Consider the following 54,115-nt stretch of genomic DNA (forward strand, 5'->3'; position numbering starts at 1 on the left):
AGCGTTACCAGACCGGTAGCTACCAGATGATGTCGTTCTCCTATTCGGGACGTTTCGATGCGGCGCAAAGCTACGAATCGGTGATCGGCGACAAGGACAAGGAACCGCGCAAAGTCTGGGACAACCCCGAGGCCCTGGCGATCCTGCGTGAGGCCCAGCGCGAAGTGGATCCCGCCAAGCGCCGGCCCCTGTTCGACCAACTGCACACGCTGATGCTCAAGGATGTACCGATGGTGGTCATCTACAACGGCACTGCCATCGGCGTCATGGGTAAGCGTGTCGAGGGTTATCGTTCCTGGCCTGTTGCCAAGCCGCGCCTGTGGGGCGTGAAGCTGGCCGACACTTCCAAGTAAGGCGTAGCGCTATGTTTCGATTCATCTCACACAGGCTCGGCATGGCGGTGCCGACCCTGTTGCTGATCTCGGTGATTGTGTTTGCCTTGATCCGCCTGATCCCCGGCGACCCGGCCTTGCTGATGCTCGGCGACATGGCCGACCCGCAAAGCCTGGCCGATATGCGCAGCAGCCTGGGGCTGGACCACTCGGTGGTGACCCAGTACCTGATCTGGATAAAGTCGGTGCTCAGTGGCGACCTCGGGGTGTCCATCAGCAGCCGCCAGCCGGTTTTGGATTTGCTGGTGGAGCGCTTCAGCGTCAGCGCCACGGTGGTGCTGGTGGCGGTGCTGTTGGCAACCCTGCTGGCGGTGCCGGTGGGTCTGCTCGCGGCCTGGAAGCAAAACAGCGCGATGGACCTGGGCCTGGTGGTGACGGCGACGCTGTTGCTGTCGGTGCCGAGCTTCTGGTTGGGCTTATTGCTGCTCTACGTGTTCGGTATCCAGCTGGGCTGGCTGCCGGTGATCGGCTACGTCGGCTTTGGCAGCGACCCGATGAAAGCGCTGACTTATGTGGTGCTGCCAATCGTGACCCTGACCCTGGTTGAGTTCGGCGCCATCGCCCGAATGGCACGGGCCAGCACCATTGAAGTGTTGCGCCTGGAATATATCGCCCATGCCCGGGCCAAGGGCTTGTCGGAGGGCGCGGTGCTGTGGAAACACGCCCTGCGCAATGCCTTCGCACCGACCTGGACCCTGATCGGCCTGATCCTCGGCAACCTGCTCGGCGGCATTGCGGTGCTGGAAACCGTGTTCACCTTGCCCGGTATCGGCCGGCTGATGGTCGACGCGATCTTCTCCCGCGACTACCCGGTGTTGCAGGGCTGTCTGTTGCTGATCACCTGCATCTATGTGTTGGTCAACCTGTTGGTGGATCTGCTGTATCCGCTGTTCGATCCAAGGGTGAAGCTATGAACTTGAAGACGCCTGCCCTGCCCGGCGTAGCGGCGATCCCGCCGCGTCGACGCCGACGCTACCCGCCGCTGAATGCGCTGATTGGCGGCGGCTTGCTCGCAGCCCTGGTGTTGTTGGCCTTGCTCGGCGTGGTGTGGACGCCATACGACCCGCTCAAGCTCGACCTGCTCTCGCGCCTGCACGCACCGAATGCCGTGCACTGGCTGGGCACCGATGAATTTGGCCGGGATGTGTTCAGCCGCTTGATCATCGGTGCGCGCACCAGCCTGTGGATCAGCCTGCTGTCGGTGAGTGTGGCGGTGGTCTGCGGCACGCTGATCGGCATGCTCGCCGGTTACCTGCGCGGCTGGACCGACCGCATCCTGATGATGCTCAACGATGCGCTGCTCGCGTTCCCCGGCATCCTCATGGCCCTGGGCATCATGGCGATTGTCGGCGCCAGCCAGTACGGCATCGTGCTCGCCCTGGGCATTGCCTACACGCCTTCGGTGGTGCGGGTGGTGCGCGGCAGTGTGCTGTCATTGCGTGAGTTGGAGTTTATCGAGGCGTCGCGGGTGATCGGCAACTCCGAGCTGTACACCATGTTCCGCCACATCACGCCCAACTGCCTCGCGCCGTTGTGTGTGCTGGCCACCAGCATGTTCGGCTGGGCGTTGCTCTCGGAGAGCGCGCTGAGCTTCCTCGGCCTTGGCGTGCCACCACCGGCCGCGACCTGGGGCAGCATGCTCTCGGCGAGCCGCACCTATATCTCGAACGCGCCGTGGCTGGGGATCTTCCCGGGCATCTTTATCAGCCTGACGTTGCTTGCTATCAATCTGTTCGGCGATGCCTTGCGTGATCGTCTCGACCCGCGCATGAGGAAATGAGCATGAGCGTACCCGTGCCTTTGTTGGCCGTTGAAAATCTACAGATTCGCGTCGGCGTGGACGGTCCGCTGGCCGTCGATGACTTCAGCTTCACCATGGCCCCCGGCGAGATCGTCGCACTGGTGGGCGAGTCGGGCAGCGGCAAGACCATGGCCGCGCGCGCTGCCATTGGCTTGTTGCCAGCACCGATGCAGGTGTGCGGCGGGCGCATCATCTTCCAGGGCCAGGCCCTGGACAGCAGCAATGCCAAGGCCATGCGTGAAGTGCGTGGCGCACGGATCGGCATGGTGTTCCAGGAGCCGATGGTCTCGCTCAACCCCGCGCTGACCATCGGCCGGCAGATGAGCGAGGCACTCAAACTGCATACCACGCTGGATGCGGCGACGATCCGGGAGCGCTGCATCGCCATGCTGCAACGCATCGGCATCAAGGACGCCGAAAAGTGCCTGGCATCCTACCCGCACCAATTCTCCGGGGGCATGCGCCAACGCATCATGCTGGCCTCGGTGATGCTGCTGCGCCCGGCGCTGCTGATTGCCGACGAACCCACCACGGCCCTGGATTGCCTGGCGCAACTGGATGTGATCGAGTTGATGCTGGAACTGACTCGCGAGCAGGGCACCGCGATTCTGTTTATCAGCCACGACCTGTCCCTGGTGGCGCGTTATGCCCACAAAGTGATGGTGATGCGCTCGGGCAAGGCGGTAGAGCAGGGCCGTATCGAAGACATCCTCTTTGCGCCCAAGGCCGAATACACCCGGCAATTGCTCGAAGCGCTGCCACGGCGCGGGGAACTGGTGCCAGTGCCGGCGGCCGACAGCGCGTTGTTGCAGGTCCGGGATGTGTGTATCGAACACCCGGGGCCGCGCAGCTTCTGGGGGCGCAGCGTGCCCAAGCGCGTGGTGCACTCGGTGAGCCTGAGTATCGCGCCGGGCGAGACCCTGGCCCTGGTTGGTGGCAGCGGTTCGGGCAAGACCACCCTCGGGCGTGCGGTCGTCGGCTTGGTCAACCCCTGTGCCGGGGCGATCCTGTTCCAGGGCGTGGATATCCTCAAAGCCGCCAACCGGGCACATCGCCTGCAATGCCAGATGATCTTCCAGGACCCGTATTCGTCCCTCGACCCGCGCATGACTGTCGGCCAGATCCTCGCCGAACCGCTGCGCCATGAACCCGCCCTGACGGCTGCGCAAAAGCGCCAGCGGGTCACCGACACCCTGGTCGACGTGGGCCTGCCCGAACAGTTTCGCGAGCGTTTTGCCCATCAACTCTCCGGTGGTCAGCGCCAGCGCGTGGCGATTGGCCGGGCGTTGGTGCGCCGGCCCAAGCTGGTGATTGCCGACGAGCCGATTTCGGCACTGGACATGACCATCCAGAAGCAGATCCTCGAACTGTTCGAGCGCTTGCAACGCCAATACGGCTTTGCCTGCCTGTTCATTTCCCACGATCTCTCAGCGGTGGAACGCATCGCCCACCGTGTGGCGGTGATGAACCAGGGCGAGGTGGTCGAAATGGGCCCGCGTGACTCGATTTTCGACGCCCCACAACACCCTTACACCCGTCGGCTACTCGCCGCGGCCAGCCCCTTGGAGAAACGTGCGGACGGCAGCTACCGCCTCCGTGCCAGCGTGATTTAGGTACTGCTGCACCCCAGGCCACGGCATTAAACCCAGCCCTTCGCAAATCGACGGTTTGCGAAGCGGGCGAAGCCATGGCCGAAGAAAACAAAAACAACCCCACTCAACCTGTCTGCCAGGAACCTACACATGAATAACCGCATCAACAAAGTTGTCGCCAGTGCCAGCGTCGTGGGCGCCGGTTTCATGCCCTTGTTTGCCCAGGCCGACTTCGTCGCCGACAGCAAAGCGGCGCTGGAGTTGAAGAACTACTACTTCAACCGCGACTACCGCGAGACCAGCGGGCAGAACAAACGTGCCGAATGGGCGCAGGGTTTTATCCTCAAACTCGAGTCGGGCTTTACCGACGGTACCGTGGGTTTTGGCCTGGACGCGGTGGGAATGTTGGGCATCAAGCTCGATTCGAGCCCGGACAACTCCGGCACCGGGCTGCTGGCACGCTCCAGCATGGCCGAGCCAGGCTCCCCCAGCTACGCCCGCCGCGCCCATGACAACTATTCAAAACTGGGCCTCACCGGCAAGGCGCGCCTGGCCAAAAGCGAGTTGCGCGTGGGTTACATGGTGCCTGACCTGCCGACGCTGCAGCCGAACCTGAGCCGCCTGTTCCCGCAGAGTTTCAGCGGTACCGCAGTGACCTCCAAGGACATCGACAAGCTGACACTGACCGCCGGCCAACTGGACCAGGTCAAGCAGCGCGACTCAACCCACTACGAGGATATGGGGCTTACCAGCCAGTACGGCGCCTACAAAAGCAGCGCCAAGAGCGATGAGTTCCGCTACGCCGGCGGCGAGTACGCACTCACGCCGACGACCTTTGTGACCTACCAGTTCGCGCAACTGGAAAGCCTGTACCAACAGCATTACCTGGGCTTGAAAAACAGCTTTAAGTTGGGCCCGGGCACGTTCAAGACCGATATCCGCTATTTCAGCGCCAGTGAAGACGCTGCAGGCCTGGCCGGCAAGGTGGATAACCGGGCGTTGAGTACGCGCATCGGCTATGGCCTCTACGGCCACAACCTCAGCGGCGGTTACCAGGAACAGTACGGCTCGACGCCGTTCACCTATGTGGACGGCACCAACACCTACCTGTTCACCGAGTATCAACTGGCCAACTTCTCCCAAACCGGCGAGCGCGTGTGGCATGCCCGCTATGACTATGACTTCGCCTCGCTGGGCATTCCGGGCCTGCTGTTCTCGACGCGTTATGCCAAGGGCGACAACGCCAAGGTCATCGGCTTCAACGGCGAAGGACGCGAGTGGGAGAGGGACTTGAGCCTCGGCTATGTGGTGCAGAGCGGCACGTTCAAGGATGTCTCGCTGCGTTGGCAGAACGCCAGCGCGACGAGCAACTTCGCCCGTGACACCAACGAAAACAGAGTGATCCTGGGCTACACCGTGGCGCTCTGGTAGCGGTAATGGCGTGCAACAGGAACAGCCTGTTGCACGCCCAAGCAGTGGAAAGAGGGGATAGATCAGATGACGAGTTTGCCGTTGCGACGGGCACTGCCCAGTCAACAACGCGTATCGGCGCGTGGCGTAAGTGATTTCATCGAAGCGGTGAACGCTGCGGACCTGGAGTTGCACAGCTTCATGCTGTACCGCGATGGCGCGGTGGTAGCCGAAGCGTTTTGGGCGCCTTATTGCGCCGAACGCCTGCATGTCCAGCATTCGGCGACAAAAAGCTGGGTGTCCATGGCCGTCGGGCTGTTGGTGGATGACGGCGTGCTGTCGCTGGACGCCAAGGTGGTGGATTTTTTTCCCGCCGATTGCCCGGCATCCATCAGCGCCAACCTGGCGGCCATGACCGTGCGGGATTTGCTGACCATGCGCACCGGCCATCGCCAGGGCATTTCTGGTGGTGCCTGGCGCGGGCGCAGTGACAGTTGGGTGCGGTTGTTCCTCAATGAGCCGGTCGAAGACCCGCCAGGGCACCGGTTTATCTATAGCAGTGCGTCGAGCTTCATGCTCTCGGCGATTGTCAGCGTAGTCAGCGGCCAGACGGCGTTCGAGCTGTGCAACGCACGTATCTTCCAACCCATGGGCATGGGCCCCATCGAGTGGGACCTGGCTCCTGGCGGTTTCAACACCGGTGGCAATGGCCTCAGTTGCCGCACCGAAGACTTGCTCAAATTCGGCGTGTTGCACTTGCAACACGGCAACTGGCAGGGGCAGCAATTGCTGTCCCGAGAATGGGTGGCCGAAGCGACCCGTGGGCACGTCGATGATGTATGGATGGGCGCCTTCGATGGCAAGCGCTACCTGAGTCGCGACGAGTCGAGCGGCGCGGCTGTCACGCGCCGCGAAGGCTACGGCTACCAGTGGTGGATGACCCTGCACGGTGGGTATTACGCCTCCGGCGTGTTTGGCCAGCAGTGCATCGTGCTACCGCGCCATAACGCGGTGATTGCGTTTACCGCGGGACTCGCCCTGGGCGAGCGGCGCTTGCACAGCCTGCTCTGGGAGCATCTTTTGCCGGCGCTGGACGTACCCAGCGAAGGCTCGGCGGATGCCGCGCTGGCGGCGCTGCTGGCCCATCAACAACGGCCAGTCATGTCTGGCGCCGCGAGCTCGCCGCGCCAGGCTGAATTCAGCACTACGTTTGCCATGCAGGCCAACGAAGACCAGGTCAGCGAAGTGCGCCTGGAGTTCGGGCCTGAGTATTGTGACTTTTACCTCACCGACCCCCGTGGCACCCATTGCATCCGTGCCGGGTTGAGCGCCGGCATCGAAACCCAGACCAGCATGACCGGCCACTATCTGCATCACCAATACCAGCCGGAACTCACCCCCGTGGTGGCGCAGGCGCGCTGGACCGAAGACCGGGTGTTGAGCATGACCTGGCAGTTTGTCGAGACGGCGTTTTGTGATCGGGTCACCTGCCGTATCGAACACGGCACCTTGTACGTGGACCGCAGCGTCAACGTAAACGCAGGCCCGTTGCAGCGCCCGACGCTGGCCGGCCATCCAACCATCGCTTTGCAGGAGTCGCCATGAACGATTTTTCCAACCCTTCAGTTTCCGCGCGCGGCGCGTTCTGGGCGCCATTTACCCCGATGCGCCAGTTCCAGCAACAACCGATGATGTTCGCCAGCGCCGACGGTATGCACTACACCACCACCGATGGGCGCCGCGTACTCGACGCAATGGCGGGGCTGTGGTGCGTGAACGCCGGGCATGGCCAGCCGAAAATAGTCGAAGCCATTCGCGAAGCGGCGGCGCGCCTGGACTTTGTCTCGTCGTTCAAGATGAGCCATCCCCAGGCCCTGGAAATGGCCGAGCGCCTGATCGACATCAGCCCCGCCGGTATGGAGCAGGTGTTCTTCACCAACTCCGGATCTGAAGCGGTGGATACTGCGTTGAAGATCGCGCGGGCGTATCACCAGGCGCGTGGTGATTGCCGTCGGACCAAATTTATCGGGCGTGCCAAAGGCTACCATGGCATGGGCTTCGGTGGGCTGTCGGTATCCGGTATCGGTCGCCAGAAACGTGACTTTGGCCCGCTGCTGGGGGAGGTCTCGCACCTGCCATTGCCCTATGACGCGGGCATGCGTTTCAGCGTTGGGCAGCCGCAGCAGGGCGCCAGTTACGCTGATGCGCTGACACAACTGCTGGATATCCAGGACCCGAGCACCGTGGCCGCGGTGATTGTCGAGCCGGTGACCGGCTCCGGCGGGGTTTATGCGCCGCCCCAAGGCTATTTGCAACGCTTGCGCGAGATTTGCACACGGCACGGCGTGCTGTTGATTTTCGATGAGGTAATCACCGGTTTTGGCCGCGTCGGCGCGCCCTTTGCCGCGCAAGCCTTCGGCGTGCTGCCGGACCTGATCACCACCGCCAAGGGCCTGACCAACGGCGCCGTGCCCATGGGCGGCGTGCTGGTCAGTGGCGCGGTGTATGAAGCGTTCATGGCCGGGCCGCAGAACGTCATCGAACTGATGCACGGCTACACCTATTCCGCGCACCCACTGGCGTGTGCGGCCGGGTTGGCGACCCTGGAGGTGCATCGTGAATTGGGCATCAACCAGCACGTCAACGCGGTGAGTGGGCTGTGGCAGTCGACCGCACTCGCGCTGCAAGGCATCGGCGCGGTGCTGGACGTACGCGCGATCGGTTTGCTCTGCGCGGTGGAGCTCGAGCCGCGCCCAGGTTTCCCCGGCGCGCGTGGCAGCGAGGTTGCGCAGTGGTGCTTCGACAACGGCGTGCTGGTGCGCGGCTCGGGTGACACCATTGTGATTTCGCCGCCGCTGGTCATCAGCCCGCAGGAGATCGCCCAGGTGTTCGAAACCCTGGCGAGTGCCCTGAAACACGTCGCCTGAAGGGAGTCCAAGGTATGTCGGATCTGTTTGAGTTCTATATTGACGGTGCCTGGGTCAAGCCTCACGGCACGGCCATTGAGCCCGTGGTAAATCCGTCCACCGAGCAGGTGGTTGCGCGCATCACCCTTGGCGACAGCCACGATGTGGACCGCGCAGTCGGCGCGGCCAGGCAAGCGTTTTCCGGGTTCGCAGCAAGTTCGCTTGAGGCGCGTGTCGACCTGCTGCAACGCATTATCCAGGCCTACAAACTCCACAGCGAAGCGCTGGTCGAAGCAGTTCACCTGGAAATGGGCGCGCCGCTGTCCCTGGCCCGCAGTGCACATGTGCCGGCAGGCCTGGGCCATCTGGTGCAGGCGCTGGAAGTGCTACGCGATTACCGCTTCGAACGCCGCGTGGGCCAGACGCTAGTGGTGCGTGAGCCTATCGGCGTGTGCGCCCTGATTACCCCTTGGAACTGGCCACTCAATCAACTCACCTGCAAGCTCGCACCCGCCCTGGCGGTGGGCTGCACCGTCGTACTCAAGCCAAGTGAGTGTGCGCCGTTGTCGGCGCATATCGTCGCGCAAATCCTGCATGAGGCCGGGGTGCCGAAGGGGGTGTTCAACCTGGTCAACGGTAATGGGCCGGTGGTTGGCGCTGCGCTGGCCAGCCATGCCGAGGTGGATATGGTGTCGTTTACCGGCTCGACCCGCGCCGGCATCGCAGTGGCCAAGGCGGCGGCCGATACAGTCAAGCGTGTGTCCCAGGAGCTGGGCGGCAAATCCGCGAATATTCTGCTCGACGACGCCTATCTGCCTAGCGCGGTGCGTCACGGGTTACAGGCGTGCATCCGTAACAGCGGCCAGTCGTGCAATGCGCCGACGCGCCTGCTAGTACCGCGCACGCAGCAACAGGCTGTGATTGATATCGTCCGGGAAGAGCTGGCGCAGGTGTGTTTCGACGACAGTCAGCCGACCTGCGCCATCGGCCCTGTGGCGAACGCCCTGCAATTTGAACGGGTTCAGGCCATGATCGTTCAGGCCATCGCCGAGGGTTCGCGATTGATCGCCGGAGGACTGGGACGACCACGGGGGATTGAGCGCGGGTACTACGTGCAACCTACGGTATTTGCCGACGTCACCCCGGACATGCTCGTGGCGCGGGAAGAAATCTTCGGCCCGGTCCTGGCGATCATACCGTACGACAGCGAAGCCGAGGCGATAGCCATCGCGAACGACAGCCCTTATGGCTTGTCAGGCTACGTCACCTCGACCAGTCTTGAACGCAGCCGTAGGGTTGCGCGGCAATTGCGCACCGGCATGGTCCACCTCAACGGCGCCCGGGCCGACCAGGCAGCGCCGTTTGGAGGCTACAAGCAGTCGGGTAATGGGCGGGAGTGGGGCGAGTTGGGGTTTGAAGAATACCTGGAGAACAAGTCATTGTTTGGGTATTAACGTTTCAGAGACATCCCAGTTGGCTGCCAGGCCGCCTTCGCAGGCAAGCCAGCTCCCACATTTGGATCGCGGCGCGTCAGTTAGATCAGCGTCGGCTGTCAGATCGTTACGGGAGCAAGCCCCCTCCCACACTGTGCGTATTCCAATGCCTGGATTCAACGCCCTTGAAGGTAACACTCTGAATGTGGGGGGTGAGGGCCCTGTCTGTCAGCCGAAACCCGGACATTCAACTGGATAGAACGGGGTTGGCGAGCGATTCATTGCTGAAACGATTAAAGCCCTGTAGGAGATTGGCTATATGTAGCCGATGCCGGCATTCGATCATTCATCTAAATTAATATTTTTATCCGGAATATCAGATAGTTAACTGTCTGTAAAAATAATCCGCCTGCCTTCGTTGCCGTTTTTACTCGCCAGAAACGTCGAATTACTGACGCGACTTTTATGGCAGCCTGTGTCCCGGGTTTCCGCTACATACGTAGGATAAATCCCTATGGCTTAATAAAATCGCGAACGCCGAGTTACGTTCAAGCAGTACGGACCGCCCCGCCCAGGCCCAGCGCGTCCGTTGACGGTTTTCGACATCAAGGATGAGATGGCTATGAGTCTGACCCGTAGTATTGGCGACACACAGGGCCCGCATTTTTTTGCCGAAATGGGCGAGCTGATTTCGAGCAGTGGCAACGAACACTTCGCCGCCAACATGCTGCATCTGGTGGACAAGTGGGTGCCAATCCATTTGGTAGACCTCAGCGAATGGACCCTGGATGAACTGCGCGACCGCGTGCTGGACATCAAGTTGCTGGGCAGCGCCGGGCTGAACAAGGACTTGTCTATAGACCAGACCCTGCACCCGCTGAATGACCACCCGTTGCTGCGCCAGATGCTGCGCATGCAAGACCCGTTGCTGATCCAGATGAAAGCCAAGGCCGACAGCGCACACCCACGGGGCAGTTCGCACCAGTGCAACCTGGTCTCGCGCCAAGGCAATCGACGCTGCGTGATTTCGTTCTATCGGCCTGCAACCCAGCGTGGGTTTTCCCTGGCGCAGTTGTCGTTTCTCAAATGCTTGTCGGACATCCTGTTGCCGCTGATGGAGCGGCACGCACAGCTTCTGCGCCAGGCACCGCAGGCCGAGACCGACCCGGCCCATGCCCTGCTGGAGCAATCGCAATGGCAGCGCGAATTCTACAAACGCCTGTCCCTCAGCGATATCACCTTGTCGGCACGGGAGCAGGAGGTGTGCCTTGGCCTGTTGACCGGCGGCACCGTGCCGCAGATCGCGGAAAAACTCAGTGTCAAAAACAGTTCCATCGAGACCTACCTCAAGCGTGCCGCCGCCAAGCTCGGCGTGAGTGGCCGGCACGGCCTGGCCAAATGGATGGTGGGCGCCTGACGAACACACGGACGCGTTAGAGCAACTTGAGCCCAACCGCGGCATAACGGTTTGTGTCGCGGTAATGCAGTGGCTGTTTGTTCCCATAAATGTCCAGGAAGCCGTCCACAACGGCCATCGAATGAAACCCGCCCGTGACCGTGCCGATGGCGCCGCTCAGTAAGTCGTGGAGGCTTGCAGGGGCAACAAAGTCCTTCAAGCCCAGGCGACGCAACGCCTGTCCCGGATACTCGCCATCATTGAGACTGCGCATGGCTGCGGCAAAACTCAGGTTGGCCTCCCCGTCATTATTTTCAAGGTAGGCTCGTTTAGCACTGACCGCATATAAAAACTGCGCATTGACCAGAACATCGTTGGGCCGATCGCTGCCGAAGTTGGCGCCGGCCTTGGCCTGCGCTAACTCGTCATGGGTGATGTCCAGCTTGAACCTATCGCGCATGACAATGCGATAGCCGGTATCGGTGGTCTCTATCGTTTTGTAAATACCGTAAGGGTTATGGCCGAATCTCATCATCGCGGCTTTAATGGCGGATATCGTCACGCAATTACCTTCGGTCAGTTGGTAAAAGTCCCTGAAAATATCAGTGGGCTTACTGCCCTTGTTCGCAGGCGTACCTTTCAAGAACTCATTAGATTTGCCAGTGCGGTGATCAGGGGCCTGCGCCGGCAAAGTTGTTATATCGACAGGTTTTAACCGCGCAGATAACATCGCCAATAAACGCTCCAGCTCGCCGACCAGGCTACTGAGTTGTTCGGAAGTTCTGGCTGGTGCAGACGTGTTGGCGGAAGACAAAGCATGTTGAGAAGTAACGGTATCGCTTGCCCTGGCGTAGCCCAAAGCGACAGAACTGACAGAAGACACTAACATTTTGAATAACTCCCTTTCACTGAATGAACACGTTAAATCATCCCCGAAGTGTGACCACCTTCAATGAGGGTGAAACCGGCGTGTTATATAACTGCCCCTCCATCACGCCCTCAATAATCACGCCGTTCTTGTTTCTCTCGCCCTTATGCAACGGCACCCCGACCTGCGCACCCAATGCACTGGCATCTATGACCTGAAGATGTTCTTTAAGACCCAGATAGGACAGCGCCGTGTCACCGTCGATGCCGCCTCCGGCCCCCGACAGCACACCGGGATAAGTACGATGTGCGTGGTACGCGCTGTCTTTTCCGTACGCACGCATGAAGGAATCCGTTGCGCTGTCGCGCGCAAGCTCCAGGTATTGACGCTTGCTCATCACGCCAAACAGAAATTGCGCGTCCTTGACCATGCCTTCATCGCCACCACTGAATTTGGCCGCCTTGGCCGCCAGTTGAAGCTCTTCCCGGGTGATATGCAGCTTGAAGCCGTCCCGCATGGTCACGTCATAGCCGTCACCGTGCCTGGCGACTTCCTTGAAAATTCCGGTTGGGCTTTGCCCGAATGTGGCCATGGCCACCTTGATCGCGGCCACATGTTCTTCTCGGCCCCAAGTGCCCAGGTAAGGAAAATTCTCATACGTGGCGCGCATCCCGTTGCGCAGGTCATCGGGCTTTTGCCCTTTGGCCTTTTCAGACAAGAACATGGTGATCGGCTCCACGTTTTTATCTGAAAACATTTCAATAAGTTCGCCATCAAACCCGTTACGCGTACTGGCCAGATTCGATCGATTCATGAACGGTGCCAATTGTTCCTTCCATTCACTTCTGGGGGTTGGCACGGTGTTCGCTGCAGGCACGGCATTCACCAATGGCCTGTGCGGCGGGCTCACAGAAGGGGTTGGGTGAAGCGCTACGGGTGGCTGTGGTTTCGCAGCCTCATTTTCCTTGTCCATCCATGTTTTAAGTGCCATGACCAATGTACTCAGCAACGTCAATAGTTGCCCAAGTTCTGCGTCACGGTTTGAGTTAACGATTTGGCCAATCGGATAATGTGCCGGTAATTGACCAAAGTGATTGAGTCGATTCGTAACTGACTGATCAAGCGTTTTATCAGGCGGTGTAAAGGTTGAGTGCGCAGGAAAATAAACAGGCTGAGTGTGCGTTAGCATTGTAGGGCGTCTCATTTAATCGGAGGAGAATAATAGAAAACTATCAAGCGCTACTTGCCCACCGCCGTTGCCGAACCCGGCACTGAACAAGTTCTCTTGCGTGGCCAGGCGGTCAGAAAAGTTCCTGCTAGACAGGTAACAACATCCTTCTCGTTCAACGAACCACTATCAGAAAATTCCTCAGCTTCTGGCTTTTTGTCCCAACAATTATCGGCGCATCCCCGCCTGCCGCACCCGATACTCCCCCGGCGTCATCTGCGCATAACGCAGGAAAAACCGGCTGAAATACGCCGGGTCCTTGAACCCCAGTTGATAGCAGATTTCATTTGCAGAACTGCCGCTAAACAACAGCAGGCGCTTGGCCTCCTGCATCAGCCGTTCAAGGATCAAGCGCTTGGAGGGCAGGTCAGCGATGCGCCGGCACACTTCATTGAGCCGCGCCTGGGTCACGCCAATGCCCTCGGCATAGCGCGCCAACGACCAATGTTCCAGGTAATGGGCTTCGACCAGTTCGTTGAAACGATGAAAAATGCGCAGGTCTTCACGGGCCATCGGGCGTGCCGGCAAGGCGTGGGCGCACAGGCGCAGCAGGCGGATCATGATCAGGCGCGTCAAGCTGTCGAGGGCGGCAGCGCGCCCTGCCCGCTCGGCGTTGATCTCGCTGCACAGTGCTTCGAAGAGCTGATCCAGCCCGTCGGCATCGTCGCCCAGCGCGACACAGGCCGCACCTGAGGCGAGGCTGGGGTCGGCGTCGATCAATCCCCACACCAACTGCTGGCGCACCGTCAACACATGCCCGTCGGCATCGGCTTCGGTGACGAAGGCGTGGGCCACTGTGGGCGGCGTGAGGAAAAACATCGGCCCCGACTCGACGTATTGACGATCATCCAGATAAACCCGCACCGCGCCACTCTTGACGTAATGCACCTGGAAAAACCGGTCATGCCGATGCACGGCCATGTTGCGCCCGAAGAACCCCGCCAGGTTGCCGAGCTTGTCGTAATGCACCTCGGCATCGCTGTAACGCTGGTCGTAGACCTGCCCGATGTTGATATTGGGAATCGGCTTCACGCGGCCATCCTCTTGTTGTTCTGATGCCGTTGGAGTTTGCCATGCTTGACGGTAGTTAACATATTAATTATAACGTTAACAACTTAACGAACTGCCAATGCAGCCTTCGTCACCGCCAGGAGAAACGCATGAGCCGTACCCTGCATGATGTTGCCAGCGGCACCCTGTTCGGCGTTGCGCTGAACTACCAGGGCCTGCTGGAGCAACATCTCGCCGCCTTCGAGCAGGCGCCCTACCAAAAGTCGCCGACCAAGCCGGTGTTGTTTATCAAGACCCCCAACACCCGCAATGCCCATGGCGGCGTGGTGCTGCAGCCTGCGGGCGAGCGCCTGCAACCGGGCCCGGCGTTGGGCGTGGTGATCGGTCAGCGCGCCAGCCGCGTCAGCCTGGACAATGCCATGGCCCATGTCGCCGGATATGTGGTGGTCAACGAGTTCAGCCTGCCGGAAGACAGCTACTACCGCCCCGCCGTCAAAGCCAAATGCCGCGATGGGTTCTGCGCCCTGGGGCCTGAGGTGATTGCCCGCGACCAAGTGACCAACCCCAATCAGCTGGGCCTCAAGCTCTTCGTCAACGGCCAACTGCGCCAGGAAAATTCCACGGCCCATTGGGTGCGAGACATCGCGCAATTGATCGCCGAGATCAGCGAGTTCATGACCCTGCACCCTGGTGACGTGCTGATCACCGGCACACCGGAAGGCCGCGTCGATGTGCAGCCTGGCGATCGGGTTGAAGTTGAAATCACCGGTGTGGGCCGTTTGCTCAACATCATTGAGGCAGAGGCATCGGCATGAAACGCGCACGTATCCGCTTTGAAGATCAAATCCATTCAGTGCAGGTCGACGACGACTGCAGCGTGCGCCTCAGCGATGGCCGCCGGCTCGCGCAAGAACAGGTGCAATGGCTGCCACCGGCCACTGGCAATATGTTCGCCCTCGGCTTGAACTATGCCGACCATGCCGCCGAACTGGCTTTCACACCGCCGACCGAACCGCTGGTTTTTATCAAGTCAGTCGGCACCTACACCGGTCACCGCCAGGTCACCTGGCGCCCGGACGACGTTGCCTACATGCACTATGAGTGCGAGCTGGTAGCGGTGATCGGCAAGACCGCCCGCAACGTCAAACGCGCCGACGCCCTGGATTACCTGGACGGCTATACGGTGTGCAACGACTACGCGATCCGCGACTACCTGGAAAACTACTACCGCCCCAACCTGCGGGTAAAAAACCGCGACGCCACCACCCCGGTCGGCCCGTGGATCGTCGACGTGGCTGACGTGCCCGACCCGGGCAACCTGAAATTGCGCACCTGGATCAACGGTGAGCTGCGCCAGGAAGGCAGCACTAAAGACATGATTTTCGATATCCCCTACCTCATCGAATACCTGTCCAGCTTCATGACCCTGCAACCTGGCGACATGATCGCCACCGGCACGCCCGAGGGCCTGGCCGATGTGGTGCCGGGGGATGAAGTGGTGGTGGAAGTCGAAGGCGTGGGCCGCCTGGTCAACCGTATTGTCAGTGAGACGCAGTTTTTCTCCGCGCGCAAAGAGGCTTGAGCAACATGATCAAACATTGGATCGATGGCCGTGAGGTCGAGAGCAAAGACGTGTTCGTCAACTACAACCCGGCCACCGGCGAAGCCATTGGTGAAGTGGCCAGCGGCGGCGCCGAAGAAGTCGTCCAAGCCGTGGCGGCGGCCAAGGCGGCGTTCCCCAAGTGGGCCAACACCCCGGCCAAGGAGCGCGCACGCCTGATGCGCAAGCTGGGTGAGCTGATCGAACAGAACGTGCCACGCCTGGCCGAGCTGGAGACCCTCGACACCGGCCTGCCGATCCACCAGACCAAAAACGTATTGATCCCACGCGCCTCGCACAACTTCGATTTCTTCGCTGAAGTCTGCACGCGCATGGACGGCCACAGCTACCCGGTGGACGACCAGATGCTCAACTACACCCTGTACCAGCCGGTGGGCGTGTGCGCGTTGGTGTCGCCATGGAACGTGCCGTTCATGACCGCCACCTGGAAGACCGCACCGTGCCTGGCCCTGGGTAACACGGCGGTGTTGAAGATGTCGGAGCTGTCGCCCCTGACCGCCAATGAACTCGGGCGCCTGGCAGTGGAAGCCGGGATTCCCAACGGCGTGCTCAATGTGATCCAGGGCTACGGCGCCACCGCTGGCGATGCCCTGGTGCGCCACCCGGACGTGCGGGCGATTTCCTTTACCGGCGGCACCGCCACCGGCAAAAAAATCATGCAGTCTGCGGGCCTTAAAAAGTACTCCATGGAACTGGGCGGCAAGTCGCCGGTGCTGATCTTTGAAGACGCCGACCTCGAGCGTGCCCTTGATGCCGCACTGTTCACGATCTTTTCCCTGAACGGCGAGCGCTGCACCGCCGGCAGCCGGATCTTTATCCAGGAAAGCGTCTACCCGCAGTTTGTCGCCGAATTCGCGGCGCGGGCCAAGCGCTTGATCGTGGGCGACCCACAGGACCCCAAGACCCAGGTCGGCTCGATGATCACCCAGGCCCATTACGACAAGGTCACCGGCTACATCAGGATCGGTCTCGAGGAAGGCGCTACGCTGCTGGCCGGCGGGCTGGAGCGCCCGGTCAACTTGCCTGCGCACCTGAGCCGCGGGCAGTTTATCCAGCCGACGGTATTCGCCGATGTGAACAACAAGATGCGCATCGCCCAGGAAGAAATCTTCGGCCCGGTGGCGTGCCTGATCCCGTTCAAGGACGAAGCCCAAGCGCTGCAATTGGCCAACGATACCGAGTACGGCCTGGCGTCCTATATCTGGACCCAGGACATCGGCAAGGCCCATCGACTGGCACGCGGCATTGAAGCAGGCATGGTATTTATCAACAGCCAGAACGTACGGGATTTGCGCCAGCCGTTCGGCGGGGTCAAAGGCTCGGGCACCGGGCGTGAAGGCGGCCAGTACAGCTTTGAAGTGTTTGCCGAGATCAAGAACGTGTGTATTTCCATGGGCAGTCATCACATTCCGCGCTGGGGCGTGTAGCCAAGAATCAAACAAGCCTCCTGTGGGAGCCGGGCTTGCCCGCGATGCAGACACTGCGGTCCTTCAGCCGTACCGAGCCGATGCCATCGCAGGCAAGCCAGCTCCCACAGGGACCTCACTGGCCATACAAGAATAATTATTCAGGAGAATCATCATGGGCGAAGTAGTTCTGGCAGCGAAGATCTGCCACGTACCGTCGATGTACCTGTCGGAACTGCCCGGCAAGCATCACGGCTGTCGCGAAGCGGCGATTGCCGGGCACAAGGAAATCGGGCGCCGCGCCCGCGAACTGGGGGCCGACACCGCCGTGGTGTTCGACGTGCACTGGCTGGTCAACAGCGGTTATCACATCAACTGTGGTGAACAGTTCCAAGGCACCTACACCAGCAACGAGCTGCCGCACTTCATCAAGAACATGGACTACGCCTACCCCGGTTGCCCCGAGCTGGGCGAGCTGATCGCCGCCGAAGCCAACCTGGCCGACGTGCGCAGCATGGCCCACAACATCCCGAGCCTGGAGCTGGAATACGGCACCCTGGTACCCATGCGCTACATGCATATGGGCGTGCCCGACGCACAGAAATTCAAAGTCATTTCCGTCGCTGCCTGGTGCGCTTGGCATCGCCTGGAAGACAGCTTTGCCTTCGGCGCCGCCGTGCGCCGGGCGATTGAAAAGAGCGACCGCAAGGTGCTGGTGCTGGCGTCCGGATCGCTGTCCCATCGGTTCTCGGACGACCGCGAGGCTGAGGCGAATATCCACAACTGGACCCGCGAATTCGACAAGCAGGTGGACCTGCATGTCGTGGAAATGTGGAAGCAAGGGCGCTTCAAGGAGTTCTGCGCCATGCTGCCCGACTACGCCGAACATTGTTTTGGCGAAGGCAAGATGCACGACACCGCCATGCTCCTGGGCCTGCTGGGTGGGCCGGACTATGCCAAGCCGGCCGAGATCATCACGCCGGCGTTTGGCAGTTCGGGCACCGGCCAGATCAACGCGATTTTCCCGCTCTAACCCTGGGAGAACACCATGCCGCACTTTATTGCCGAATACACCGACAACCTCGAGCAACAGGCCGACCTGCCCGGCCTGTTTGAAAAAGTCCACCGCGTGCTGGGCGACAGCGGCGTGTTTCCGTTGGGCGGCATTCGCAGTCGCGGCGTACGCCTGGACACCTGGCGCATGGCCGACGGCAAGCACGACTATGCCTTTGTGCACATGACCCTCAAGGTCGGTCATGGCCGCGACCTGGCCACGCGCGAGGCCGTCGCCCAAGCGGTGTTCGCGGTGATCACTGCGCACTTCGCCGAGCTGCAGGCACAGCGCCTGCTCGCGTTGTCGTTCGAGATGAGCGAGCTGCACCCGCAGCTCAACTTCAAGCAGAACAATGTGCATGCGTTCCTGAACAACCCGGCGAACTGAAACGCCCCCTCACACCTACAACAAAAAGAACAACATCATGAGCACAGCCCACTCCACTGCAAGCCTGCGGCTTGCCGAGCACGACCGCACCCATCGTTTGGTGACCTGGCGCCTGATGCCCTTGTTGCTGGTGTGTTACCTGTTCGCCCATCTGGACCGCATCAATATCGGCTTCGCCAAGATGCAGATGAGCCACGACCTGCAGTTCAGCGACACGGTGTACGGCTTCGGCGCCGGGCTGTTCTTCATTGCCTACGCACTGTTCGGCGTGCCCAGCAATATGGCCCTGGACCGCGTCGGGCCACGGCGCTGGATCGCTTGCCTGATGGTGGTGTGGGGCCTGCTCTCCACCGGCATGCTGTGGGTGGAGAGCGCCCGCGGTTTCTACCTGCTGCGCTTTCTGCTGGGTGTGGCCGAGGCCGGTTTTTTCCCGGGCATCCTGGTGTTTCTCAACCGTTGGTACCCGGCGCGTCGGCGTGCCCAGGTCACCGCCTTGTTTGCCATTGCCGTGCCCATGGCCGGGGTGTTGGGCGGGCCGATTTCCGGGGCGATCCTGGAGAATTTCCACGACGTCGGCAGCCTGCGCGGCTGGCAGTGGATGTTCCTGATCGAAGGTGCGCCCGTGGTGCTGCTGGGGCTGGTGGTGCTCAAGTGCTTGCCGGACGGTTTCGAGTCAGTGCACTGGTTGAGCGCCGAGCAAAAACAGCAACTGCGCACCCAGTTGAGCAACGAGGAACAGCGCAAGACCATCACTTCGTTCAGCGGCATCCTGCGTGACCCGCAGGTGTGGCTGCTGGTGGCCGTGTACTTTGCGGTGATGCTGGCGGTCAACACCCTGGCGTTCTGGATGCCCACCCTGATCCACGGCGCCGGCATCGGCCGCGACAGCCAGGTCGGCTTGCTCAGCGCCGTGCCCTACCTGGCCGGCTGCTTCTTCATGCTCGGCTGCGGGCGCTCCTCAGACCGCCATCGCGAACGCCGCTGGCACCTGTGCGTGCCGCTGCTGATGGCCGCGGCCGGCATCGCCGTGGCAGGCCTGGCGCCCGGCAATGCGCTGCTGGTGATGAGCGGGTTGGTGGTTGCCGGCATGGGCGCCAGCGCGGCGCTGCCGATGTTCTGGCAACTGCCGCCGGCGTTTCTCTCCCGCACCACCCAGGCGGCGGGCATCGCCATGATCAGCTCGTTCGGCAGCATTGCCGCGTTCCTGGCGCCGTACCTGATCGGCTGGATGCGCGACGCCACCCAGAGCGCCAGCCTGGCCCTGTACGTACTCGCCCTGTTTATCGCCCTCGGTGGCTTGCTGGTGCTGCGCACCCAGGCCGCCATCGTCAACCCACACTAGAGACCGTTGCCATGCTCGACTCCCAGCAAATCCTCGCGGCCGCCGCCCACCTGGACCGCGCCGAACGCAGCCGCGAACAGGTGCGCCAGTTTTCCCTCGACTACCCCGATATGACGATCGAGGACGCCTACGCCATCCAGCGTGAATGGGTCGCGCAAAAGATCAAGGACGGGCGCACGCTCAAGGGCCACAAGATCGGCCTGACGTCACGGGCCATGCAGGTGTCGTCGAATATCACCGAACCCGATTACGGCGCCCTGCTCGACGACATGTTTTTCGACGAAGGCAGCGACATCCCCTTCGAGCGTTTCATCGTGCCACGGGTGGAAGTGGAACTGGCGTTCATCCTCGGCAAGCCGCTCAAGGGCCCCAACTGCACGGTGTTCGATGTGCTCGACGCCACCGAATGGGTAATCCCGGCGCTGGAAATCATCGACGCCCGCATCCAGCAGATCGACCCGCATACCAACGCCACCCGCAAGGTGTTCGACACCATCTCCGACAACGCCGCCAATGCCGGTGTGGTCCTGGGCGGGCGCGCCGTGCGCCCCACCGAGATCGACCTGCGCAAGGTGCCGGCGGTGCTGTACCGCAATGGTGTGATCGAAGAGTCCGGCGTCTCGGCGGCGGTGCTCAACCACCCGGCCAAGGGCGTGGCGTGGCTGGCCAACAAGCTGGCACCCTATGACGTCACCCTGCTGCCCGGCCAAGTGATTCTCGGCGGCTCGTTTACCCGCCCGGTGGCGGCCCGCCCCGGCGATACCTTCCACGTCGACTACGACCTGCTCGGCTCGATTGCCTGCCGCTTCGTCTGAACCCAGGAGTGCTTTCATGGACATGCCTGTCAACCGCTTCAAGCAACGCCTGCACAACCGCGAGGTACAGATCGGCCTGTGGCTCGGCCTTGCCAACGCCTACTGCGCGGAACTGGCCGCCAACGCCGGTTTCGACTGGCTGCTGATCGACGGCGAACATGCGCCCAACCAGTTGGGGGACATGCTCGCGCAATTACAGGCCATCGCACCCTACCCCAGCCAAGCGTTGATTCGCCCGGTGATCGGCGACACGGCACTGATCAAGCAATTGCTGGACATCGGCGCCCAGACCCTGCTGGTGCCCATGGTCGAAAGCGCCGCCCAGGCCCGGGAACTGGTGCGCGCCCTGCGCTACCCGCCCCAGGGTATTCGCGGGGTCGGCAGCGCCCTGGCCCGTGCCTCGCGCTGGAACAGCATCGCTGATTACCTCGACCAGGCCGATGCGCAGATGTGCCTGCTGGTGCAGATTGAGAATGCCGAGGGCCTGGCCAATCTGGACGCCATCGCCGCCGTCGAAGGCGTGGACGGGGTGTTTATCGGCCCGGCGGACTTGAGCGCGGCCATGGGGCATCGCGGTAATCCTGGGCATCCGCAGGTGCAGGCGGCGATTGAGGATGCCATCGTGCGCATTGTTAAGGCCGGCAAGGCAGCGGGGATTCTCAGTGCGGATGAACGCCTGGCGCGGCGCTATATCGAGCTGGGCGCGACCTTCGTGGCGGTGGGAGTGGATACCACGGTGTTGATGCGCGGGTTGCAAAGCCTGGCCGGGAAGTTCAAAGACGTGCCTCTGGCTGCCAATACCGGTGGTGTCTACTGAGATCCAATGTGGGAGCTGGCTTGCCTGCGATAGCGGCGCATCAGCGACAAATAAGCCAGCGGACCCGGTGCTATCGCAGGCAAGCCAGCTCCCACAGTTGACCAGTGGTGGTTCAGTCATTAGTTCAGCGCTTGATGTTCTTCAAGTCATCCAGCAACCCCAACAGCATCTGGAATTTTTCTTCGCCAAACTGATCCTGCAAACGCTGGTAGTTGGCCTCCATGCACTGGCTCATGGACTCGAAACTCGCCTTGCCCTTGTCCGCCAGGGTAATGAGTACCCGGCGCTGGTCCTGCTCGGCCTTGCGCCGATGCACCATGCCCGCCGCTTCCATGCGCACCAGCACGCCGGTCATGCTCGGCTTGAGAATGCAGGCCAGTTCCGCCAGTTGGTAAATTTCCAGCTCACCGTGCTGTTCAAGGATGCGGATGATGCGCCATTGCTGTTCGGTCAGGCCGTGCTCATTCAACGAGGGACGGAAAAAACTCATCGCCGCTTCACGGGCTTGCAACAAGGCCAGGGTCAGGGATTGTCGAGGTTTGGACATAGGGCTCAGGGTCACGAAGTATTTAGTTAATAATTTAACGAAACTCTAACATTCCGCGCCCATTCGCGCGCTATAACTTGTCTGTCGCCGCGCCCGTGGCGCGCTGAATCAAAAAACCGGGCACGCAGGGTCAAGACTTCCAGCCCGCCAGGGCCCCTAATGGGGGCATCCGCTTCAGCGCCTTCCTTCACTTTTTCAGGCTGCGCCATGATCAACATCGAAACCCCCACGTACTACACCGCCACCAAGAAATACAACCTCAGCTTCCCCACCCTGGAGCAAGACATCGACGCAGACGTCGTGGTGATCGGCGGCGGTTTTTCCGGGATCAATACCGCCCTTGAACTGGCGGAAAAAGGCATCACCAATATCGTCGTGCTTGAAGCGCGCTACCTGGGCTTTGGCGGCACGGGCCGCAACGGTGGGCAGATCATGGCGGGCATCGGCCATGACCTGGAGAAGATCAAGAAAGACGTGGGCGAAGACGGCCTGCGCCAGGTGTTCGAGATCAGCGACCTGGGCGCCGACATCATCAAGAACCGCATCGCCAAGTACAACATCGATGCGGATTTCTGCCACGGCTACGGCTACATGGGCTTTAACGCCCGCCAGGAAAAAACCCTGCGTGCCTGGGAAAAGGACTTCAAGTCGATCAACAGCCAGCACGAGATCCGCTTCCTCGGTGGCTCGGATGTGCAGCAGATTATCGGCTCCAACGCCTACACCAGCGCCCTGCTGCACATGGGCGGCGGGCATGTGCATTCGCTGAACCTGCTGCTGGGCGAAGCCACCGCGCTGGCCAGCCATGGCGTGCGCATCTTCGAAAACAGTCCGGCCCTGGAGGTCAGCTACGGCGAGCGCATTACCGTGCGCACCGGTCGTGGTTCGGTGCGCGCCAGCAAGTTGCTGTGGGCCTGTGACAGCTTCCTCAACAAGCTGGAACCGGAACTGCACCGCTCGACCATCAACACCTACGCGTTCCAGATGATGACCGAGCCGTTGTCCGAAGAGTTGATCCAGCGCATCAGCCCGATCCGTGGCGCCTACAGCGACATCCGCCCGGTGATCGACTACTACCGTGTGACCAACGAGAACCGCCTGCTGTTCGGCGCAGCCACGCCTTTGGTGGAGCACATTCCCGGTGACCTCAAAGCCTGGAACCGCCACCTGATGCTGAAGATTTTCCCCTACCTCAAGGACGTGAAAATCGACCTGGCCTGGGGCGGCCCGATGGCCTGCAGCCCCAACCTGTTCCCGCAGGTGGGCACCTTGCCGGGGCGCAGCAATGCGTTTTTCGTACAGGGCTACTCGGGCTTCGGCGTCACCCCCAGCCACATCATCTGCAAGGTGCTGGCCGAAGGCATGAGCGAAGGCTCGGCGCGCTATGACCTGGTCAGCTCGATCCACCGCCCGACCATCATCGGCAAGGACGCGATCCGCCCCTTGCTGCTGACGGCGGGTAAATCCTGGCACCAACTGTCCGGCTACTGGAACGGACGTCGTTGATCCACTTCTTCACTCATCAGGAACCACTGCCATGTCCCTTACTCCCCTCAAACACAACATCCAGCTGTCGGAACTCGATGCCTGGGGCACCGTGGCCGACCTCGGCTCGCAGATCCTGGAAGGCGAGGTACGCGCCTTCGGCAAGATGACCTTCGGCGCCCCCACCGATGCGGTCAGCAGCGCCTACTTCGGCACCACCCAGGGTAAGTTCCGCATGGTCTACCCCTTCGCCGAACAAGCCACCGTGGTCACCGGCGAAGTGGTGCTCACCGATGAGTCCACCGGCCAGTCCACCCGCTACAAGGCCGGTGACAGCTGGTTCGTGACCAAGGGCACGCCGGTGCTGTGGGAAGTGGTCAGCGAGAGTTTCGTCAAACACTACTTCGCCGTCGTTTAAGGGAGCATTGCCATGACCACTTCTTCTGACTGGATCACCGTGGGCGCCCTGGCGGACGGTTTTGCACCCGAGGCATTCATCCTGCCCAACCTTGCCGACCTGGCCGGGCAGACCTTCATTTTGCACTTCGCCAATGGCTGGCAGATCGAACACCGTTTCGAGCAAGAACGCCTGGCCTGGCACGCCGCCGACGGCCACTCCAGCGGCAGCGCCGCCTACCGCGCCAGCTCGATTCGCCCGGGCCTGTACCTGGTGGACTTCATCAAGCACGAGGCCGGGCAAAGCTGGTCGATCAGCCTGGTGCTGGACACGCCGAATGCATCCTTTACCGCCGTGATCGGCCGCCTGCCGGAACAGGCAGACACCCATGAAGGGCTCTATCATCGCGCCCTGGCCGGCAAGCCGTTGACCTCGGTGCACGCGGAGTTCCTCCACGGCAGCCTCGACCGGCCCTGGCAGGACGGCCACTGCCTGCATGCGCCGACCGATGAGCTGGTGGGCCTGCGCAACCTGTACCGCTACAGCCCCAGCGAGGTCTACGAGCACATCTACCTCAACCCGGGGTTCTACGCCTGGCAATGCCTCAAGGGCGTGGAGCAAGGCTTGTGCGACACCGACCGCTGCCATTACTACAAGATCGCCGAGCAGCTGTACCTGTTCGTCTGGCAGGAGAAGATCGTGCCCACCCTCGGCCTGGTGCTGATCGACCTGCAACAGCACCGCAGCGACGGCAAGATCTTCGGCTATGCGGGGGCGTCCTTCGATGCACTGTCGAACTTCCCCATCAGCTCCTATTGCCAGGTGCTCAACCACACGGACTATCCCCGTGACTGAGGCGCGCACGGTGGTGATCACCGGGGCCGGCACCGGCATCGGCGCCGCCTGTGCCCAGCTGTACGCCGAGGAAGGCGCCCGGCTGGTGCTGATCGGCCGGCGCCGTGAGCCACTGGAGCAGGTGGCGCAGGTCACCGGGGGCCTGGTCCTGGTGGGCGATGCGGCCTGCCCTGACACCTGGGACGGCTTTATCCGGCAGATCCGCGCGCACTACGGGCGCATTGATGTGCTGCTGGCCTGTGCTGGCGGCCATGGCCTGGGCAGCGCCACCCAGACCAGCCCGGCCACTTGGGAAACGGCGCTGCGCAGCAACCTGGACAGCGCGTTCTACAGTGCCCGCGCCTGCCTGCCGCTGTTGCAGGAAAGCGCCGGCAGTATCGTGCTGATCGGCTCCATCGCCTCCCTCGCAGCAGGGCCCGAAGTGTGCGGCTACACCACGGCCAAACATGCGTTGCTCGGGCTCAATCGTTCACTGGCACGGGACTATGGGCCCCATGGCGTGCGCGTCAACGCGGTGTGCCCGGGCTGGGTGCACACGCCGATGGCCGATGCAGAAATGCAGCCGTTAATGGACGCCTACGGCGACACCTTGCAACAAGCGTACGAGCGTGTGTGTGCCGATGTGCCCCTGCGCCGCGCCGCCCGTGCCGAAGAGATCGCCAAGGTATGCCGCTTCCTGGCCAGCGACGACGCGTCGATCATTACCGGGGCGACCTTGGTGGCGGACGGTGGGTCCAGCATCGTCGACGTGCCGACGCTGGCGTTTACGCGCCTGGAGCCTGCCCATGCCCAATGACCTGGATTTCAGCGGCCAGGTGGTGCTGGTCACCGGCGGTGCCCAAGGGATTGGCCTGGGCATCGTCCAAGCCTTTGCCCACCGCGGTGCGCGAGTGGTAATTGCCGATCGCTTGCTTGAACAGGCTGAAACGGTGGCTGCAGAGCTGTGCGCGCAGGGCTATCAGGTCGAGGCCGTGGCTGTCGACCTAACGCAAGCCGAGGCGGTGTTCGCCTGCGTTCAAGGCTTGGCGCAGCTGGATATCCTGGTGCACAACGCCGGGTATTTCCCGCTGACAGCCTTTGCCGACATCACCCCGGCGATCCTGCAACGCACCTTGGCGGTGAACCTCTCGGCGCTGTTCTGGCTGACCCAGGCGGCGCTGCCGATGTTTCGCGAGCAAGGCCGGGGTTGCGTGCTGGTGACGTCTTCGGTCACCGGCAATCGGGTGGGTTATCCGGGGCTGAGCCACTATGCGGCGTCCAAGGCCGGGGTGAACGGGTTTATCCGTAATGCGGCGCTGGAACTGGCGCCGTTGAAGGTGCGGGTCAATGGCGTGGAGCCGGGCATGATCGCCACGCCGGCGATGGGTAACCTGGGTGATGCGGCCGTGAATGACAGCATTGCCCGCCGTGTGCCGTTGGGGCGCCTTGGCGCGGCGGCGGATATTGCCGGGGCGATGCTGTTTCTAGCCTCTGACCTGGCTGGCTATATCACCGGGCAGACGCTGGTGGTGGATGGTGGTGCGACTCTGCCCGAAATCTGAAACCGGAACTAAATGTGGGAGCGGGCTTGCTCGCGAATGCGGAGTATCAGTCAACATATTTGTTACTGATCCAACCCTTTCGCGAGCAAGCCCGCTCCCACAGGGGACCTGCTGCGATTTGATGATCTTAATCTTTATGCCCCCACCGCCTGCAACCGGCTGGTGCGGAAATCCTTGGGCGATACCTCGAACTGCTTCTTGAACGACCGGCTGAAATGCGCCGAGTCGGTAAAACCCCATTTGTAGGCAATCGAGGTGATCGATTCACTGCGCAGGAACGGGTTGGTCAAGTCGTCCGCACTGCGCTTGAGCCGTGCCCGCTGGATATAGCGACAGACGCTGTCGTCCTGTTCTTCGAACAAACGGTACAGGTGTCGCACCGAAATATTCAGGCGGTTGGCCAGGCCAATGGGGCTCAGGCCAGGTTGGCCCAGTGACTCATCGATGACTTTTTGCACATAGCTGCGCAGGTTATTGCCCTGCAACGAGGCCCCACCTTCGTGGCACTCATCGCCCTGCTCCAGCGCCGAACCCAACAGTGAGACGAAGGCCGCTTGCAGTGCTTCCACTTCAGTGGCGTTGTCTTCGGTATCGTCCTTGCACAGTTGATCCATCAGCACATGCAACATGCGCCCACAGGCCTTGGTCGATGAAATCTTGCCAAAGGCCCGCGCCTGGCCGCGCAGGTGCTTGCACACCTCAGTGCGCGAGAGGGACAACGAGGCGTGTTCGATCAAACCGAAGGGCGTGATTTCGATGGAGCCTACCGAGTCCATCAGCAGCATCTCACCAGGGGCCAGTTGCACGGTCTGGCCGTTCTGGGTGATCTGCGCATAGCCGCTGCGCTGGCTGACCAGGAAACACTCCTGGTCGTTATCATGGTCGGCGTGGTGCGTGAGGCGCTTGATCAGCCCGGCATTGGTGCGCAGGATGGCCAGGCCACGGGGCAGGTTGTGGATCTCGCCGATAAACAGCGAACGGTTAAAGGCCAGTTCGGTGTCGAAGTGGCCGCACGCGGCGCGCAGTTCGCGGTTCCAGCTGTCGAGCCCGTCGGGTGCATGCTGTGGGATGCTCATGGGGTGTCTCCGCAGTGGCGTTCTTTTTGTTGTTCTGGCGCAATAGTTAACATGTTATCTATATGCACGCAACAACAACTCGTTTGGCCTATGCAGAAGCACTAATGATGCCAATCAGAGATTCGACAGTACCCGCTTCATGCCCGCCAACGCCGCCAGTAAATGGTTGCGTTGCTGCGGGCTTACAGCGATATAACGCCGAAACGCCGGCATGCGGTTGACCACTTCGCTGCCGCCCATATGCTCCAGGCGCACGCACCATTGCTGGCCCTTGAGGTCAATGCGCAGGCGCTTGAAATCCAGGGGCATCAGCGCTTCGAATAACTCTTTGTCCGCCAGCAAACGCGCCTGCAGCTCGCGCCCCAGGGCCTGGTTGCCAGAACGCTGCCGCACGCGGATGCCATTGCGCCGAATAGCCCCGCCATGGTGCACCTCGAAGCTGCCCGCTCCTGGGGTGGATGTGGGCACCTGCAACACGAATTCAGTCATGACCACATGCATTAACAACTGCGATTCGGTGCGCTCGACCAGCTCAAATACCGCCCCATCCACGTCGAGTTTTACCAGGCCAAGATCACGCCGCAAGCGCGCCAGGGTCACCCCGGGTCGATAGCCGCTCGGTGCGCGATCAGCGCTGAACAGTTCAAACAGTTTTTGCCGCAAAGTCGCTATAAGGCTCATGGGCATGTCCCGGTTCATGGCTGAATTCCTTGGCCAACACCTCCTCGACGCAGGCGGGCTTGAAGGGGTTGACCTTCTGTACCACCAGGGTCCAGAACAACGCGTAGGTCGCCGTTACGCCAAGCATCACCCCGAACGGCACATAGATATCCGCCGGGTTCATGCCGGGTGGGGTGATAAACCACATGCCCAGCAGGATGCCGATGCTCGACACGACCTGCGGCAGCGGGAACCACGGCGAACGGTACGCCCGGGGCAAATCCGGACGGCGAATGCGCAGGATCACCACCGACAACGTCACCAGCAGGTAGGCAAAACTCCACGCGCACACCGCCGCCAGCACCAGGTGCATGATGTTGTCAGTGTTGCCGCCCAGGTACAGCGCATGCAGGCACGGGATCAGCATGGCCACCAGGATGCACAGCAGCGGTGTCTTGAAGCGCGGGTGCAGGTAGGTGAACACCTTCGGTAACGCGCCATCCACCGCCATGCCATAGAGGATGCGCGGCACGCCGGCCATCAGAGTATTAATGGTTGCAGCGCCGGCGAACAGGAAGCCAATGCCCAGCCACAACGGGCCGATCTGCCCCATCACCTGTTCGGCAAACCGGGGGATGGCCATGGGCGTGTCCAGCAGGTGCACGCCGGACGCGGCGTCGAGCACCACGTTTTCCACCTGGCGTTTCATCGCGGCGCCATAGATAAACATGCACGTCGCCACGCCCATCAGCCCGAGCATCATCGCCCGTGGCATCGCCTTGGCCGATTGGCGCAGGTCCGGCGCCAGCGGGGTGACGAACTCGCAGCCGACGAACATGAACATCGCCATGCCCACCAGCGACAACACGGTGACCAGGTCAGTGCCCACCAGCGATTCCCCGAACCAGCCGTCCAGTTGCACCGCTGGCGCGGCGATCAAGCCCAGCACGCCGAACACCATCAGGGTGGTCCACATGCCAAACGTAAGGATGATCTCTGCGCGGCCAAAGGCGCTGACCCCGAAGGCGTTCAGCACCCCGAACGCGATCACGAACCCCACGCCCAGCAGCCATGAGCCGCCGGCCGATTCTGCCAGGGTATTGAGGTGTTCGAAGTTCACCAGGGCCATGACCCCGGCGAGGATGGTTTCGGCGGTGCCGGCGAACACATGCACGATCAGATAGGCCGACAGGGTGCCGGTGATCGCGAAGAACCGGCCCATGCCGCAATTGATGTAGTCGTACACCGAACCGGTGGTGGGCAGCATCGAGGCGGCCTCGGCGAAGGTGGTCGCCTGGGCCAGCATCATCACCACGGCGATCAGCATTGCCAGGGCAAACGCACCGCCGCCGATGCCAAAGCCCATGGTGGCGGTAAGAATCACCGGGCTGGCCATGATCAGGCCAATGGTGCTGGCCAACGCGGTGGGGAAACCTACCGTGCCTCGGTTGAGGTGCGCGGTGAGTCGGTCGTTGAACGACATGGTGGGGTCCTCGAAAGCGGTTTTTTTAGTGTGTCGGCACTCTGCGCCCCACCCGCGTTGATCGTCTTGCCCCTGTCTGCCGCTGGTTTTGTAGCTGCCTGCCACGGCGTAGCACCTGGCGGCCTGGGTCAATTCCCTGGCACGCATGGCAAAGACTTGGCTTGACGCCCCTCGCCCTAATGCGCCCTCACTCTTAACCAAGATGGGGACAATAACAATGGAGCACACACTGAAAAACCGCCGTCTGCGCCAAGCGGTCGTCATAGGCGTCGCGCTGTTGGCCGGGCAAGCTCATGGCGTCGAGTTGTACGCCGATGCCGACACGCAGGTCACGGGAAACTTCCTCGCTGTGTATGGGATGTTCAACAGCCCGAAAAACTACGACGGCCGGCGCGGCGGCTCCACCTGGCGCGAGGCGTTTATCAAGTACGGCCTGAGCGTCGAGCAAAACCTGGGTAGCCTGGGCGGTGTCTATGGCACGGCCAACCTGGTGAGTTCCGGCACCTGGGGCGATGGCGATGCGTCCGGGTTGACCAACGGCACCGAGCGCACCACCAAGTTTGACGAGGCCTTCGCCGGCTGGCGGTCTGGCGAGTTGTTGCCGGCGCTGGGCAAGGATGGCCTGGACCTGTCGTTCGGACGCCAGATCATCATGCTGGGGGATGGTTTTATCATTAACGACGACGGCCCCAACTTGGGCAATGGCGTCGGCGACGGCGAGTTCAATCGCGGCGGCGCCTACTACATCGCCGCACGCCATGCCTTCGATAAAACGGCGGTGATTCGCCTGGGCGGCAAGGACGGTGTGCACGGCAGCCTGATGTGGATCAAGTCCGACAACCGCGCCCAGGCCCTCACCGAAATGGCCGCCGGCACCCTGGATTACACTGCCGCGCCGGGCACTCTGGGGCTGACCTATATTCACGGAATTGATGTGGATGAGCGCTTCGCCACCGACCTGCAACGCCAGCGCAAAGGCATGAACCTCTATAGCGTGCGTGGCGCCGGCAATGCGGGCATCGACAACGCGCACTTCGCCTTCGAACTGGCCCGCCAGGACCGTCGCGACAGCCAGCAGAACGCTGGGTACGCCGAAGCCGGCTACACCTTCGCCAACCTGCCGTGGTCGCCCGACCTGACCTACCGCTACGCCCGTTATTCGAAGAACTGGGACGCGATGTTCTCAGGCTTCAATCGCGGCTATGGCACCTGGGTACAGGGCGAAGTGGCGGGCAACTATTCCGGCCCCTACAACAGCAACACAGCGGTGCAACACGTGGCGCTCAAGGTCAAGCCGCTGGAGAACCTCAGCCTCGGCGCGCTGTTCTTCGACTACAACACCGTCAGCACCCGCGGCCAGTTGAACCTGGATGGCCGCGAACTGGACCTGTATGCCGAATGGGCCGTCAATGAACACCTGATCATCACGCCGCTGCTGGGGCTGTACAAACCCAACAAAGATGCCGACACCGGCGGCAACCAGGTCGGCGGCAACGGCACCAATGTCTACAGCCAACTGGTGGTCGCCGTGCCGTTCTAAACCGCCTCGGGCGCGCACGGAGGCAGCGCCCGGACCTCGGCATAAGCGCCCTGATGATAGAGCAGCGGCGCACGGCCAAAGTCATCAAAGGCCACCACCTTGCCGATCATGATCCAATGGTCGCCGCCGTCCACCTGCTGGTATTTCTCACAGTGAAAACGCGCCGAACAATCGGCGAACACCGGCGAGCCCCCCTCCCCCGGCTCGTACTCGATGAGGGCGAAGCGATCTTCACGGGGGCGCGCAAAGTTGTTGGACAGGTGCACCTGGTCAGCCGCCAACACATTCACGGCAAAGTGGCTGGCCTCCTCGAACACCTCATGGCTGTTGGAGCGTTTGTCGATGCTCCACAGCACCAGGGGCGGGTCGAGGGACACCGAGTTGAAACTGTTGGCCGTCACGCCCACCTTGCGCCCGGAGGCCGTGGCGGCGGTGACTACGGTCACACCGGTGGCGAAATTGCCCAAGGCGCGACGAAAGGCCCGTGGGTCGAATACGTCAGACATGCAAGACTCCCGGGTGGCCTTTATTGGCCGCCCTGATTGTTATAGGGAAAACGCGGCTACACCATGCTCGGGTCGGGCTCCAGGCCCATCAGCTCACGGCCGAGGATCTGCGCGCAGACGTCATAGTCGGTGTAGGCATGGGCGCCGGTCATATGGGAATCGCGGAACAGGCGCTGCATCTCGTTATGTTCGAACCAGGCATTGCCACCCGCGGCAGCGAACAGGCGATCCACCGCTTCGATGCACATCTTGGTGGCATAGGCCTGGTTGGTGCGCCAGAACGCCAGGGTCTGGCGCGTCGGGTAACGCTGGGCGGCGCTGTGTTCAGCGTGTTCCTGCCAGGTCTTCTCCAGGAACGCCCGGGCGGCGGCCACCTGATGGGTGGACTCGGCCAGGCGCATCAACGCCGGAGTGGCGGCGCCCACGGCAGCACCGGTGTAGGCGCGCACCCGGGTCTTGGTTTTTTCGCGGAACACATCGAGCATGCGCTCGGCCACACCCAGGCTGACGGTGGAGAAACCACTGGCGAAATACGGCCGATAAGGCGCGTAGAAAATCTGGCTGTCCGGGTAGAGGCCAAAGCCTGCGGACTTGCCCTCCATCATGTCCTTGGCCTTCTGGATACGGTGCTCGGGCACCCAGGCGTTGTCGACGACCAGGGTTTTGGTGCCGCTGCCTTTCATGCCGGCAGCGAACCAGTCGTCGCGGATCTGATAGTCACTGCGCGGCAGCACGGCAAAGCAGTAATCCTGGGTGCCTTCGGTGTTCTGGCGACGGCAGCCGACAATCGCCCACTCGCCATGGTCGCAGCCGCTGCTCCAGCCCATCTCGCCGCTGAAGTACACGCCGCCTTCGCCCTCGGTGACCCGACCAAACGGTGCAATACTGCTGCTGGCCGTGGCATCCGGGTTGGCGCCCCAGATTTCCTCTTGCAACCGAGCCGAGAACAACGCCAGCTGATGGCTGTGGGTGCACAACAAACTCATGGCCCAGGCGGTGCTGGCACAACTGCCGGCAAGCAAGGCGATGCAGTCGGCGAATTCGGGCAATGACAGCTCGAGACCGCCGTACGCCTTGGGCTGAAAGGCGCGGTGCAGGCCGATGCTTTTGAGCAAGGCGATATTCTCATCCGGCACTTGGCGCAGCTGTTCGGCGCGGCTGGCATTGGCGGCGATGGCCGGCAAGAGGGGCTTGAGGTCTTCGAGGAGCGGGTTTGGCTTTTTCATGGACGGCCCTGCTTATTATTGGAAGTCCGGCAGGCGCTCCGGATTGCGGAACGGCGCGGGATGCAGGGCCAGTATCGGACGGGTCACGCAGGCGCAAAATGCACATTCGGCAGGCAAGCTTGTACTTTTCACAGGTGCGGCAGGCACAGGCATAAAACCTGGCAGGCACAGTCAAGCCGCGTGCCTGCGCGTTGGTTAACCTCGGGGTTTCTTTTGTGAACTGCCAGGAACCTGCCATGAGCGATATCCCGCTGCTGCCTCACGTCGAAGCCTTTTTGCGTCGCCGTCATGGGCTGTTTATCGACGGCGCCAGTGTGCACAGCCACGCCGATGCACGCCTGAGCGTGACCAACCCCGCCACCGGCCAGGTGATCGCCGACGTGGCCGACGCAGACCTGGCGGATATCGACGCCGCGGTCGCGTCCGCCAACCGTGGTTTCCAACTGTGGTCCCAGACCATTCCCGCCACCCGTGGCAACGTGCTGCTGAAACTGGCCGACCTGCTGGAACAGCACCGTGAAGAACTGGCGCAGATCGAAACCTGCCAGTCGGGCAAGATCATCCAGATTTCCCGCGCTTTCGAGGTCGACCAGGCCGCGCATTTCCTGCGTTACTACGCTGGCTGGGCCACCAAGCTCAGCGGCCAGACCCTCACGCCGTCGCTGCCTTCGTTCAATGGCGAGCGCTACACCGCCTTTACCCTGCGCGAGCCGGTGGGCGTGGTGGTTGGCATTGTGCCGTGGAATTTCTCGACCATGATCGCCATCTGGAAACTCGCTTCGGCACTGGTGACCGGCTGCAGCATCATCATCAAGCCCAGCGAATTCACGCCGCTGACCCTGCTGCGCATCGCTGAGCTGGCGATCGACGCCGGGTTACCGGCGGGTGTGCTCAATGTGTTGACCGGCGGCGGCCATGTCGGCAAGGGGCTGGTGGAACACCCCGGCACCCATAAAGTGTCCTTCACCGGTTCAGTACCCACCGGCATCGCCGTCGGCCGTAGCGCCATGGGGGCCGGGCTGACCCGTGCAACCCTGGAGCTGGGTGGCAAGAATGCTGCGGGCTTCCTGCGTGACATGGACGTGGACAAGGCAGTGGACGGCATCATCGAGGCGGGCTTCCTGCACGCCGGGCAAATCTGCGCGGCGGCCGAACGCTTCTTCGTGCACCGCTCGCAGATCGACGCCGTGCTGGAAAAACTCAAGGCGCGCCTGAGCCGCCTGAACATCGGTTCGCCCCTGGACGAACACACCGAATTCGGCCCGGTCACGCACCAGCAACACCAGCAGAAACTGCTCGGCTACTTCAACCAGGCCCGCGCCGAAAACAACACGATCATCCACGGCGGCCACCTTATCGACCGGCCTGGTTGCTATGTCGAGCCCACGGTGATCCTCGCCAACCACCTGCACGACACCCTGCTCAACGAAGAAACCTTCGGCCCCATCGCCACCTTCCTGCCCTACGACGACGAAGACGAACTGCTGGCCATGATGAACCACGGGCCTTACGGGTTGAGCGCCAGCCTGTGGACCAACGATTTGGGCAAGGCCCTGCGCATGATCCCGGCCATTAAGGCGGGCACCTTGTGGGTGAACATGCACACCTTGCTCGACCCGGCAGTGCCGTTTGGCGGCAGCCGGTCTTCGGGCGTCGGGCGGGAGTTTGGCAGTGCGTTCATTGAGGATTACACCGAGCTTAAGTCGGTGATGATTCGGTATTGAGGACTGAGTGCCGGCGACCGGAATCAGGGCTCAGGTTTGGCTGGTGGGCCACGAAACAGATTCCTGGAAATGATGTCGGCCTTCAGCATCTTGAGTTGCAGATGGCGGTTTACTGCGCCAACGACTTCCATATAACGGGTGACGTGGCGCTTCCACGTATCGACCAGCAGGAAGGGCACCAAGCCAATCGCAACAAACGGCAAAATAACCACACCGAACAGGATTGTCAGAAGCTCCCAGCACCCTTGCAGCAAATCCACAGGACCCAAGGTTTTTTCATAATGCAACTTCTTGGTCAGCACGTCGGAAATCAGGTTCGTGCCGATGGCGGCGGTTACAAACGGGAAAACAAACAGGAACAGGTTGGAACGGTGTTTCACCTGGTCAAACAGATCACCGCTGATTTTGCCTTTTTCGTGTAGTGACTGCGCCAGCCCATTGAATGCGTCGATAGAGACCACGGCACACGCGGCAATCGAAATCAGCGCAACGCCGGTCGCCACGACAACTTGCGGCGTGGTGTCTTTGTCAAGAATGAAACCAATCACCGCCATCACCAACACAAAGGCCACCACCAAAAAGAACAGTTGCACATCCAAGCCAAACAACAACGCGTAATTCATCCGTGAATTCCTCTATTAAGACTAATTAAAATACCCAACTGTCACTGATAAGGAATCAAGCGATCGTGGTCCAGATCCCGCATCAAGTCGCTCAACATTTCGCTTTCACTGCGGGGCTCGGTCATGGGTATATACCAGGTCGTGGCCGTCCAGCCACCGCGTTTGTAGGCATAGGTTTTGAGCAAGTGCCCGTCCTTGTACAGCGAGCCGTGCAACTGGCGCTCATAGGTGTAGGGCACCGGCACGGTCAGCAGCGTCAGCGCGCCGAGTATCGCCGGGAGCGCACCGGCACCTTTACCGCCGCGTTGATCGACCAACAAGCTGTAGCCGGTCTTGCTGAAGCCGCCATCCATAAAACTGAAGGCACCAGTGTCACGCAACAGCTGGATGACCTCGCGCTGGGTCTGCTGTTCAAACCTCGACGTGGGCGACGGCATTGTGACGCTCATCGGCACATAGGCACGTTCTGCCTTGTAGTCCAACGGTTTGAGGGCGGTACCGCAACCGCCGAGCAACAGCACGGCAGCCAGTAGCGTAGTTCTGATCATTGTGCGTGCTCCTCGGGCAGCAAGCCGTCGCGTTGTACATCCTCGGCAAAAGCACGTGCGACACGATGACCGCTCTGTAGCTCCATCCCGCCGGGGCCATCCAGCAGCCAGGAGTATTTGTGGGTGACGTTGCGGTAGCTGTACTGCTTGAGCTGCTTTCCATCGTGCTGCAGGGAAAACTCGGTGGTGGTGTCGACGGTCACGGAAAGGGGCATTAGAAACAGGGTTGCCGCACTCAGCAATACCAAGGGGAAAGGCGGCATATCACGCTGGATGTTGTAGCGCACCCATACTGAATAATCCCCCGGGTTGCCCCTGCCGGTTTCGACACTGCGAAACACCCCGGTCTCGCGCAACTGATTACGGATGAGTGCGGCATTGAGCGGATCATCGATCATGACGTGGATCGGCTTGAGGTATTCCTTGCCATCCGGCAATGCACGCTCAGGCAGCGTATGGGTGGTTGCACACCCCGTCAGCAGCGCCAGGGCGCCGAGGGTCATAAAGCGGTTCATGGACGTGTCTCGTGAAGGGTGTTCTGGCCCTCGCCGGCTGGCAGAGGCACGATGATGTAAGGGGCGGCGCTGCGATAATCCAGGGGCAGCAAATCCAGGGTCGGCAGGCCCGGAACATAGTGGCGCGCAAGCGGCTCGTCACGACCTTGCTGGTCACGCCAGTGGAAGCCACACAGGGAAGCGCCAAGGCATAACGAGCGAAATTCACCGAGGTAATAGGCGTTGCCGGCCTTCAGGCGCAGTGGCAGGTTGAACTTCTCGCGCGCCTGCACCGAGGTGTAGGTGGTCCCCAGAGTCGGTGAGTAACTGCTGGAGAAAAACTGAAAATCATAAAACTCATAATCCCCAGGCTTGAGCGCCAGCACAAATACACTGGCGGCACCGGCCGCATCCTTCACATCCTGAGGGGTTTGGCGCCCCGCACCGACCCATATCGCCGCGGCACCAAACTCCGAACCACGCTTGCGAAACAGCAGACGCTGATTAGGCGCGGGGGACGCACTGAGGCTCTGCGGGCCGATCGACCCAACAACATAAGCGACTGGCTCCTGGGGGCCAGGTTGCAACGGCTGGCTAACCAGCGATGCAGGCTGAGTACCGCAACCCGTCAGGGCTGCAGTGATCAAGAACAAGGCCAAAGGCCGGGAGAAGCGAGACATATCAAATCCTGAACGCTGGCAAAAAGTAGATTGCAGCCGTCAGGATAAATATGGGATGAGCCTTCCTGGCGCTGCGCCTCGCGTCACTGCGAGGGGGGCGAATGGTACGGGGGTAATCGGAGTTTGACTACAGATGATCAGCGGTATCTGGGCAAGCGACGCTTGCTCCTCACGGGCAGACTTGCTAGCTGTCAGGTGTACGTCGGACCCAATGTGGGAGGGGGCTTGCCCCCGATGAGGTAGTGTCAGCCAACACATCTGTGACTGACCCAACGCCATCGGGGGCAAGCCCCCTCCCACATTTGGATTGCATTGCATCAGTGAGATAGCTGTCGTTTTCAGCGTGCAGCTTTACCCTACCCGCGTTCAAAAAAGCGATCGCCTAACTGAACGGAACCACCGCCTCTGCCTCAACCTCGATCAACCATTCCGGCAACGACAACCCACTGACCATGATCCACGAAGACGGCGGCGGGTTATGCGCGAAGCGCTGGCGCAGCGCTTCAGCAATCGGTTCCTGCTGCTCCCGGGCAGATTCGACGATATACAACCGCAGCATGATCACATGGGACAGATCGCCCCCCACCTCAGCCAGGACCTTCTCGACATTGTCCAATGCCGTGGCGGTCTGCTCGGCAATGCCCGGGCCCACAGTGCGCTCTTGAGCATCCACGCCGACCTGCCCGGAAAGCATGATCCGCCGACCATCCGGCACTTCCATGGCCTGGCTGAAACCGTATTGCAGCGAATTGAATACCGTCGTGGGATTAATGACCTTTCGTTGCATGACCAATCCTTGTTTGTCAGTAGGAAAACAAGGCTAACCCAAAGGAACTGCTCAATCAGACGGTTCAACATCCAGCAACATGTTCATGGATGAAGCGCTGAACCAGGCATGTCCGGTGGCCTGATGAGTAAACGCAAATTCAACAAGCAATGACACCCCACTGTGGGAGGGGGCTTGCTCCCGATGAGGTAGTGTCAATCAATACGTCTATGACTGACCCACCGCCATCGGGGGCAAGTCGAATCGTCGCACCGCCCCTCCCACATTTGGATTGCATTGCATCAGTGACCCGCTGACGTTGATCCAAGGAGTGAGTTCATCAGACCGCTCTTACACAAACTTCGGGTTGCGTCCGATGAGTCTCGCCGCTAACCTTCGCGGGTCGCTGCAAAATCAGCGAATGGGGTGTGGTAGCCCAGTTCTTTCATAGACCCCAAAACGCTCAAGGGCGTTTTTTTGTGCGGGCTGCTTTGTGGCGGCTGTGCATGGGAGGCTTCGGCCTGCCGGGTTTCTATGACCGGTCTACCACCCCGTGTACAGTCGCCTCCTTACTTCGTGTGGTAGCGAAATGGAGGTGCTCACTCATAGGAGCTTCGCCATGAAAAAAGTCACACCCAATCCCCCGCCATCCACCTCGGATGACAACCCTCAGCTCCCCCCCGATGTCATCTTCACCGTCCGCCCCGGGCTCAGCACTGAAGCCGCCTTGAGCAATGCCAGCGAAATGCTGGAGTCAGCGACTGTCTGTGCCTACGACTGTGCCGAACAGCTCGATGGTCAGAGCCGCAAGCACGTGCTGGCGGTGGTGCAGATGATTGAGATTGCGCAGTTGCTGGTCGATGAAGCGCTGAACCGGGAATGCCCGGTGGCCTGATGAAAAAACGCAAATTCAACAAGCAATGACGTTCCCCTGTGGGAGGGGGCTTGCCCCCGATGGCGGTGGGTCAGTCACAGATGTGTCTACTGACACTACCTCATCGGGGGCAAGCCCCCTCCCACATTTGATCTGGCTGTGCCTGGGAGCGGGTGTCCGGCTACCAGGTACCCATCGCCAGGCTGTGCGGCGAAAACTCCGCGAACTGCCAGCGCAATGCCAAGGCTGCCGGACGGCGGACCACGTGCTCCACCGTCACTGTCCACAAGCGCTGCGCGCCCTCGAACTCGGCCACTTGCGGCCCGCCAAGAATCAACGATGTACGCCCCGCCACTTGCAACACGTCGCCGGTTTCAAAATCGACAAACAGCAGCCCCGCCACCGGGTTGGCTTGCAGGTTACCGAGGGTGTTGAAGAACAGGTTGCCGGCAAAATCGGGGACGGTCAGCACGTTGCCTTCTACCCGCACAAACCCCGTGTTGCCGCCGCGATGGGACACGTCCACCGAGCGTTCGCCGTGCTGGTCAACATAGCTGGCGACGAAGAAGGTGTCGGCGTTGCGGACCAGCGCTTGTGCGGCATCGTCCAGGCTGGTGCTGCGCTCGGCTGTATCGCCAGGTTTGCGCGCAACCCCAGCGACGGGCCGCAGTTGGATGTACTTGGGGCAGTTGCCGAAAGTGTGCACCACATCAACCGCAAAGCCGTCATGACCCAGCGCTCCGATCCGACCGTTCATGCGGTTGCGACGCCGGGTGCCCAGGTCGATGCCCAGCAAGCCAACAGACGCGCCATGAGTGACGCCAGCCGAGGCGGGATCGCTTTTGGACGGCAGGCTGTCGATCTGCAACGTCTGCGAATCCGGTGAATGGGCAAACCCTGGCGCGCCCTCCAGCATCGTCGCCCAGGGAATGCCCTGTTCATCCACCACACCCAGAACGAGGTAAGGCAACAAAGGATAAAAATCACGATGCTGCTCGGGCAAATGATCACGAATGACCTTCGGCCCGATCATGGCCATGCGTTCGGCGACGCCGGCACTTTCCTGCAATTGCCGTTCGCCGGCATGCCAAGGGGATTGTTCGATCGAGTACATGGCGATCACCTCTGGTTGGATAACCGGATGCTGCGCCTACCCAACCATGCAGAGAATGCCCACCTTGGGCAATCCACTATTACGCCAACTGAAATGCCGGATGTTCGCGCAACGCGGTGACGCAGTAGTCGACAAAACTGCGCACGCGCATCGGCGCATGGCGGCCTTCGCGGTAGATCACATGCACTGGCAGCGGCGGCAGTTCAAAAGCCGGCAAGACACGGCGCAGTCGGTCACTCATCAAGTGATCGTGAACCGGATAGCTCAGGCAACGAATCACCCCCGCGCCCTGCACCGCCGCATTGATCGCGCCTTGCACCGTGGCGCAACTGAGGCGTGCGCGGGCCTTGAGGGCGTAGTGGGGGAAACCCCAATGCACCGCTTCGGCGCTGGCAATCAGGTGATGTTGCTTGAGGTCAGCCGGATGCCGGGGCTCGCCCCTGGCCGCTAAATACATGGGGCTGGCGCACAGCAGGGTGCGCACCTGGCCGACCTGCCGTGCAATCAGCGACGAGTTGGGCAGCTCACCCACCCACACCGCCACGTCAAACCCCTCTTCGTGCAGGTTGGGGTAATAGTCGTGGTAATGGGCGATGACACGCACCGCCGGGTAGCGATCCATATAGCCAGCCAGCAGCGGCGCCATCACATAGCGACTGAACAACAACGGCAGGCATATCCGCAGGTTGCCCTGGGCGTGCACATGGGCGCCGTTGGCCGAGGCTTCGGCCGCGTCCACCGCGCCCAACAGGCGCACGCAGTCGGCAAGGTAAGCCTGGCCTGCGTCGGTGAGGTTGACCCCGCGTGTGCTGCGTTGCAGCAACACCACCCGCAGGCGTGCCTCCAGGCGCGCAACCGCACGTACCAGGGTCGGGCCGGAGACCTGGGCATGGCGTGCCGCCGAGGCCAGGCTGGGTTGCCCGGCCAGCGCGGCAAACAACTGCATATCGCGAAAGCGCTCCATCAGGTGCGCCGCTTCGTCGCCGGGTTCAGGGCCGGGTCCTGCCCGAGGTGATGGCTGAGAAAATCCACAAAGCTGTTGACCTTGGCCGGTATGCGGCCGTTTTGCTGGAACACCACGTGGATCGGCAGCGGTGCCGGTTCGAAAGCCTCCAGCACCAGCTCCAGCTCACCCGCCGCCACCGCTGCCGCCACTTGATACGACAGCACACGGGTCATGCCCCAGCCCAGGCGCGCCAGGTTGATTGCGGCATTGTTCGCCGTAACGCTCAGACGCGGCTCAATGGCTATCTTCAGCGGCCGCCCGGCGTCGACGAACGTCCACTCACTGACCAGTTGGCTGGACGATGAGGTGACAATCTTGGCTTCCCGCAATTGCTCAGGCCGCTGCGGGCGCCCATGTTGGTCCAGATAAGCCGGCGATGCGCACACCACCCGGCGCACTTCGCCGACCTTGATCGCCTGCTGCCCGGGTTCGTGCAGATGGCCGATACGCACCGCCACATCGACGCCTTCATCGGCAAGGTTGACCACACGGTCGACCAGCAAGGCACTGATGTTCACCAGGGGGAACTGGTCGAGGTACTCCCCCAGCACAGGCGCCACATACAACTCGCCAAACAGCACCGGTGCGGTCACTGTCAGGTGGCCGCCAGGGATGGAGTGACTGCCCGCTGCCGCTTCCTCGGCCTCTTCCAGTTCGGCGAGAATGCGTCGGCAATCTTCCAGGTAACGCTGGCCGGCATCGGTCAGGTGCAGGCTGCGCGTGGTGCGCGACAGCAGTTGCGTACCGATGCGCTGCTCCATGGCAGCAATGGCGCGGGTCACGCTGGGTGGCGAGGTTTTCAGGCGGCGCGCCGCAGCCGCAAACCCCTCCTCCTCGGCCACCGCCAGGAACACCTGCATTTCATGAAATCGGTCCATCGTCATCCCTTGATCGTTACTGTGATTGCAGCCCCACCGCCGTGCGCGGCATAGCGACAAACCCCGGCAAGGCTTCGATGCTGGCAAGCCAGGCACGCACCTTAGGGTAGTCGGCCAGCGATACGTTGCCTTCCGGCGCATGGGCCACGTAGGTGTAGAACGCGATATCGGCAATGCTTGGCTGATCACCAGCCAGAAAGCGGCTCTCGCCCAGCTGCTGCTCCATCACGTTCAGCAGTGCATGGGCTCGGTTGATTGCGCTGACGGTATCCACCTCGGCGCCAAACACTGTGGCCAAGCGCGCCGTGGCGGGCCCGGCATGGAGTTGACCGGCGGCGGCCGAGAGCCAGCGTTGGACCCGCGCTTGGCCGATGGGATCGCTTGGCAGCCACTGCCCTTTGCCATAGGTACTGGCAAGGTAGACCAGAATCGCGTTGGAGTCGGCCAACACAGTGCCGCCGTCGTCGATCACCGGCACCTGGCCGAAGTGGTTGAGGTTGGCGATGAATTCGGGCGTTTTATGCGCACCTTGTTTGAGGTCCACCAGGATAAATTCAGTGGGCAGGCCCAGCAGGGATAGCATCAGCTCGACCCGGTGGGAGTGGCCGGATAAGAGAAAACCATACAGTTTGATTGCAGGCTGGGTCATGAAAGGCTCCAAAAGAATGGGTATCGACGCCAGGCATATTCCACTGCCGCCTCAGTCGGCGGAATGACCAGGATTTACAATCCAGCATTTCATTAGGCGAAACAATCACCTGTTCAAAATTCTCGGCGCCGGCGTCGCAATTTCATGAAAAAAATTCAAACTATCGCCCTCCCCATCGTTCACACCTTCACGTGCAACGTTAAGTAGGAGGCGACATGCAATACCGACAACTGGGTCATTCCGGCCTGCTGGTCTCGGAAATCATCCTGGGCACCGTGCCCTTTGGCGGTCGTGCGGAGTTCGAAAAATGCGGCGCGGTGGACGTGCCCCTGGCCAAGCGCATGTTCGATATCGCGTTCGATGCCGGAGTGAATATGGTCGACACCGCCGACCTCTACTCCCACGGCCTGGCCGAAGAGGTGGTCGGCAAGGCCCTAGGTGACAAGCGCAACGATATCCTGCTGGCGACCAAGGGCCGCAGCCCGGTGGACAGCAACCCGAACAATTCCGGCTCATCGCGCTATCACCTGATCCGCGCCTGCGAAGCGAGTTTGAAGCGTTTGGGTACCGACCATATCGACCTGTACCAACTGCATAACTGGGACGGCATGACACCGATCGAAGAGACTCTCGAAGCCCTGCGCCTGTTGGTCGGTTCGGGCAAGATCCGCTACTTCGGCACCAGCAACTTCACCGCCTGGCAGATGATGAAAACCCTGGGCAAGGCTGAGCTGCACGGCATGCTCAAGCCCATCACCCAGCAGATCTACTACACCCCGGAATCCCGTGAAGCCGAGTACGAATTGCTACCGTTGGCCTTGGATCAGCACGTCGGTACTTTGGTATGGGGCCCGATGGGCGAAGGCCTGCTGACCGGCACGACCCGCCGCGGGCACAAGCCGCCGGCAAATACGCGCCAGGGCAGCGGCTGGCCGGAACCCTATGTGCATGACCAGGAGCGCGCCCTGGACATTATCGAGACCCTCGCCGCCGTCGGTGACGAGCATGGCGTCTCGGTCGCCCGCACCTGCCTGGCCTGGCTCAAGGATCGCCCGGGAATCACCTCGCTGATCGTCGGGGCGCGTACCGAAGAGCACCTGCGCGACAACCTCGCCGCCACTGAGCTGAAGCTGACCGAAGCACAATCGTCACGCATCGAGGCGGTCACCCGTCGTCAGCCGTTGTATCCCTATTGGCATCGCTTTACCGCCGGGATCGATCGTTTTGATCCTGCGGAACAGCCGTTCCTGGCCGAGCATCAAAAGACCATGGATGCGCGCAAGGACAAATAACAGTGCAGTTCAAAGGTGGGAACACGCCCTCCCCACCTTTGAACAAAACGCCCCCGGCAAAGGAGTCTGGCTTTGATCGCGCAAATCATGATCGCCGCCCTCGGCGTCGTCGCTATCTGGTTCAGCCAGAGCAAACGCTTGAAGGTGCGCCGCTATGCGTGCCTGTTCGGCATGGCCGGCCAGCCGTTCTGGTTCTGGTCGTCGATCAATGCCGAGCAGTGGGGCATCGTCTTGCTCAGCTGTTTTTATACAGTGGCCTGGGCCAAGGGCATCAAGACCCATTGGATCGATCGCAAGGGCGATGGGCAAGGTTGATTTGCAATTGTGCGCTGCCGTCGTTCATGACCGCCAGACTAAGGCGTGGTTCTAAGAAGATTCTGAAATCGCAATGAATTGCACGCCGTGAATTAGACTACTGTGCTGACCACGCCCCACGATCTTCGAGACCCAGCCCCATGCGCACCCTGTTCCTCGCCAGCCTCTGCTTGCTCACCACGGCCCTTGCGGGCTGCCAGCAACACCCGCCGGCCAACGACCAACTCGACGCCGTGCTGTGGACCCAGACGTCCATCGAGCACGAGCTGATCTACCGCCAGCTCTTCGCCAACGCCACCCGCCAACTCGATGTTGCGCTGGCCGACCCGAGCTGGGACGCACTGCCTTTGCCTGCACGCAAGCTGACCGGCCTGCCACCGGCGGTGGTGGTGGATATCGACGAAACCTTGCTGGACAACGTGCCGCTCAACGCCCGCGACATTATCAATAACCAGGTGTATTCCTATGACCGCTGGAACACCTGGGTGGAGCAGGCCAAGGCCCAGGCACTGCCAGGTTCCGTGGCGTTCCTGCAGGCGGCCAGGCAAAAAGGGATCAAGGTGTATTACCTCACCAACCGCGAACACAGCCAGGTCGCGGCCACGGCCAAAAACCTGCGTTTACGCGGCTTTCCGATTGAGAGCAATGAACAGATCCTGGCGGCCAGCACGCCTACCGGCCACTGCGAAAGCGCCGGCTACGGCAAGAACTGCCGCCGCCAGTGGGTCGCCAGCCAGGCACGTGTGCTGTTGATGGCCGGTGACTCCCTGGGAGATTTCGTGCAGGCCGAACACAACACCCTGGCTGCGCAGCGCAAGGCCGTCGAACCCTATGTGAACTGGCTGGGGCAACGCTGGTTCCTGCTGCCCAACCCGAGCTACGGCAATTGGTACAGCGCGCCGTACGGGGATGATGAGACGTTGCCGTTTGCGCAAAAGCGCAGGCTCAAGCAGCAGGTGTTGTTGTTGCAGGAATAGGGAGTAGTCATGTGGGAGGGGGCTTGCTCCCGATAGCAATGGATCAGTCACACATGCAGTGACTGACAATCCGCTATCGGGGGCAAGCCCCCTCCCACATTGGGTCTGCGTTGAATCAGTAGCAGGAGCGATCAACCCGAGGGCCGTTCATCCCACTCATTTGCACCGCGGCCCTCATATCATCACACTCGTCATTCACCCGCCGGCTCAGGAACCGCAAATGCCTCACTCCTTGCTCAAGCCTGCGCTGCCCGGTATTGCGCTGCGGCGATGGCGTTTGCTGCACCGCGTCAAGCAAAGCCATGCGGCGCAGCTATTCAACGTCACGCAATCGACTATTTCGCGCTGGGAAAGTGGCGTACAAGCGATGGATCCGGCTGCGCACCAACAGCTTGAACAGTTGTTGGCAGCCCGGCTTGATGCAGCCGCCGACCAGGCATTGGCCCGGCTGGTCAGTGAGAGTTCGCAAGCGATGCACTTGGTGTGCGACCTGACGCACCGCCTGCTCGCATGCTCGCCCTCCCGCGCATTCCAATTCACCAGCCCGCTCACCGACCTTATGGGCCAGTCGCTGTGGCGCTTTGCAACCGAGGAAATCCAGCTGATCGAAGCCAGCCTGGAGCACAGCGGCTGGCGCGAAACCCAGGCCCCCCCGGCCCTTGAATTTACCACTGGAAGCAACGATTCCAGCCTCGTGCCGATACGCCCAAGCCTGTGCCGCTGGACACGCATGACCCTGAGCGATGGCAGCGCCGCGCGCCTGGTCGAGACACTCTGAAAGCCCACCGCGCATATTTTATGCGTGGACGATCTGCGCTTGCGCACCTAGGCTTAGCTGCATAATCGACCTTGTGGGGCAGCATCATGGACCTGGAAAAAATCAAAGGCCGTCTCGATTTCCTGCGCGAAGCGGAAAAACTCAAGGATGTGCTCAGAAGTGCCCACACGGCTTCGGGTCGCACTGAAAGCACGGCCGAACACAGTTGGCGCCTGTGTCTGATGGCGATGGTGTTCGCCGATCAGCTGCCCGGCCTGGACCTGCTGAAAATCCTCAAGATGTGCGTTATCCATGATTTGGGCGAGGCCATCCACGGCGATATCCCGGCGGTCAGCCAGGCGGCCTTTCCCAACAAGGGCGAACAGGAGCGACTCGACCTGCTGCTGTTGGCCCAGTCCCTGGACAGCCCCCTGAAAACCGAGATCCTGACGTTGTGGGATGACTACGAGAACGTGCTCTCGCCAGAAGCAAAAGCCGTCAAGGCCATGGACAAACTGGAGACCCTGCTGCAGCACACCCAGGGGCTGAACCCTCCCGATTTCGACTACGCCTTCAACCTGGCCTACGGCAAAAAACACACGGATGCCGAACCCTTGTTCGAAGCGTTGCGGGCATTGATCGATCAAGCGACAGAGCAAAGGCTTCACGCCGCCGAGTAACGGGTTTGATCACAACACCCGAGCGGCAATCGCCTCCACCTCCACTAACGCCCCCGGCAGCGGCAACGCCACCACTTGCAACGCTGTCCGCGCCGGTTTGTTCGGTTGCTGCGGCGTGCCGAAGTACTGCGTATACCCACGCTGCAACCCGGCAAAATCCAGTTTGCCGTCGGTTTCTTCGGTGCCGACCAGAAACACCCGCAACTGCACGATATCGCCCAGGTCCAGGTCGTGTTGGCTCAGGATCTGGCGCAATTTGTTGAACACCGAAACAGTCTGCACTTCGGTATCGCCAAAAACCCCAGGCACGCTCGGGTCGACGAGGTCCGGCAGCGTGCCACTGACGAATACCAGGCTGGCGGAGGCCGGCACGGTGACGGTTTGCGAGATGGGAAAGTCGCCGACGCTGGTGCGTTGGATGCTGTCGCTCATGGTGTTACTCCTTAAGAGGCGGCCAGGGCCGCGATCTGTCGTTGTTGGGTGACCCGTTCGGCCAGTTGCGCGACCACATGACGCGCAGAGTTCGCCGCTGATTCCTGCCAGATCCCCACGCCGCTTTGCACCAGTCCATCACCGGCGAAATACACGCGACCGTGGGGCCGCTCGAGCAAGGCACTGGCCTCGGCGGGGAAATGTTCGCGTTGCAGCCATGGGCCTTCGCTGTAGGGGACCTGTTCCCACGAGACCGCCAGCGGATTACGCAGGTGCCTGGAATAACCCGGATGCAACAGCTCCACGGCCTCCCTCGAAGTGGCGTACTGCTTATCGAGAGGTCGAGCGCCAAACACGTCGGCGCCCTCCCCCGTCACATAACCAGCCACCAGCACACCGTCGCGGGTGTTGAGGTCGTTGCTGGGATACCAGAGCAGGCGCGCCGGGTGGTCGATCCACGACAGGCCGCCGTAGGTGCGGTAATCGGTTTCCCAGAAGCGCGGGGATTGCCATGCCACCTTGGTCGCCTGGTCGCTGCGGGTGCTGCGCAACGCGGCCTTGATCGGCTCGCTGAAATCCGTATCGAGCTTGGCCAGCAATGGCAGCGGCAAGGTCGAAACCAGGTAATCAGCGCGCACTACTTCCTCACGGCCGCTGTGCTGGTCGTGATAGGTCACCGCCACACCGTCCTCCAACTGACGGATCTGCCGCACTTGGGCGCCCAGTTGCACCTGCTCGTGCACGCGACGGTAAAAGGCATCGGTGATACGGTCCATGCCGCCCACCGGCTGGAACATGGTGGCAGAGAATTCCGGGAATTCGGTGTGCAGCAAGGCGCCCCAGAGTTCCGGGTGCAGCAAGCGCTCCAACCCCAGCGGGCTACGACGGGCGGGCAAGGCGCCAGGGTGGGCGGCGGATTCCAGGTGCCCCGAACGCAGGGTGCCCTCGAAGGCCAGCTCCTGGGACAGGTCGCCATACACCTGCAGGAAACCCAGCAAGCGCGTGCGCTCTTCGCCGCTCAGCACATCATCGAGGGCGTCACGCTGCACCGCCTTGGCCAACAGCCCGGACAGATGCCCACGGGTATCGTTGAGCGCCTGGCCGACGCTGAACGCCGGCTGGTTGAGGTCCGGCCGCACCTGGGCGCCATGGCTGCTGTTGACCAGCACTTCCAAGGGCACGCCCAGCTCACTGCAATAGTCGAGGATCGTGCGGTGCTGGCTGGGAATGCGCGCAGGGCCGGCGTTGAAATACTGGCCCGGATCAAACCCCACGGTCTGCGAGCGGCCATCCTTGTAGTCCACTCGGTCACCGTGGCGCAGGGTCCAGGTGCGGCCACCCACACGCTCACGGGCTTCGAGCACATGCACATTGAAGCCGGCGCGGCTCAGTTCCAGTGCCGTGACCAGCCCGGCAATCCCGGCGCCCAGTACCAGCACGCGGGTGCCCTGCCCCAGGCCGTCCTTGAGTTTCAGCGGTTGCGGCCGGCGGTGGGAGGATGGGCCCAGGCCCAACACCGCCAATGCATCCTTGACGGCCTTTTCACCGCCCACCGCAGCAATGCTCGACAACGCTTCACGTCGTGTCAGTCCCATGTCCAAACCTCCTTAGTCCGGCAGCCCTGGCGGGTTGATCAGCGATTGGTCGACCCGCTCCACATCCAGGCCCCAGCGCTGCAAGACCTGTTCGTATTGACCACCGGCAATCGCGCCTTGCAAGGCGGTGTGGATCGGCTCGACCAGGCCGTTGTCCTTGCGCGTGGTCACGGCGATATCGGCCTGCAGCGGCCAGCCACCGTTGACGGTGCCGACGCGCTTGATACCGCCGGTGATCGCCGCCGAATAGGCGTACACCGAGTCCGGCCCGAACAGCGCGTCGCTGCGCCCTGACTGCACCGCCAGTTGCGCGGCGGCCTGGTCGTCGAAGTACTGCAACAGCGCAGGCTTGAGGCCGGCTTTTTCATTGGCCTCGTTCCAGGCCAGCAGGACCTTTTCCTGGTTGGTGCCGGAGCCGACGATGATTTTCAACCCGGCAATGTCCGCTGCCTGCTTGATCTCAGTGATCTTGCTGGTGCTCTTGACGTAAAAGCCGAGCACATCCTGGCGGTAGGTGGCGAAGTCAAAACGCTTTTTGCGTGCCTCGGTGACAGTGACGTTACTGATCACCACGTCGTATTTGCCCGAGCTGACGCCCAGGGGCCAATCCTCCCAACTGGTCTGTACCACGTTGAGTTGCAGGCCGAGGCTGTCGGCGATCAGTTGTGCGGTGTCGGCTTCGCTGCCGATGGTGGTCTTATCGTCACTGGCGAGCAGCGCCAGGGGCGGCCCGGCCACGCCGGACACGGCCACGGTGAACTTGCCCGGCTGGGCGAACTTGAAGCCCGGCGGGATCTGCGCGATGGCCGCTTCATTGCGCGGCACATGGATGCGCGGGCGGTCGGGGCTGAGGTCGACCTGTTGCACGGCGAAGGCGTATTGCGCGGTGCTGGCGGCAAGCGCCAGCAAGGCCACGCGGGTGGTGTTGATGAACATGGGCAGTCACTCCTTGAACTAAAGCACCTTGCCGAGAAAGGCCTGGGTGCGGGGATGGCGGGGTTGGCGCAGGATCTGTTCGGGCGGGCCTTCTTCGATGAGTTGGCCATCGCAAAGAAACACCACGTGGTCGGCAACCTCGCGGGCAAAACCGATCTCGTGGGTGACGATTACCAGGGTCACGCCCAGCCGGGTCAGGCCCTTGATCACGTCCAGCACCTCGCCCACCAGCTCAGGGTCGAGGGCCGAGGTGGGCTCGTCGAACAGCAGCACCTTGGGGTCCAGCGCCAGGGCGCGGGCAATGGCGACGCGCTGTTGTTGCCCACCGGAGAGCTGGCGCGGGTAAGCGTCGGCCTTGTCTGCCAGGCCGACCTTGGCCAGCAACTCGGCAGCCTTGAAGTGGGCTTGGGCCTTGCTCCAGCGTTTATGGGCCAACGGCGCTTCGGCGATGTTTTCCCAGGCGGTCAGGTGCGGGAACAGGTTGAAGTTCTGGAACACAAAACCCACGTCGATACGACGCTTGAGGATCTCGCGTTCCTTGAGTTCGAACAGCAGGTCGCCCTTGCGCCGATAGCCGACGTATTCACCGTCGATGGTGATATGCCCGCTGTCGATCTTCTCCAGGTGGTTGATGGTGCGCAGCAGGGTGGACTTGCCCGAGCCGGACGGCCCGAGGATCACCGTGACCTTGCCGGGGTCGATGGTCAGGTCGATGTTATCGAGCACCTGCTGGTTGCCAAAGCGCTTGCCCACGCCCTGGATCTGGATGCGCCCGGCGCGTGCTTCAGCCATGGGCCTTCTCCTTGAACCAGCGGCGCAGGCGCTGCAACGGTGTGGGTGGCAGCACCCGGGCGGTGCCGCGGGCGAAGTGGCGTTCGACGTAGTATTGGGCGCTGGTGAGCACGGTGGTGATGATCAGGTACCAGACGGTGGCGACGATCAGCAGTGGGATCACCGCCTGGGTGCGGTTGTAGATGACCTGCACGGTATAGAACAGCTCGGGCAAGGCCAGCACGTAGACGATGGAGGTGCCCTTGACCAGGCCGATGATTTCATTGAACCCCGACGGCAGGATCGAGCGCAGTGCCTGGGGCAGGATGATGCGAAAGATACGCCGCGAGGCCGGCAACCCCAGGGCCGCCGCCGCTTCATGCTGGCCGGCCTCCACGCCGATCAGGCCACCGCGAATGATCTCCGCCGCGTAGGCCGCCTGCATCAGGCTCAAGCCCAGTACCGCTACGGTGAATTGGCTGAGCACATCCACCGTCGACCATTGCGCAAACACCAGGTCGGTGAACGGCAGACCGAGCACGATGTGGTCATACAGGTAGGCAAAGTTGTAGAGGATGATCAGTACCAGCAGCGCCGGCATCGAGCGGAAAAACCAGATATAGCCCCAGGCCAATGCGGCCAGCAAGGGCGAACCCGACAGCCGCGCCAAGGCCAGCGCCGTGCCAAGAATGACGCTGAACACAGTGCTCAGCAGCGTCAGCAACAGCGTCTGCCCCAGCCCACGCAGCACTGACGGCGAGAAGAACCACTGGCTGAACACGCCCCACTCCCAGCGCGGGTTGGTGGCCAGGGAATGCACGATGGCGAGCAGCACCAGCGCGGCGAAGACCGACCCGGCCCAGCGCCAGGGATGCCGGGCAGGCACTACTTGCAGAGCCTTGATCGGCGTCGAGACACGGCGCTGGCGCAGCGGTTGGGCGCTGACCTCATCGAGCAGGTCGTAGGGTTTGGCGGCAATGGGCATGTGCTATTCCTCGCAGGCCTTAGAAGGCGTAAGTCAGCCGGGTGTAGTAGTACCCGCCGGTAAAACCGTAGGGCGAATAGGTGCCGTAGCTGGCGACCATGGTGCTGCTTGGCACCCCTTGCTTCTTGGGGTACTGGTCGAACAGGTTCTTGGCGCCGATGGCGATGTTCAGGTCTTGGGTGAGGTTGTAGCCAAGGTCGAGGTCGGTGATCCATTTGGCGCTGTAGACCCGGTCCAGGTCGCGGTTGGCCGATGAATTGACTTCCTTGTAGGAACCGTAGCGGGTCAGGGCCAGGTTGAGGTTCAAGCGCCCGATGCTCCAGTCGCCGCCGAGGATCAGCTTGGTAGTGGGCTGCACGCCGGTGATCAGGTTGCGGGCCTCGCGGTCCATCAGCTCGTAGGAGGTGCCGAGGATGTTGGTGGATTGCTTGTAATTGAGAATCCGGGTCTGGTTCCAGTTGAACGCGGCGGTCCATTTCAGGGCGCCGAACGTGCCCAGGTCCTGGTTGTAGCTGCTGACCAGGTCCAGGCCCTTGGTGCGGGTATCGGCGCCGTTGATAAAGTACTGGCCGCCGGAGGTGGAGTTGACGCCATTGTTCTGCAGCACCTGGGTGACTTGCGGGCCGAGCAAGGTGCCGGTGAGGGTGATGCGGTCGCGCAGGTTGATCACGTAGGCATCGGCGGTGAAGCTCAGGCGGTCGGTGGGAGTCAGGGTCAAGCCGAGGCTGAAATTGGTCGAGCGCTCGGGCTTGAGTTCTTCGGCGCCCAACGCCTTGGCCGCCGCCGAACCCACTGGCAGCACGCCGTAGTTGATCGACTGGTACACCCCGTCCACCACGCCGTAGGTGGTAGAGCGCGCACTGAACAAACTGTTGGCCAGAGACGGCGCACGAAAGCCATTACTCACCGTGGCACGCACCGCGAACTGCGGCGTGAAGTCGTAGCGGGTGGTCAACTTGCCGCTGCGGGTAGCGCCCACGCCTTGGTTGTAATGCTCATAGCGCAGGGCGGTGCCGACGTACCAATCCGGCAAGGGGTTGAAACCCACGTCCACATAGCCGGCCAGGCTGTTGCGCGAGGCGCTGCTTTGTTCCTGCGGAGAAATGCCGTTGGTGACCTGGGCTCCGGAGGACGCACAATTACCCGGTGCCACGCAGTAGCCGCCGTTGGCATAGGATGCGTAGTCACCGGCCTGCACCTCATAGGTATCGCGCCGATGCTCGAAGCCATAGGACAGGTCCAAGGGCTTTTGCAGGCCGATATCGAAGCCGCGCTTGAAGTCCAGGTTGGTGGTCAACTCGGTGGAAATCCAGGTGCCGGAGGTGAAGCTGTTCGGCGTGGCCTCGCCCAGGGACGGGTTCTGGTTGTGGGTGGTGCCCTGCTCCGCCTCGTTGCGCCCGTAGGTGGTGGACAGGTCCCAGTCCCACTCGCCCACGCTGCCCTTGCCACCGAACGCCGCCTGGAAATCGTCCTCGTCGATGTACCAGGTCGGGGTGTACCCGGCCGGGTAGCCGTTGGGCCCGGTGGTGATGGTGTTGGTGATGGTCGGCAAGCGGAAGTTCTGGCCCTGCTCGGCCTTGCGTCGCGAGTAGGTGGTGAAAGAGTACAGGCTGAAACTGTCGTCCATCGGCAGCTCGGCGTTGTAGCCCAGGGTCAGCAGGTTGGTCTTGGGCGTGCCGTAGCCACCGTAGGTGGACTTGCCTGCCAGGTCATAGGCTTGTTCATAGCTATAGCCGTTGGCGCTGGCCTTGTTGTCGTCGTTCTGGCTGCGCGCATCCAGGGCCAGCTGCACGATGCCGCCGTTGCCGATCTCGAAGCCCTTGTTGAGGCTTTGTTGCACGGTCTGCTTCTTGCCGTCATAGCCAAGCCCCGCGTTCGTTACCGAGGTGCCGCTGGTGTCGGCCTTGAGGATCACGTTGATCACCCCGGCGATAGCATCGGAACCGTACTGGGCGGCGGCGCCATCACGCAGCACTTCTACATGGTCGATGGCGCTGATGGGGATCAGGTCCAGGTCGGCCGGTGCCGCACCGGTGTTGACACCGTTGATATTCAGGGTGGCGCTGGTATGGCGGCGCTTGCCGTTGACCAGCACCAGCACTTCGGCGGCGCTCAAACCACGCAGGTTCGGCGCCCGGGCGATACCACTGGCGTCCCAGCCGGTTTTTTCCGGCAGGGTCAGCGATGGGATCACCGCGCTCAATGCTTCCATCAACCCGGGCTTGCCGGTGCTTTGCAATTGCTTGGCGCTGACCACATCAATGGGCACGGGGCTGCTGGTGACCGTGCGCTGCTCGGCGCCACGGTTACCGGTGACCACGACGGTGGAGAGTGTGCTGTCGTCCTGGGCCTGTGTCGCTGCGGCCAGCAGGGTCAACGCCAGGGCGGTGGTGGGTTGTAGAACGTGCTTCATATCCATTCCCAGCTTGTCCAAATCGCGAAGTCGGGCAGGCACGCTGCTTGGTGCGGCGTGGCCGGCGTTCCAGGGGTTGGCGCGGTTTGGGCTAGGTGTGGGGCAAGCGCGGGGTGTGAGGTGGCAACATACGTTGAGCTCCCGTCCAACGATTCTGCTGCGGCGGGATTACCCCGGTCAGGCGTGCAGAATCTGAATCACGCTGGGTACCATCCGAGGTCAGGGGTAGGCTGTTGAACTCAAACATAACGGAATGAATTTCAAAAACATAATGCTGTTTTGGTATAAGCTAATATTCTCTAATTTCATTATTTATAAATATCTTTATTCATAAAAATGATTATTTTTTAATTTGAACGTGCGCATACCCTTGTGGAAGGGGGCTTGCCCCCGATGGCGTTGGGTCAGTCACAGATGTGCTCACTGACACTCCCTCATCGGGGCATAGGTATCTACACAACTCTGTAGCGCTCAACGGTAACCACGATGCGAAGCCGAGCCGCTCTTGATCTTGATCTCAGGCGCCCCGTTAAACCACGCTGGCCGGAATTCGACAGGGATTTGGGGGGTAAACCGGCAGGGATGCCGGTTTAGCCGCCCCGCGCCATGGATGGCGCGTGGCGGCGGCCCCCCAAATCCCTGTCGGATTACGGGCACACCGAGCCTAGGCGAGGTGCCGAGTGGCCCCCGGTGTCAGGATAGTTGTCGCCTCTCCTGGTTTACCCCCAAAAGCATACCGAGGGCGGAAAGAGACAGCTTGTGAAGTACTATTCACCCGAACGTAAAGCCGCATTGCTCAAGATGCTGCTTC

53 protein-coding genes and 1 pseudogene (1 of these 54 running past the window's edge) are annotated in these 54,115 nt (G+C 61.6%); 30 read left to right on the top strand and 24 right to left on the bottom strand.

Annotation, left to right across the window (positions count from 1 at the left end):
- The 9 genes from TU73_RS19190 to TU73_RS19230 form a co-directional block, all read left to right on the top strand.
- Positions 1 to 353 carry the final stretch of an ABC transporter substrate-binding protein gene (locus TU73_RS19190; protein ID WP_057013544.1) on the top strand. Its footprint begins 1,216 nt before the window's first position, so 353 of the gene's 1,569 nt are visible here — the last part of the coding sequence; the start codon falls outside the window, past its left edge; it ends in the stop codon at positions 351 to 353.
- 11 nt (positions 354 to 364) lie between these two features.
- Entirely contained in the window at positions 365 to 1,306 is a 942-nt protein-coding gene (locus tag TU73_RS19195; protein ID WP_046068847.1) for an ABC transporter permease, read from the top strand.
- Positions 1,303 to 2,172, top strand: a complete 870-nt coding sequence (locus TU73_RS19200) for an ABC transporter permease (RefSeq protein WP_046068846.1) — start codon at positions 1,303 to 1,305, stop codon at positions 2,170 to 2,172. Before TU73_RS19195 ends, TU73_RS19200 begins: the two co-directional genes overlap by 4 nt.
- Before the next feature lie 2 nt (positions 2,173 to 2,174).
- On the top strand, positions 2,175 to 3,806 hold the full coding sequence (locus tag TU73_RS19205; RefSeq protein WP_057013545.1) for an ABC transporter ATP-binding protein: 1,632 nt from the start codon (positions 2,175 to 2,177) through the stop codon (positions 3,804 to 3,806).
- Positions 3,807 to 3,935: 129 nt separating this feature from the next.
- Positions 3,936 to 5,216 carry an OprD family porin gene (locus tag TU73_RS19210; protein ID WP_057013546.1) on the top strand — a complete coding sequence of 427 codons (1,281 nt, stop codon included), beginning with the start codon at positions 3,936 to 3,938 and terminating at the stop codon, positions 5,214 to 5,216.
- A 66-nt stretch (positions 5,217 to 5,282) separates the two neighbouring features.
- Complete coding sequence (locus tag TU73_RS19215) at positions 5,283 to 6,800, top strand: serine hydrolase domain-containing protein (RefSeq protein ID WP_057013547.1); 1,518 nt, start codon at positions 5,283 to 5,285, stop codon at positions 6,798 to 6,800.
- Entirely contained in the window at positions 6,797 to 8,122 is a 1,326-nt protein-coding gene (aptA, locus tag TU73_RS19220) for an omega-aminotransferase AptA (protein ID WP_057013548.1), read from the top strand. Before TU73_RS19215 ends, aptA begins: the two co-directional genes overlap by 4 nt.
- A 14-nt stretch (positions 8,123 to 8,136) precedes the next feature.
- Positions 8,137 to 9,555 carry an aldehyde dehydrogenase family protein gene (locus tag TU73_RS19225; RefSeq protein WP_057013549.1) on the top strand — a complete coding sequence of 473 codons (1,419 nt, stop codon included), beginning with the start codon at positions 8,137 to 8,139 and terminating at the stop codon, positions 9,553 to 9,555.
- 601 nt (positions 9,556 to 10,156) lie between these two features.
- The gene (locus TU73_RS19230; protein WP_057013550.1) at positions 10,157 to 10,951 is read left to right on the top strand and encodes a helix-turn-helix transcriptional regulator; all 795 of its coding nucleotides are present in this window, start codon (positions 10,157 to 10,159) and stop codon (positions 10,949 to 10,951) included.
- A gap of 16 nt (positions 10,952 to 10,967) precedes the next feature.
- On the opposite strand, the gene TU73_RS19235 is transcribed toward TU73_RS19230, so the two are convergent.
- From TU73_RS19235 to hpaA, 3 genes are all read right to left on the bottom strand, one after another.
- On the bottom strand, positions 10,968 to 11,819 hold the full coding sequence (locus TU73_RS19235) for a hypothetical protein (protein WP_231984782.1): 852 nt from the start codon (positions 11,817 to 11,819) through the stop codon (positions 10,968 to 10,970).
- A 37-nt stretch (positions 11,820 to 11,856) separates the two neighbouring features.
- The gene (locus tag TU73_RS19240) at positions 11,857 to 12,987 is read right to left on the bottom strand and encodes a type III secretion protein (protein ID WP_173668883.1); all 1,131 of its coding nucleotides are present in this window, start codon (positions 12,985 to 12,987) and stop codon (positions 11,857 to 11,859) included.
- A 207-nt stretch (positions 12,988 to 13,194) separates the two neighbouring features.
- The gene (gene hpaA, locus TU73_RS19245; RefSeq protein WP_057013552.1) at positions 13,195 to 14,058 is read right to left on the bottom strand and encodes a 4-hydroxyphenylacetate catabolism regulatory protein HpaA; all 864 of its coding nucleotides are present in this window, start codon (positions 14,056 to 14,058) and stop codon (positions 13,195 to 13,197) included.
- A gap of 128 nt (positions 14,059 to 14,186) precedes the next feature.
- On the opposite strand from hpaA, the gene TU73_RS19250 reads away from it, so the two are divergent.
- The 8 genes from TU73_RS19250 (at position 14,187) to hpaI (ending at position 21,479) form a co-directional block, all read left to right on the top strand.
- Positions 14,187 to 14,852, top strand: a complete 666-nt coding sequence (locus TU73_RS19250; protein ID WP_057013553.1) for a fumarylacetoacetate hydrolase family protein — start codon at positions 14,187 to 14,189, stop codon at positions 14,850 to 14,852.
- Positions 14,849 to 15,619, top strand: coding sequence for a fumarylacetoacetate hydrolase family protein (locus TU73_RS19255; RefSeq protein WP_057013554.1), 771 nt, complete (start codon positions 14,849 to 14,851; stop codon positions 15,617 to 15,619). The genes TU73_RS19250 and TU73_RS19255 overlap by 4 nt, the downstream gene beginning before the upstream one ends.
- Positions 15,620 to 15,624: 5 nt before the next feature.
- Entirely contained in the window at positions 15,625 to 17,085 is a 1,461-nt protein-coding gene (hpaE, locus tag TU73_RS19260) for a 5-carboxymethyl-2-hydroxymuconate semialdehyde dehydrogenase (protein WP_057013555.1), read from the top strand.
- A 154-nt stretch (positions 17,086 to 17,239) separates the two neighbouring features.
- Entirely contained in the window at positions 17,240 to 18,097 is an 858-nt protein-coding gene (gene hpaD, locus TU73_RS19265; RefSeq protein WP_057013556.1) for a 3,4-dihydroxyphenylacetate 2,3-dioxygenase, read from the top strand.
- Between the two features lie 15 nt (positions 18,098 to 18,112).
- Positions 18,113 to 18,505, top strand: coding sequence for a tautomerase family protein (locus tag TU73_RS19270; protein WP_057013557.1), 393 nt, complete (start codon positions 18,113 to 18,115; stop codon positions 18,503 to 18,505).
- Between the two features lie 37 nt (positions 18,506 to 18,542).
- Positions 18,543 to 19,847, top strand: a complete 1,305-nt coding sequence (locus TU73_RS19275) for an MFS transporter (RefSeq protein WP_057013558.1) — start codon at positions 18,543 to 18,545, stop codon at positions 19,845 to 19,847.
- A gap of 11 nt (positions 19,848 to 19,858) precedes the next feature.
- Positions 19,859 to 20,662, top strand: a complete 804-nt coding sequence (hpaH, locus tag TU73_RS19280; RefSeq protein WP_057013559.1) for a 2-oxo-hept-4-ene-1,7-dioate hydratase — start codon at positions 19,859 to 19,861, stop codon at positions 20,660 to 20,662.
- A gap of 16 nt (positions 20,663 to 20,678) precedes the next feature.
- Positions 20,679 to 21,479, top strand: a complete 801-nt coding sequence (hpaI, locus tag TU73_RS19285; protein WP_057013560.1) for a 4-hydroxy-2-oxoheptanedioate aldolase — start codon at positions 20,679 to 20,681, stop codon at positions 21,477 to 21,479.
- Positions 21,480 to 21,603: 124 nt separating this feature from the next.
- Here hpaI and hpaR read toward each other — a convergent pair whose 3' ends face one another.
- Positions 21,604 to 22,026: a homoprotocatechuate degradation operon regulator HpaR gene (gene hpaR, locus TU73_RS19290; protein WP_057013561.1), complete on the bottom strand. Its 423-nt coding sequence runs from the start codon at positions 22,024 to 22,026 to the stop codon at positions 21,604 to 21,606.
- A 207-nt stretch (positions 22,027 to 22,233) separates the two neighbouring features.
- Between hpaR and TU73_RS19295 the strand changes: the two genes are divergently transcribed.
- Genes TU73_RS19295 through TU73_RS19315 form a run of 5 tightly spaced genes read left to right on the top strand, consistent with a single transcriptional unit; the run spans position 22,234 to position 26,304 of the window.
- Positions 22,234 to 23,532, top strand: coding sequence for an NAD(P)/FAD-dependent oxidoreductase (locus TU73_RS19295; protein ID WP_057013562.1), 1,299 nt, complete (start codon positions 22,234 to 22,236; stop codon positions 23,530 to 23,532).
- A 31-nt stretch (positions 23,533 to 23,563) separates the two neighbouring features.
- Positions 23,564 to 23,929 carry a cupin domain-containing protein gene (locus TU73_RS19300; protein ID WP_057013563.1) on the top strand — a complete coding sequence of 122 codons (366 nt, stop codon included), beginning with the start codon at positions 23,564 to 23,566 and terminating at the stop codon, positions 23,927 to 23,929.
- Positions 23,930 to 23,941: 12 nt separating this feature from the next.
- Positions 23,942 to 24,763 (top strand): molybdenum cofactor biosynthesis F family protein, encoded by an 822-nt coding sequence (locus TU73_RS19305; protein WP_057013564.1) that lies wholly within the window; start codon positions 23,942 to 23,944, stop codon positions 24,761 to 24,763.
- Positions 24,756 to 25,559, top strand: a complete 804-nt coding sequence (locus TU73_RS19310) for an SDR family NAD(P)-dependent oxidoreductase (protein WP_057013565.1) — start codon at positions 24,756 to 24,758, stop codon at positions 25,557 to 25,559. The genes TU73_RS19305 and TU73_RS19310 overlap by 8 nt, the downstream gene beginning before the upstream one ends.
- Positions 25,549 to 26,304 (top strand): SDR family oxidoreductase, encoded by a 756-nt coding sequence (locus TU73_RS19315; RefSeq protein WP_057013566.1) that lies wholly within the window; start codon positions 25,549 to 25,551, stop codon positions 26,302 to 26,304. The genes TU73_RS19310 and TU73_RS19315 overlap by 11 nt, the downstream gene beginning before the upstream one ends.
- Positions 26,305 to 26,438: 134 nt before the next feature.
- Here the strand turns inward: TU73_RS19315 and feaR are convergent, their stop codons facing one another.
- The 3 genes from feaR to TU73_RS19330 form a co-directional block, all read right to left on the bottom strand.
- Positions 26,439 to 27,380 carry a transcriptional regulator FeaR gene (gene feaR, locus TU73_RS19320; RefSeq protein WP_057013567.1) on the bottom strand — a complete coding sequence of 314 codons (942 nt, stop codon included), beginning with the start codon at positions 27,378 to 27,380 and terminating at the stop codon, positions 26,439 to 26,441.
- 114 nt (positions 27,381 to 27,494) lie between these two features.
- Positions 27,495 to 28,061 carry a DUF3156 family protein gene (locus tag TU73_RS19325; protein ID WP_057013568.1) on the bottom strand — a complete coding sequence of 189 codons (567 nt, stop codon included), beginning with the start codon at positions 28,059 to 28,061 and terminating at the stop codon, positions 27,495 to 27,497.
- Positions 28,024 to 29,523, bottom strand: a complete 1,500-nt coding sequence (locus TU73_RS19330; RefSeq protein WP_057013569.1) for an APC family permease — start codon at positions 29,521 to 29,523, stop codon at positions 28,024 to 28,026. Before TU73_RS19330 ends, TU73_RS19325 begins: the two co-directional genes overlap by 38 nt.
- A 217-nt stretch (positions 29,524 to 29,740) precedes the next feature.
- Here TU73_RS19330 and TU73_RS19335 point away from each other — a divergent pair, with 217 nt between their 5' ends.
- Positions 29,741 to 31,063, top strand: a complete 1,323-nt coding sequence (locus TU73_RS19335; RefSeq protein ID WP_057013570.1) for an alginate export family protein — start codon at positions 29,741 to 29,743, stop codon at positions 31,061 to 31,063.
- Positions 31,064 to 31,095: 32 nt separating this feature from the next.
- Here TU73_RS19335 and TU73_RS19340 read toward each other — a convergent pair.
- Both TU73_RS19340 and TU73_RS19345 read right to left on the bottom strand, forming a co-directional pair.
- A pseudogene (locus TU73_RS19340) lies at positions 31,096 to 31,569 on the bottom strand (flavin reductase family protein); the annotation flags it as partial.
- 56 nt (positions 31,570 to 31,625) lie between these two features.
- Entirely contained in the window at positions 31,626 to 32,795 is a 1,170-nt protein-coding gene (locus TU73_RS19345) for a p-hydroxyphenylacetate 3-hydroxylase oxygenase component (protein ID WP_057013572.1), read from the bottom strand.
- A gap of 236 nt (positions 32,796 to 33,031) precedes the next feature.
- Here TU73_RS19345 and TU73_RS19350 point away from each other — a divergent pair, with 236 nt between their 5' ends.
- A complete protein-coding gene (locus tag TU73_RS19350; RefSeq protein WP_057013573.1) occupies positions 33,032 to 34,519 on the top strand; it encodes an aldehyde dehydrogenase family protein in 1,488 nt (495 codons plus the stop codon).
- Between the two features lie 23 nt (positions 34,520 to 34,542).
- Here TU73_RS19350 and TU73_RS19355 read toward each other — a convergent pair whose 3' ends face one another.
- From TU73_RS19355 to TU73_RS19375, 5 genes are all read right to left on the bottom strand, one after another.
- The gene (locus TU73_RS19355; protein ID WP_057013574.1) at positions 34,543 to 35,142 is read right to left on the bottom strand and encodes a hypothetical protein; all 600 of its coding nucleotides are present in this window, start codon (positions 35,140 to 35,142) and stop codon (positions 34,543 to 34,545) included.
- A gap of 41 nt (positions 35,143 to 35,183) precedes the next feature.
- On the bottom strand, positions 35,184 to 35,690 hold the full coding sequence (locus TU73_RS19360) for a hypothetical protein (protein WP_043049353.1): 507 nt from the start codon (positions 35,688 to 35,690) through the stop codon (positions 35,184 to 35,186).
- Complete coding sequence (locus TU73_RS19365; RefSeq protein WP_057013575.1) at positions 35,687 to 36,205, bottom strand: hypothetical protein; 519 nt, start codon at positions 36,203 to 36,205, stop codon at positions 35,687 to 35,689. Before TU73_RS19365 ends, TU73_RS19360 begins: the two co-directional genes overlap by 4 nt.
- Positions 36,202 to 36,864, bottom strand: a complete 663-nt coding sequence (locus TU73_RS19370) for a hypothetical protein (protein WP_057013576.1) — start codon at positions 36,862 to 36,864, stop codon at positions 36,202 to 36,204. The genes TU73_RS19365 and TU73_RS19370 overlap by 4 nt, the downstream gene beginning before the upstream one ends.
- A 382-nt stretch (positions 36,865 to 37,246) precedes the next feature.
- Positions 37,247 to 37,651, bottom strand: coding sequence for a RidA family protein (locus tag TU73_RS19375; RefSeq protein ID WP_043049350.1), 405 nt, complete (start codon positions 37,649 to 37,651; stop codon positions 37,247 to 37,249).
- A 598-nt stretch (positions 37,652 to 38,249) separates the two neighbouring features.
- On the opposite strand from TU73_RS19375, the gene TU73_RS19380 reads away from it, so the two are divergent.
- Positions 38,250 to 38,525 carry a DUF6124 family protein gene (locus TU73_RS19380; RefSeq protein WP_057013577.1) on the top strand — a complete coding sequence of 92 codons (276 nt, stop codon included), beginning with the start codon at positions 38,250 to 38,252 and terminating at the stop codon, positions 38,523 to 38,525.
- 160 nt (positions 38,526 to 38,685) lie between these two features.
- Here TU73_RS19380 and TU73_RS19385 read toward each other — a convergent pair whose 3' ends face one another.
- From TU73_RS19385 to TU73_RS19400, 4 genes are all read right to left on the bottom strand, one after another.
- Positions 38,686 to 39,618: a pyridoxamine 5'-phosphate oxidase family protein gene (locus TU73_RS19385; protein WP_057013578.1), complete on the bottom strand. Its 933-nt coding sequence runs from the start codon at positions 39,616 to 39,618 to the stop codon at positions 38,686 to 38,688.
- Positions 39,619 to 39,697: 79 nt separating this feature from the next.
- Entirely contained in the window at positions 39,698 to 40,582 is an 885-nt protein-coding gene (locus TU73_RS19390) for a LysR substrate-binding domain-containing protein (RefSeq protein WP_057013579.1), read from the bottom strand.
- Entirely contained in the window at positions 40,582 to 41,502 is a 921-nt protein-coding gene (locus tag TU73_RS19395) for a LysR family transcriptional regulator (RefSeq protein WP_057013580.1), read from the bottom strand. The genes TU73_RS19390 and TU73_RS19395 overlap by 1 nt, the downstream gene beginning before the upstream one ends.
- A gap of 16 nt (positions 41,503 to 41,518) precedes the next feature.
- Positions 41,519 to 42,151 (bottom strand): glutathione S-transferase family protein, encoded by a 633-nt coding sequence (locus TU73_RS19400; RefSeq protein WP_057013581.1) that lies wholly within the window; start codon positions 42,149 to 42,151, stop codon positions 41,519 to 41,521.
- Between the two features lie 215 nt (positions 42,152 to 42,366).
- Here TU73_RS19400 and TU73_RS19405 point away from each other — a divergent pair, with 215 nt between their 5' ends.
- The 5 genes from TU73_RS19405 (at position 42,367) to TU73_RS19425 (ending at position 46,172) form a co-directional block, all read left to right on the top strand.
- Positions 42,367 to 43,443 (top strand): aldo/keto reductase, encoded by a 1,077-nt coding sequence (locus TU73_RS19405; RefSeq protein ID WP_057013582.1) that lies wholly within the window; start codon positions 42,367 to 42,369, stop codon positions 43,441 to 43,443.
- A 72-nt stretch (positions 43,444 to 43,515) separates the two neighbouring features.
- A complete protein-coding gene (locus tag TU73_RS19410) occupies positions 43,516 to 43,758 on the top strand; it encodes a hypothetical protein (RefSeq protein ID WP_052501140.1) in 243 nt (80 codons plus the stop codon).
- A 140-nt stretch (positions 43,759 to 43,898) separates the two neighbouring features.
- The gene (locus TU73_RS19415) at positions 43,899 to 44,735 is read left to right on the top strand and encodes a 5'-nucleotidase, lipoprotein e(P4) family (RefSeq protein ID WP_057013583.1); all 837 of its coding nucleotides are present in this window, start codon (positions 43,899 to 43,901) and stop codon (positions 44,733 to 44,735) included.
- 220 nt (positions 44,736 to 44,955) lie between these two features.
- Complete coding sequence (locus tag TU73_RS19420) at positions 44,956 to 45,513, top strand: helix-turn-helix domain-containing protein (protein WP_057013584.1); 558 nt, start codon at positions 44,956 to 44,958, stop codon at positions 45,511 to 45,513.
- Positions 45,514 to 45,599: 86 nt separating this feature from the next.
- Positions 45,600 to 46,172 (top strand): HD domain-containing protein, encoded by a 573-nt coding sequence (locus tag TU73_RS19425; protein WP_057013585.1) that lies wholly within the window; start codon positions 45,600 to 45,602, stop codon positions 46,170 to 46,172.
- A gap of 9 nt (positions 46,173 to 46,181) precedes the next feature.
- Here TU73_RS19425 and TU73_RS19430 read toward each other — a convergent pair whose 3' ends face one another.
- The 6 genes from TU73_RS19430 to TU73_RS19455 are packed head-to-tail and all read right to left on the bottom strand — an operon-like array spanning position 46,182 to position 53,304.
- The gene (locus tag TU73_RS19430) at positions 46,182 to 46,604 is read right to left on the bottom strand and encodes a RidA family protein (protein WP_057013586.1); all 423 of its coding nucleotides are present in this window, start codon (positions 46,602 to 46,604) and stop codon (positions 46,182 to 46,184) included.
- Between the two features lie 11 nt (positions 46,605 to 46,615).
- Positions 46,616 to 48,199 (bottom strand): flavin monoamine oxidase family protein, encoded by a 1,584-nt coding sequence (locus TU73_RS19435; protein WP_057013587.1) that lies wholly within the window; start codon positions 48,197 to 48,199, stop codon positions 46,616 to 46,618.
- Positions 48,200 to 48,211: 12 nt separating this feature from the next.
- On the bottom strand, positions 48,212 to 49,135 hold the full coding sequence (locus TU73_RS19440) for an ABC transporter substrate-binding protein (protein ID WP_057013588.1): 924 nt from the start codon (positions 49,133 to 49,135) through the stop codon (positions 48,212 to 48,214).
- A gap of 18 nt (positions 49,136 to 49,153) precedes the next feature.
- A complete protein-coding gene (locus TU73_RS19445) occupies positions 49,154 to 49,927 on the bottom strand; it encodes an amino acid ABC transporter ATP-binding protein (RefSeq protein WP_057013589.1) in 774 nt (257 codons plus the stop codon).
- On the bottom strand, positions 49,920 to 50,891 hold the full coding sequence (locus TU73_RS19450; RefSeq protein WP_057013590.1) for an amino acid ABC transporter permease: 972 nt from the start codon (positions 50,889 to 50,891) through the stop codon (positions 49,920 to 49,922). Before TU73_RS19450 ends, TU73_RS19445 begins: the two co-directional genes overlap by 8 nt.
- A 19-nt stretch (positions 50,892 to 50,910) precedes the next feature.
- Positions 50,911 to 53,304: a TonB-dependent receptor plug domain-containing protein gene (locus tag TU73_RS19455; protein ID WP_057013598.1), complete on the bottom strand. Its 2,394-nt coding sequence runs from the start codon at positions 53,302 to 53,304 to the stop codon at positions 50,911 to 50,913.
- Positions 53,305 to 54,115 lie beyond the last annotated feature (811 nt).

The sequence above is a fragment of the Pseudomonas libanensis genome (genome assembly GCF_001439685.1).
Lineage (GTDB): Bacteria > Pseudomonadota > Gammaproteobacteria > Pseudomonadales > Pseudomonadaceae > Aquipseudomonas > Aquipseudomonas libanensis.

What these genes read in the sequence shown, in the direction of transcription:
- TU73_RS19195 (WP_046068847.1), top strand. Translation starts at nt 365, where the DNA reads ATGTTTCGATTCATCTCACACAGGCTCGGCATGGCGGTGCCGACCCTG.
- TU73_RS19200 (WP_046068846.1), top strand. Translation starts at nt 1,303, where the DNA reads ATGAACTTGAAGACGCCTGCCCTGCCCGGCGTAGCGGCGATCCCGCCG.
- TU73_RS19205 (WP_057013545.1), top strand. Translation starts at nt 2,175, where the DNA reads ATGAGCGTACCCGTGCCTTTGTTGGCCGTTGAAAATCTACAGATTCGC.
- TU73_RS19210 (WP_057013546.1), top strand. Translation starts at nt 3,936, where the DNA reads ATGAATAACCGCATCAACAAAGTTGTCGCCAGTGCCAGCGTCGTGGGC.
- TU73_RS19215 (WP_057013547.1), top strand. Translation starts at nt 5,283, where the DNA reads ATGACGAGTTTGCCGTTGCGACGGGCACTGCCCAGTCAACAACGCGTA.
- aptA (WP_057013548.1), top strand. Translation starts at nt 6,797, where the DNA reads ATGAACGATTTTTCCAACCCTTCAGTTTCCGCGCGCGGCGCGTTCTGG.
- TU73_RS19225 (WP_057013549.1), top strand. Translation starts at nt 8,137, where the DNA reads ATGTCGGATCTGTTTGAGTTCTATATTGACGGTGCCTGGGTCAAGCCT.
- TU73_RS19230 (WP_057013550.1), top strand. Translation starts at nt 10,157, where the DNA reads ATGAGTCTGACCCGTAGTATTGGCGACACACAGGGCCCGCATTTTTTT.
- TU73_RS19235 (WP_231984782.1), bottom strand. Translation starts at nt 11,819, where the DNA reads ATGTTAGTGTCTTCTGTCAGTTCTGTCGCTTTGGGCTACGCCAGGGCA.
- TU73_RS19240 (WP_173668883.1), bottom strand. Translation starts at nt 12,987, where the DNA reads ATGCTAACGCACACTCAGCCTGTTTATTTTCCTGCGCACTCAACCTTT.
- TU73_RS19250 (WP_057013553.1), top strand. Translation starts at nt 14,187, where the DNA reads ATGAGCCGTACCCTGCATGATGTTGCCAGCGGCACCCTGTTCGGCGTT.
- TU73_RS19255 (WP_057013554.1), top strand. Translation starts at nt 14,849, where the DNA reads ATGAAACGCGCACGTATCCGCTTTGAAGATCAAATCCATTCAGTGCAG.
- hpaE (WP_057013555.1), top strand. Translation starts at nt 15,625, where the DNA reads ATGATCAAACATTGGATCGATGGCCGTGAGGTCGAGAGCAAAGACGTG.
- hpaD (WP_057013556.1), top strand. Translation starts at nt 17,240, where the DNA reads ATGGGCGAAGTAGTTCTGGCAGCGAAGATCTGCCACGTACCGTCGATG.
- TU73_RS19270 (WP_057013557.1), top strand. Translation starts at nt 18,113, where the DNA reads ATGCCGCACTTTATTGCCGAATACACCGACAACCTCGAGCAACAGGCC.
- TU73_RS19275 (WP_057013558.1), top strand. Translation starts at nt 18,543, where the DNA reads ATGAGCACAGCCCACTCCACTGCAAGCCTGCGGCTTGCCGAGCACGAC.
- hpaH (WP_057013559.1), top strand. Translation starts at nt 19,859, where the DNA reads ATGCTCGACTCCCAGCAAATCCTCGCGGCCGCCGCCCACCTGGACCGC.
- hpaI (WP_057013560.1), top strand. Translation starts at nt 20,679, where the DNA reads ATGGACATGCCTGTCAACCGCTTCAAGCAACGCCTGCACAACCGCGAG.
- hpaR (WP_057013561.1), bottom strand. Translation starts at nt 22,026, where the DNA reads ATGTCCAAACCTCGACAATCCCTGACCCTGGCCTTGTTGCAAGCCCGT.
- TU73_RS19295 (WP_057013562.1), top strand. Translation starts at nt 22,234, where the DNA reads ATGATCAACATCGAAACCCCCACGTACTACACCGCCACCAAGAAATAC.
- TU73_RS19300 (WP_057013563.1), top strand. Translation starts at nt 23,564, where the DNA reads ATGTCCCTTACTCCCCTCAAACACAACATCCAGCTGTCGGAACTCGAT.
- TU73_RS19305 (WP_057013564.1), top strand. Translation starts at nt 23,942, where the DNA reads ATGACCACTTCTTCTGACTGGATCACCGTGGGCGCCCTGGCGGACGGT.
- TU73_RS19315 (WP_057013566.1), top strand. Translation starts at nt 25,549, where the DNA reads ATGCCCAATGACCTGGATTTCAGCGGCCAGGTGGTGCTGGTCACCGGC.
- feaR (WP_057013567.1), bottom strand. Translation starts at nt 27,380, where the DNA reads ATGAGCATCCCACAGCATGCACCCGACGGGCTCGACAGCTGGAACCGC.
- TU73_RS19325 (WP_057013568.1), bottom strand. Translation starts at nt 28,061, where the DNA reads ATGAGCCTTATAGCGACTTTGCGGCAAAAACTGTTTGAACTGTTCAGC.
- TU73_RS19330 (WP_057013569.1), bottom strand. Translation starts at nt 29,523, where the DNA reads ATGTCGTTCAACGACCGACTCACCGCGCACCTCAACCGAGGCACGGTA.
- TU73_RS19335 (WP_057013570.1), top strand. Translation starts at nt 29,741, where the DNA reads ATGGAGCACACACTGAAAAACCGCCGTCTGCGCCAAGCGGTCGTCATA.
- TU73_RS19345 (WP_057013572.1), bottom strand. Translation starts at nt 32,795, where the DNA reads ATGAAAAAGCCAAACCCGCTCCTCGAAGACCTCAAGCCCCTCTTGCCG.
- TU73_RS19350 (WP_057013573.1), top strand. Translation starts at nt 33,032, where the DNA reads ATGAGCGATATCCCGCTGCTGCCTCACGTCGAAGCCTTTTTGCGTCGC.
- TU73_RS19355 (WP_057013574.1), bottom strand. Translation starts at nt 35,142, where the DNA reads ATGAATTACGCGTTGTTGTTTGGCTTGGATGTGCAACTGTTCTTTTTG.
- TU73_RS19360 (WP_043049353.1), bottom strand. Translation starts at nt 35,690, where the DNA reads ATGATCAGAACTACGCTACTGGCTGCCGTGCTGTTGCTCGGCGGTTGC.
- TU73_RS19365 (WP_057013575.1), bottom strand. Translation starts at nt 36,205, where the DNA reads ATGAACCGCTTTATGACCCTCGGCGCCCTGGCGCTGCTGACGGGGTGT.
- TU73_RS19370 (WP_057013576.1), bottom strand. Translation starts at nt 36,864, where the DNA reads ATGTCTCGCTTCTCCCGGCCTTTGGCCTTGTTCTTGATCACTGCAGCC.
- TU73_RS19375 (WP_043049350.1), bottom strand. Translation starts at nt 37,651, where the DNA reads ATGCAACGAAAGGTCATTAATCCCACGACGGTATTCAATTCGCTGCAA.
- TU73_RS19380 (WP_057013577.1), top strand. Translation starts at nt 38,250, where the DNA reads ATGAAAAAAGTCACACCCAATCCCCCGCCATCCACCTCGGATGACAAC.
- TU73_RS19385 (WP_057013578.1), bottom strand. Translation starts at nt 39,618, where the DNA reads ATGTACTCGATCGAACAATCCCCTTGGCATGCCGGCGAACGGCAATTG.
- TU73_RS19390 (WP_057013579.1), bottom strand. Translation starts at nt 40,582, where the DNA reads ATGGAGCGCTTTCGCGATATGCAGTTGTTTGCCGCGCTGGCCGGGCAA.
- TU73_RS19395 (WP_057013580.1), bottom strand. Translation starts at nt 41,502, where the DNA reads ATGGACCGATTTCATGAAATGCAGGTGTTCCTGGCGGTGGCCGAGGAG.
- TU73_RS19400 (WP_057013581.1), bottom strand. Translation starts at nt 42,151, where the DNA reads ATGACCCAGCCTGCAATCAAACTGTATGGTTTTCTCTTATCCGGCCAC.
- TU73_RS19405 (WP_057013582.1), top strand. Translation starts at nt 42,367, where the DNA reads ATGCAATACCGACAACTGGGTCATTCCGGCCTGCTGGTCTCGGAAATC.
- TU73_RS19415 (WP_057013583.1), top strand. Translation starts at nt 43,899, where the DNA reads ATGCGCACCCTGTTCCTCGCCAGCCTCTGCTTGCTCACCACGGCCCTT.
- TU73_RS19420 (WP_057013584.1), top strand. Translation starts at nt 44,956, where the DNA reads ATGCCTCACTCCTTGCTCAAGCCTGCGCTGCCCGGTATTGCGCTGCGG.
- TU73_RS19425 (WP_057013585.1), top strand. Translation starts at nt 45,600, where the DNA reads ATGGACCTGGAAAAAATCAAAGGCCGTCTCGATTTCCTGCGCGAAGCG.
- TU73_RS19430 (WP_057013586.1), bottom strand. Translation starts at nt 46,604, where the DNA reads ATGAGCGACAGCATCCAACGCACCAGCGTCGGCGACTTTCCCATCTCG.
- TU73_RS19435 (WP_057013587.1), bottom strand. Translation starts at nt 48,199, where the DNA reads ATGGGACTGACACGACGTGAAGCGTTGTCGAGCATTGCTGCGGTGGGC.
- TU73_RS19440 (WP_057013588.1), bottom strand. Translation starts at nt 49,135, where the DNA reads ATGTTCATCAACACCACCCGCGTGGCCTTGCTGGCGCTTGCCGCCAGC.
- TU73_RS19445 (WP_057013589.1), bottom strand. Translation starts at nt 49,927, where the DNA reads ATGGCTGAAGCACGCGCCGGGCGCATCCAGATCCAGGGCGTGGGCAAG.
- TU73_RS19450 (WP_057013590.1), bottom strand. Translation starts at nt 50,891, where the DNA reads ATGCCCATTGCCGCCAAACCCTACGACCTGCTCGATGAGGTCAGCGCC.
- TU73_RS19455 (WP_057013598.1), bottom strand. Translation starts at nt 53,304, where the DNA reads ATGAAGCACGTTCTACAACCCACCACCGCCCTGGCGTTGACCCTGCTG.